At 39.9% G+C, this 57,671-nt stretch carries 44 protein-coding genes, 1 tRNA gene and 1 pseudogene (1 of these 46 running past the window's edge); 16 read left to right on the top strand and 30 right to left on the bottom strand.

Annotated elements, in window-relative coordinates; all coding sequences use genetic code 11:
- Nucleotides 1-6,239, bottom strand: a 6,239-nt coding sequence (locus tag NO991_RS16275; protein WP_371352199.1) for a retention module-containing protein, incomplete at its 3' end; no start/stop codon positions are given.
- A gap of 244 nt (nt 6,240-6,483) precedes the next feature.
- On the opposite strand from NO991_RS16275, the gene NO991_RS16280 reads away from it, so the two are divergent.
- The 4 genes from NO991_RS16280 (at nt 6,484) to NO991_RS16295 (ending at nt 12,735) form a co-directional block, all read left to right on the top strand.
- A complete protein-coding gene (locus NO991_RS16280) occupies nt 6,484-8,496 on the top strand; it encodes a TolC family outer membrane protein (RefSeq protein ID WP_228290594.1) in 2,013 nt (670 codons plus the stop codon).
- Between the two features lie 72 nt (nt 8,497-8,568).
- Nucleotides 8,569-10,707, top strand: coding sequence for a type I secretion system permease/ATPase (locus NO991_RS16285; protein ID WP_166341760.1), 2,139 nt, complete (start codon nt 8,569-8,571; stop codon nt 10,705-10,707).
- On the top strand, nt 10,704-12,125 hold the full coding sequence (locus NO991_RS16290; RefSeq protein ID WP_194442583.1) for an HlyD family type I secretion periplasmic adaptor subunit: 1,422 nt from the start codon (nt 10,704-10,706) through the stop codon (nt 12,123-12,125). Before NO991_RS16285 ends, NO991_RS16290 begins: the two co-directional genes overlap by 4 nt.
- Nucleotides 12,126-12,147: 22 nt before the next feature.
- Entirely contained in the window at nt 12,148-12,735 is a 588-nt protein-coding gene (locus tag NO991_RS16295; protein ID WP_054554374.1) for a LuxR C-terminal-related transcriptional regulator, read from the top strand.
- Here NO991_RS16295 and NO991_RS16300 read toward each other — a convergent pair.
- From NO991_RS16300 to NO991_RS16310, 3 genes are all read right to left on the bottom strand, one after another.
- Entirely contained in the window at nt 12,732-14,690 is a 1,959-nt protein-coding gene (locus NO991_RS16300) for a LapD/MoxY N-terminal periplasmic domain-containing protein (protein ID WP_194442584.1), read from the bottom strand. The genes NO991_RS16295 and NO991_RS16300 overlap by 4 nt on opposite strands.
- On the bottom strand, nt 14,684-15,391 hold the full coding sequence (locus tag NO991_RS16305; RefSeq protein WP_082389319.1) for a transglutaminase-like cysteine peptidase: 708 nt from the start codon (nt 15,389-15,391) through the stop codon (nt 14,684-14,686). The genes NO991_RS16300 and NO991_RS16305 overlap by 7 nt, the downstream gene beginning before the upstream one ends.
- 120 nt (nt 15,392-15,511) lie before the next feature.
- A complete protein-coding gene (locus NO991_RS16310; protein WP_054554372.1) occupies nt 15,512-15,970 on the bottom strand; it encodes an LPP20 family lipoprotein in 459 nt (152 codons plus the stop codon).
- A gap of 110 nt (nt 15,971-16,080) precedes the next feature.
- On the opposite strand from NO991_RS16310, the gene NO991_RS16315 reads away from it, so the two are divergent.
- Nucleotides 16,081-17,271 carry a flagellar assembly protein FlgT gene (locus tag NO991_RS16315; protein WP_194442585.1) on the top strand — a complete coding sequence of 397 codons (1,191 nt, stop codon included), beginning with the start codon at nt 16,081-16,083 and terminating at the stop codon, nt 17,269-17,271.
- Here NO991_RS16315 and NO991_RS16320 read toward each other — a convergent pair.
- Complete coding sequence (locus tag NO991_RS16320; RefSeq protein ID WP_194442586.1) at nt 17,254-18,153, bottom strand: LysR substrate-binding domain-containing protein; 900 nt, start codon at nt 18,151-18,153, stop codon at nt 17,254-17,256. The two genes, NO991_RS16315 and NO991_RS16320, sit on opposite strands and share 18 nt — an antisense overlap.
- A gap of 109 nt (nt 18,154-18,262) precedes the next feature.
- On the opposite strand from NO991_RS16320, the gene NO991_RS16325 reads away from it, so the two are divergent.
- The 3 genes from NO991_RS16325 to NO991_RS16335 all read left to right on the top strand — a co-directional run bounded on the left by NO991_RS16325 (nt 18,263) and on the right by NO991_RS16335 (nt 21,903).
- Nucleotides 18,263-18,991, top strand: a complete 729-nt coding sequence (locus tag NO991_RS16325; protein WP_194442587.1) for a glutathione peroxidase — start codon at nt 18,263-18,265, stop codon at nt 18,989-18,991.
- 232 nt (nt 18,992-19,223) lie between these two features.
- Complete coding sequence (gene nhaD, locus NO991_RS16330) at nt 19,224-20,657, top strand: sodium:proton antiporter NhaD (protein ID WP_054554368.1); 1,434 nt, start codon at nt 19,224-19,226, stop codon at nt 20,655-20,657.
- Between the two features lie 181 nt (nt 20,658-20,838).
- The gene (locus NO991_RS16335; RefSeq protein WP_166341772.1) at nt 20,839-21,903 is read left to right on the top strand and encodes a zinc-binding dehydrogenase; all 1,065 of its coding nucleotides are present in this window, start codon (nt 20,839-20,841) and stop codon (nt 21,901-21,903) included.
- A gap of 42 nt (nt 21,904-21,945) precedes the next feature.
- On the opposite strand, the gene NO991_RS16340 is transcribed toward NO991_RS16335, so the two are convergent.
- Entirely contained in the window at nt 21,946-22,902 is a 957-nt protein-coding gene (locus NO991_RS16340) for an alpha/beta hydrolase (RefSeq protein ID WP_166341774.1), read from the bottom strand.
- A gap of 581 nt (nt 22,903-23,483) precedes the next feature.
- Nucleotides 23,484-23,560, bottom strand: a tRNA-Arg gene (locus tag NO991_RS16345).
- Between the two features lie 991 nt (nt 23,561-24,551).
- Here NO991_RS16345 and NO991_RS16350 point away from each other — a divergent pair.
- The 3 genes from NO991_RS16350 to NO991_RS16360 are packed head-to-tail and all read left to right on the top strand — an operon-like array spanning nt 24,552 to nt 26,270.
- The gene (locus NO991_RS16350) at nt 24,552-25,229 is read left to right on the top strand and encodes a hypothetical protein (protein ID WP_300357160.1); all 678 of its coding nucleotides are present in this window, start codon (nt 24,552-24,554) and stop codon (nt 25,227-25,229) included.
- Nucleotides 25,226-25,663, top strand: coding sequence for a DUF488 family protein (locus tag NO991_RS16355; protein ID WP_300357158.1), 438 nt, complete (start codon nt 25,226-25,228; stop codon nt 25,661-25,663). Before NO991_RS16350 ends, NO991_RS16355 begins: the two co-directional genes overlap by 4 nt.
- A gap of 4 nt (nt 25,664-25,667) precedes the next feature.
- Nucleotides 25,668-26,270, top strand: coding sequence for a DUF4326 domain-containing protein (locus NO991_RS16360; RefSeq protein ID WP_300357155.1), 603 nt, complete (start codon nt 25,668-25,670; stop codon nt 26,268-26,270).
- Nucleotides 26,271-26,298: 28 nt separating this feature from the next.
- On the opposite strand, the gene NO991_RS16365 is transcribed toward NO991_RS16360, so the two are convergent.
- From NO991_RS16365 to NO991_RS16430, 14 genes and pseudogenes are all read right to left on the bottom strand, one after another.
- Nucleotides 26,299-27,237 carry a nucleotidyl transferase AbiEii/AbiGii toxin family protein gene (locus NO991_RS16365; RefSeq protein WP_300357152.1) on the bottom strand — a complete coding sequence of 313 codons (939 nt, stop codon included), beginning with the start codon at nt 27,235-27,237 and terminating at the stop codon, nt 26,299-26,301.
- A 13-nt stretch (nt 27,238-27,250) separates the two neighbouring features.
- Complete coding sequence (locus NO991_RS16370) at nt 27,251-28,021, bottom strand: type IV toxin-antitoxin system AbiEi family antitoxin (RefSeq protein WP_300357150.1); 771 nt, start codon at nt 28,019-28,021, stop codon at nt 27,251-27,253.
- Nucleotides 28,022-28,440: 419 nt separating this feature from the next.
- Nucleotides 28,441-29,106, bottom strand: a complete 666-nt coding sequence (locus NO991_RS16375; RefSeq protein ID WP_300357147.1) for a FlgO family outer membrane protein — start codon at nt 29,104-29,106, stop codon at nt 28,441-28,443.
- 3 nt (nt 29,107-29,109) lie between these two features.
- Nucleotides 29,110-29,784, bottom strand: coding sequence for a FlgO family outer membrane protein (locus NO991_RS16380; RefSeq protein ID WP_209327636.1), 675 nt, complete (start codon nt 29,782-29,784; stop codon nt 29,110-29,112).
- Between the two features lie 14 nt (nt 29,785-29,798).
- Nucleotides 29,799-30,392: a FlgO family outer membrane protein gene (locus NO991_RS16385; protein ID WP_054554363.1), complete on the bottom strand. Its 594-nt coding sequence runs from the start codon at nt 30,390-30,392 to the stop codon at nt 29,799-29,801.
- Nucleotides 30,393-30,446: 54 nt separating this feature from the next.
- Entirely contained in the window at nt 30,447-31,049 is a 603-nt protein-coding gene (locus tag NO991_RS16390) for an SPOR domain-containing protein (RefSeq protein WP_300357139.1), read from the bottom strand.
- A gap of 13 nt (nt 31,050-31,062) precedes the next feature.
- Entirely contained in the window at nt 31,063-34,029 is a 2,967-nt protein-coding gene (locus NO991_RS16395) for a hypothetical protein (RefSeq protein ID WP_371352201.1), read from the bottom strand.
- Nucleotides 34,030-34,048: 19 nt separating this feature from the next.
- The gene (locus NO991_RS16400; protein ID WP_300357133.1) at nt 34,049-34,840 is read right to left on the bottom strand and encodes a fimbria/pilus periplasmic chaperone; all 792 of its coding nucleotides are present in this window, start codon (nt 34,838-34,840) and stop codon (nt 34,049-34,051) included.
- A gap of 8 nt (nt 34,841-34,848) precedes the next feature.
- The gene (locus NO991_RS16405) at nt 34,849-35,316 is read right to left on the bottom strand and encodes a DUF4402 domain-containing protein (protein ID WP_300545583.1); all 468 of its coding nucleotides are present in this window, start codon (nt 35,314-35,316) and stop codon (nt 34,849-34,851) included.
- Between the two features lie 19 nt (nt 35,317-35,335).
- A complete protein-coding gene (locus tag NO991_RS16410) occupies nt 35,336-35,929 on the bottom strand; it encodes a DUF4402 domain-containing protein (RefSeq protein WP_138618693.1) in 594 nt (197 codons plus the stop codon).
- A 111-nt stretch (nt 35,930-36,040) separates the two neighbouring features.
- Nucleotides 36,041-36,649, bottom strand: coding sequence for an SPOR domain-containing protein (locus NO991_RS16415; RefSeq protein ID WP_082389317.1), 609 nt, complete (start codon nt 36,647-36,649; stop codon nt 36,041-36,043).
- A gap of 73 nt (nt 36,650-36,722) precedes the next feature.
- Nucleotides 36,723-37,232 (bottom strand): SPOR domain-containing protein, encoded by a 510-nt coding sequence (locus tag NO991_RS16420; RefSeq protein WP_054554356.1) that lies wholly within the window; start codon nt 37,230-37,232, stop codon nt 36,723-36,725.
- 428 nt (nt 37,233-37,660) lie between these two features.
- Nucleotides 37,661-38,542 carry a UTP--glucose-1-phosphate uridylyltransferase GalU gene (gene galU / locus NO991_RS16425; RefSeq protein WP_054554355.1) on the bottom strand — a complete coding sequence of 294 codons (882 nt, stop codon included), beginning with the start codon at nt 38,540-38,542 and terminating at the stop codon, nt 37,661-37,663.
- A gap of 26 nt (nt 38,543-38,568) precedes the next feature.
- A pseudogene (locus NO991_RS16430) lies at nt 38,569-38,982 on the bottom strand (thymidylate synthase); the annotation flags it as partial.
- Between the two features lie 177 nt (nt 38,983-39,159).
- Between NO991_RS16430 and NO991_RS16435 the strand changes: the two are divergent.
- The 5 genes from NO991_RS16435 (at nt 39,160) to NO991_RS16455 (ending at nt 46,297) form a co-directional block, all read left to right on the top strand.
- On the top strand, nt 39,160-40,620 hold the full coding sequence (locus tag NO991_RS16435; RefSeq protein WP_371352202.1) for a tyrosine-type recombinase/integrase: 1,461 nt from the start codon (nt 39,160-39,162) through the stop codon (nt 40,618-40,620).
- A gap of 7 nt (nt 40,621-40,627) precedes the next feature.
- Nucleotides 40,628-44,032 carry a VPA1269 family protein gene (locus tag NO991_RS16440; RefSeq protein ID WP_371352203.1) on the top strand — a complete coding sequence of 1,135 codons (3,405 nt, stop codon included), beginning with the start codon at nt 40,628-40,630 and terminating at the stop codon, nt 44,030-44,032.
- A 2-nt stretch (nt 44,033-44,034) separates the two neighbouring features.
- The gene (locus NO991_RS16445) at nt 44,035-44,712 is read left to right on the top strand and encodes a hypothetical protein (RefSeq protein WP_371352204.1); all 678 of its coding nucleotides are present in this window, start codon (nt 44,035-44,037) and stop codon (nt 44,710-44,712) included.
- A 373-nt stretch (nt 44,713-45,085) separates the two neighbouring features.
- The gene (locus NO991_RS16450) at nt 45,086-45,454 is read left to right on the top strand and encodes a transcriptional regulator (protein WP_371352205.1); all 369 of its coding nucleotides are present in this window, start codon (nt 45,086-45,088) and stop codon (nt 45,452-45,454) included.
- Between the two features lie 324 nt (nt 45,455-45,778).
- Nucleotides 45,779-46,297: an HD domain-containing protein gene (locus tag NO991_RS16455; protein WP_371352206.1), complete on the top strand. Its 519-nt coding sequence runs from the start codon at nt 45,779-45,781 to the stop codon at nt 46,295-46,297.
- A 183-nt stretch (nt 46,298-46,480) separates the two neighbouring features.
- Here NO991_RS16455 and NO991_RS16460 read toward each other — a convergent pair whose 3' ends face one another.
- From NO991_RS16460 to NO991_RS16500, 9 genes are all read right to left on the bottom strand, one after another.
- A complete protein-coding gene (locus NO991_RS16460; protein ID WP_371352207.1) occupies nt 46,481-47,503 on the bottom strand; it encodes a hypothetical protein in 1,023 nt (340 codons plus the stop codon).
- Between the two features lie 7 nt (nt 47,504-47,510).
- Nucleotides 47,511-48,350 carry a hypothetical protein gene (locus tag NO991_RS16465; protein WP_371352208.1) on the bottom strand — a complete coding sequence of 280 codons (840 nt, stop codon included), beginning with the start codon at nt 48,348-48,350 and terminating at the stop codon, nt 47,511-47,513.
- 10 nt (nt 48,351-48,360) lie between these two features.
- Entirely contained in the window at nt 48,361-49,854 is a 1,494-nt protein-coding gene (locus tag NO991_RS16470; RefSeq protein WP_371352209.1) for an AAA family ATPase, read from the bottom strand.
- A gap of 12 nt (nt 49,855-49,866) precedes the next feature.
- Nucleotides 49,867-51,636 carry a restriction endonuclease subunit S gene (locus tag NO991_RS16475; protein ID WP_371352210.1) on the bottom strand — a complete coding sequence of 590 codons (1,770 nt, stop codon included), beginning with the start codon at nt 51,634-51,636 and terminating at the stop codon, nt 49,867-49,869.
- On the bottom strand, nt 51,636-53,096 hold the full coding sequence (locus NO991_RS16480) for an N-6 DNA methylase (protein WP_371352211.1): 1,461 nt from the start codon (nt 53,094-53,096) through the stop codon (nt 51,636-51,638). Before NO991_RS16480 ends, NO991_RS16475 begins: the two co-directional genes overlap by 1 nt.
- Nucleotides 53,097-53,120: 24 nt before the next feature.
- On the bottom strand, nt 53,121-55,547 hold the full coding sequence (gene hsdR, locus NO991_RS16485; RefSeq protein WP_371352212.1) for an EcoAI/FtnUII family type I restriction enzme subunit R: 2,427 nt from the start codon (nt 55,545-55,547) through the stop codon (nt 53,121-53,123).
- Between the two features lie 119 nt (nt 55,548-55,666).
- Nucleotides 55,667-56,179, bottom strand: a complete 513-nt coding sequence (locus NO991_RS16490; RefSeq protein WP_289097929.1) for a toxin-antitoxin system HicB family antitoxin — start codon at nt 56,177-56,179, stop codon at nt 55,667-55,669.
- A 124-nt stretch (nt 56,180-56,303) separates the two neighbouring features.
- Entirely contained in the window at nt 56,304-57,098 is a 795-nt protein-coding gene (gene thyA / locus NO991_RS16495; RefSeq protein WP_371352213.1) for a thymidylate synthase, read from the bottom strand.
- 3 nt (nt 57,099-57,101) lie between these two features.
- A protein-coding gene (locus NO991_RS16500; RefSeq protein ID WP_289097925.1) for a thymidylate synthase crosses the window boundary here: on the bottom strand, nt 57,102-57,671 show its 3' portion. Its footprint extends 3 nt past the window's final position; 570 of the gene's 573 nt are visible here — the last part of the coding sequence; the start codon falls outside the window, past its right edge — the gene reads right to left on this strand; its stop codon occupies nt 57,102-57,104.

Raw genomic sequence — 57,671 nt, forward strand, 5'->3', positions numbered from 1 at the left:
CTAATCAGCGGTGTCACATCATTACTATCGGCCAAGGTATCAAGGCTAATCGTCGGTGCGGTAATGTCGATTTCACCAGTGGCACTATCGGTACCAGTATTACCTGCCGCATCTGAAACTTCTGCTTCAATAGTGTAATTACCCTCGGCAAGTACTTCAGTTGCAGCAACTGACCAGCTTCCGTCAGCACTAGTAATAGCAATTAAAGTTTGAATATTACCAGCACTGTCGGTAACCGTTAGTCTAACCTCAGTACCTGCAGGAACGCCTGAGCTTTGTCCTGAGAATACTGGGGTTGTATCATTTGTGATATTTTGAGGATCGATGAATACACTTGGTGCTGTGGTATCGATATTACCCGTTGCGGTGTCAGATCCTTGATTTCCTGCAGTATCTTGTACTGTAGCAACAACAGTAAATTCTCCTTCAGCAATTGCTACGCTAGGCTCAACAGACCAGCTGCCGTCCGCTTGAACAATCGCTGTCGCTGTTTGAACATTACCAGCACTATCGGTGATTTCTAAATTAACAAGTGTACCTGTTGCCACACCATTCGCTACACCACTGATCAGCGGTGTTACATCAGCACTATCTGACAATGGATCAACACTAATAGTAGGGGCTGTTAAATCAATTAAACCGGTTGCCGAGGTTGAAGCAGAGTTTCCAGCAACATCACTCACAGATGCTTCGACAGTGAAGCTTCCTTCAGCAATAATAACCTCAGCATCAACAGACCATGATCCATCAGCTAATGTGGTAGTAGTTAAAGTTTGGGTATTACCCGAACTATCTGTTATTAATAAAGTTACCTGCGTGCCTTGCGGTACACCTGTTGTTTGACCCGTTAGAGTAGGTGTAACGTCATTTGTATCAGCAATAGCATCAATGCTAATTGTAGGCGCAGATAAATCGATGATACCTAATTGAGAGTCGCTCGCTTCATTGCCTGCATTATCTACCACCTCAGCTAATACAGAATACTGTCCTTCAGCCAGCGCATTGCTAACTTCTGCTGACCATGAACCATCTTGCGAGATAACAACAGATGCTGTCTGAACGGCTCCTGCACTGTCAGTAATTGTGAGTGTTACGACACTACCAGCCGCCAAACCTGACGTCTGACCCGTAATGTTCGGAGTTACATCGTTGCTATCTACTAAGGCATCAATACTGACTGTCGGCGCTGTTACATCAATTACGCCTTGAGCAGCAGCATCACTGGTCAAGCCATCAACTGTTACTGACGCATTAACAGTAAATGTGCCTTCACTTAAAGCTTGCTGTATCTCTACACTCCACTGACCATTCTGCACTGTTGCAGTAAGCTGTTGGCTGTTGTTATTACTGTCTTCAACAATTATAGTTATGACGCTGCCATTAGGGGCATCTGAGGTGCCACTTATAGTTGGCGTTGTGTCATTGGTTTCGTTGATTGCATCTATTGCAATGCTAGGCGCAGCACTATTTAAAATAAAGCTATTCGTTGCTTGGGCCTGATTGCCTGCAGCATCAGTTATTGACGCTGTAACATTGATGTTGCCATCGTCTAATTCTGCAGGCACATCCCCAGACCAACTGCCATCAGCATTAACAGTTGCGCTAAATTCATAGCTGTTAATACCATCTGAGACAACAACCGTAACGATACTACCCGCAGGCTCATTCGTTTGTCCGCTAATTGTAGGCGTTGTATCGTTGACCGTTCCCAAATTGTCAATCGTAATAATTGGAGCAGTGAGATCAACAACACCGTTTTGAGTGATTTGCGTTTGATTGCCAGATTCATCCTCTACACTTGCTGTCACCGTGAACGCCCCTTCAGCTAGAGGCGTATTAGGGCTGATTGACCAGCTTCCGTCCGCAGCCACAACCGCAGAAAGCGTTTGTACCACGCCATCGCTGTCAGTAACGTTGACAGTAACAATACTGCCTGCAGTGACATCAGTTGTGCCTGTGATCAACGGCGTACTGTCATTAGTCAAAGGATCAAAATCTAACGTTAATAAAGGATTAATTCCATCGAACGTACCAACTTCAGTATCCGTGCCTGTATTACCTGCATTATCAGTGATGCTGGCTGTTACAGTAAATTCCCCTTGCGACACTGCACTTGTAACAGGCACTGCCCAATTTCCATCAGCATCAACAGTTGTCGTATAGGTTTGGCTATTATTTTGAGAGTCGACAACAGTAACTGTTACTGTATTACCTGCCGTCGCTCCTTGTGAGCTGCCTGAAATTAGAGGCGTACTGTCATTGATAGCGCCTATGGTATCTATGCTAATAAGCGGTGCAGTCGTATCAACCACTGCGGTGATCGAATCATTTGCGGTATTACCAAATTGGTCGGTAACAGTGGCATCAATCGTAAACTCACCCTCTGCAAGTTCATCTGATACATTGATACTCCAATCTCCATTTGCATCAACTGTTGTTGTAAATGTTTGGCTTGGACCCGAAGCAGGAATAATCACCACCGTGACCACATCACCTGCTGTTGCATTTAATGTTGAACCTGAAATACTGGGTGTTGTGTCGTTTGTTTCGCCTAACGCATCAATTAAGATAGTTAAAGATGAACTATCCACCGTACCCGTTTCTGAATCTGAGGCTTGATTACCAGCTAAGTCAGATACCGTAGCGGTAACCGTGTATTGCCCATCAGCAAGGCTGCCTGGTACGTCTGCACTAAATACACCATTATCATTAGTGATTGCAGTAAACGTCTGACTATTGCCATTTGCATCTGTGACAACTAAAGTGACCGGTGTGCCTGCTGCAACGCCTTGCACTGTGCCTGAAATTGTAGGTGTGTTGTCAGCACTACTTCCTAAGTTATCAAGGCTTATAATTGGCGCGGTTAGATCAATGATCCCTGTCGTCGTATCTTGAGCTTGATTACCAGCAGGATCACTCACTGTTGCGGTAATTGTAAACTCACCCTCAGCCAACACTTGATTTGCACCAACTTGCCAGCTGCTATCTGCATTAACTGTGGTCGTCAGTATTTGCTGATTTCCATTACTATCAACGAGTATGATCGTAACAACCGAGCCAGCATCAACCCCTGATACAATACCTGAAATAATGGGTGTAACATCATTAGAATCGTTAAACTCATCAATTGTGATGGTAGGTGCTGTTAAATCAATCACACCCGTTTCAATGTCTTGTGCGCTATTTCCTGCTTCATCTTGAGTTTGCGCAACAACAGTGAACTCGCCTTCAGCTAGCTCTTGATCAATATTAATCGACCAGCTGCCATCGGCATTTGTAACAGTTGCAAATACTTGTGCACTCCCATTACTGTCGGTAACCGTGACTGTAACTGTGCTACCAGCATTTAACCCTTGTGTTGTGCCAGATATTGTCGGCGTGGTGTCATTACTATCAGCAATTGCATTAATATTAATAATTGGTGCAGTTAAATCTATTGTGCCAGTTGCTGTTGCTGAACTGGTGTTACCCGCTTCGTCGCTTGCGCTTGCAGTGACAGTATAATCTCCCTCAGCAAGCTCATTTAAAGTTTCGACTTGCCATACACCTTGTGCATTTGTGGTGGTTGTTATCGTTTGCACAACACCATTACTATCTGTAATGACTAACGTAACTGTCGTTCCTGCTGGTACATCTGCAACAGATCCTGAAATTAGTGGAGTTGTGTCATTAGTATCATTTAAAGGATTGATTGAAATAGTAGGATCGGTTAAATCAATGACCCCTATTTCTGTTGCTGTCGCTGTATTACCCACTTCATCGGTTACTGTCGCGGTGACTGTGAATTGACCTTCAGCCAATGCAGTACTTGCTTCAACAGTCCAATTACCGTTTGCATCGGTAATAACTTGTAAAGTTTCAGTCGCTCCATCACTTCCTGTAAATGTAACAGTAACGACTGCGCCTGGTTCAACATCTTGTGTTGAACCAGATACACTTGGAGTCGTGTCATTAGTATCAATAATGAAATTAATACTGACTGTTAAATCTACATTACCAATCGCGGTTGCTTGTGCTTCATTACCTTGAGGATCTAATACCGATGCGACAACTGTAAAATCTCCTTCAGGTAAAGGCTCTGTCAATTGAATAGACCAACTTCCATCAGCTTGAGTGATTGCGAGTAAATTAATAACCCGCCCATCACTTGCTGTAATTGTCAGCGAAATTGTCGTTCCAGTAGCTACGCCATCGGTTTGCCCACTCAGCAATGGTGTTGTGTCATTACTATCAGCAATAGAATCAATTGTGATTGAAATAGGAGAAAATGCGACGGTACCTGTCGTATTTGCAGATGCTGAGTTACCCGCAGCATCACTAACGGTAGCAATTGCCGTAAAACTGCCTTCAGGCAAAGGGCTTATTGCATCAACACTATAACTGCCATCAGCAAGAACAAGCGCCGTCAACGTTTGCGACTGACCATTACTATCAACAACTTGTATTGTAACTTCGGTGCCCTCTGGCACCCCTTCAACTCGCCCGACAAAGGTTGGCGTTGTATCATTTGTATTGGCAATAGCTGTTAACGTTATGTCAGGAGCCGTCAAGTCAACAACCCCTTGGGTGTCAGCTTGAGCTGTATTTCCGGCTGCATCAGTTACGGATGCACTTACGTCAAAAATCCCTTCAGCAAGATCTGCGACAACATCTAAACTCCAATTCCCATCAGCATCGGTTACCGTTGTTAATGTTTGAACTTGACCATTAATATCAGTGACAACAACGGTAACAAGTGTGCCTTGTTGAACACCAACAACATTACCACTGATATTTGGCGTAGTGTCCTGCGTATCATCAATTGGGGTGATACTAATCACAGGCGCTGTATTATCAATAACACCAGTGGTCGTTGCTTGCGCCTCATTTCCAGCAATATCAACGGCTGTTGCAGTTACAGTAAACTCACCTTCAACAAGTGCATCAGGCACATCAACGATCCAACTACCATCTTCGGCAACAATTGCAGTTACGGTTTGCACTGTATTATCTGCGCCAGTAATCACGACAGTGATTTCACTACCAACAGTGACTCCACTTACCGTTCCTGAAATAGTTGGCGTGGTATCATTTGTTTCGCCGATGGTGTCAATACTTATAACGGGAGCAGTCAGATCGACTAGACCATTTTCACTATCACTGCCTTCATTGCCAGCCTCATCAACTGCCGATGCAACGACCGTATAAAGCCCCTCAGCAAGTGCTTCAGTCGTAATACTCCAATTTCCTTGATCATCTACTTGCGTCGCTATTACCTGCACTTGTCCTGCGCTGTCTGTAACAGTGATAGTGACAGTATCACCACTGCTAATACCAGACACTGTGCCAGTAATTAGTACATTTTGAATCGCTGAATCAGTAAGTGTATCAATCGTTACAACTGGCGCGACAGTATCAATACTTGCGCCAATATTATCTGATACAGGGTCACCATTTGGATCAAGAGCAACCACATCGACAGTGATTGGACCATCAGGTAATGGGTCAAGTGGTGGGGTTACAAAAGTACCATCTGGTTGGACTACAACAGTCACAACTTGGGTATTACCATTCGCGTCGGTTACTGTCACCGTGACCGTTTGTCCTACTAGGTTTTCAGATGTACCTGATATAACTGGTTGTGGATTATTAGTAAGACCTAATTCATTGACACTCAATGTTGCAATTAACTCATCATCTGGTACAACACCATCGGTTGTATCTCTAGGAGAGAAAATGCCAGTGTTATCAGCGTTAAAGCTGTCATCAAATGCTAAACTAGATGGGTCGATACCTTCAGCGATACGTGCTAGCTCTACAAACGAGGTGCCTCCGCCAGATGCAGCACCACCGCCTCCACCAGCAGCCGTCGCCTCTAAATTATCTAAAATGTCTCCCCCCCCTTCAAGCGCATCTAAAAAATCACTGATATCAGTGCCTGTTTGTTGCTCTGGGGTTGGTTGATTGGGTTGATTTAAACTTGCAATGGCTTCGTCGATACTATCATCGAAAAGGGTATTCTCTGAGTTATCTTGCGTCTCTTTTGCTAGCAAGTCAGGGGTTATAGTCACTGATTTATTGGCAGGGATCGCCAACGACTCTCCTTGTACATCAATTAATATGGTCGAGTTATCTGCGGTAACAACAGTATCACCTACCGTTATCACATCGCCAACTGAGAGGGCTTTTATAGAACCATCCGCTTGCACTAAGCCTGCAGAACCTTGTACATCAATAACCAGTAATTGATTTGCGTCCATTTGCTTTTCCTCAAACTATGAGTAATACATTTGTATAACTTAAGCTTAGCCAGCAAGTAACACTTTGTTACTGGACTATGGTACAGGTGAACACTAAAAAACAGCACTATTTCACTAATATTCGAATAAACAAAACAATTAATAAAAAACTAAAAGCAACACAAAAGTATCATTTGCAGTATTTGAAATTGTTGGCTAAACCTTAACTTAGCGTGAATAAAATTTAGTCTAAAAAGAGGATCATATGGCTATAAGCAAGCAGTTCACTAGCAAAAAGCTCAGCGCTTTACTTATTTTAATGTTTGCAGCGAATGGAAGTGTATTCGACGCACAAGCAGAACAAACCTCTGTAATGCCTTTGCATTATGTATCTGATAAAGCAATTTCATCTAACCCAGAAGTACAACAAGCTTGGCATGCATTTAAAGCATCAATGTATGGCATTGATGCTGCTCGTTCAGGTTATTTACCAACCGTCGATGTATCAGCGAGTGCAGGTTATGAAAAGCGTAACTACGGTATTGAAGATGAATACAACCGCAATACCGCAGAGCTCACATTAGGGCAAATGCTATACGATGGTTTTAGAACATCGAACACAGTTAAGCGCTTTGAACGAATTCAACTGATACGTTATTTTGAACTACTTGATCAAGCTGAAAAAATTGCACTTCAGGCAAGTATTGCTTACCTAGATGTGCAAAAGTTCACTGAGTTAGTTGAGCTTGCTGAAAATAACTTAAAAGAGCACGAGGCTGTCTATCAGCAAATAGAGCAAAGCGTTGGTGCTGGTGTTGCTAGAGCAGCAGATCTTGAACAAATTAATGGTCGCCTCTCGCTTGCGCAATCGAATGTTATGACAGAGTATGCAAACTTGCATGATGTAAGTGCTCGCTATTTACGTATTGTTGGAGAGCTGCCGACAAAAGGAACTGCAAAAGCAAGACTAAGTGATGATGCAATTCCCATCACCATCAATCAAGCACTTGATATAGCTTACAAAAGCAGCCCTAACTTTTACGCGTCTCTGTATAATATCGAAGCGCAAAAAGCGAATGCTGATTCACAACGCTCCGCATTTCATCCTAATGTAGATTTATCTGCACGCTACGGAATGCAAGATAGAGATGAGTTAGGTTTAAATGAAACTCGCTCTGAGGCAAGAGTTGGTATAGATATTCGCTACAATTTATACAATGGTGGCTTAGACAGTGCGAATCTTGATCAAGCCTATCAAGAGATTAATGTTGCTAAATATCAGCGCGACCAAACCTGTATTGAAATCAGACAAAACCTTCAAGTTGCTTATAACAATGTGCAGGTTTTACAAAATAAGATCCCTTCTCTTGCTAGTCATAAAGAGTCATCTAATAAAGTAAAATATGCCTATAAAGACCAGTTTGATATTGGCCAAAGAACGTTACTTGATGTGCTTGACGCTGAAAATGAAGCATTTCAATCAAATCGTTCTTATATCGCGGCTCTATATGACAGACAGTCAGCTATTTTAACTATGCTTGCGGAGATGGGGAAATTACTCGACACGCTCAACGTTACATCCGACAAGTTTCCAAAAATTACAGAGTTAACTGATGACCCAATTGCATTAAATGCAGACAGTATTTGTCCAAAATTTGATGTAGCTGCAACGATTGGCAGACAAGCATTCTTGCAGAAAAAAAAACAGCAAGATAATGCATATATGACAGTAACCGCTATGCCTAGCTACTTAACTATGCCGGCAACTCCTGTCGAAACAGCTACGACATTTGCCGATGATGATAATGATGGTATCGCAAATGCGCAAGATGAATGCCCATCTACGCCTGCATTTACGGAGGTTGATGAAAAAGGCTGCACAAAGTATCGAAGCAACACGAGTAATGTAGAGATTGGCATTCCTTTTCTCGCAGACTCAAGTGTTGTGCGCCCTCAGTATATGCAGGAAATAGCTCGACTTGCTGATTTCTTAAAAGAACACCCCAACAAAAATGTTGAAATTCAAGGGCATGCTTCCCTTGAAGGACCAGCCCTTCACAATAGAAAGCTCTCTGAAGAACGCGCATCTTCGGTTGCTGAGATATTAATCCAGCAATACGGTATTGCCCCAAACAGAGTGAAATCGCTTGGTTATGGTGTTGATCAACCAAGAATAAATGAGATTTCAGTTAGAGCAAATGCTGCAAATCGTCGCATTGAAGCAGTGATAACCGACGCAGGTAGCCGCCCAGCAGTCATGAAAGATGGCTGGTCGTAAAGCTCATGGTGAATTTGATACCAATTCGCTTAATTTAGTATTTTTGCGCATTGGTATAAGTATGGATATTGTATGCAAGAAACTGATGCTCAAGATCATGGTGGCAGCCTTGTTGACTGTCTAGAAACCCTATGCCGCTATCATGATCGAGAATTTTCTCGTGAAACATTATTAAGCGGTTTACCCCTTGAGAACGGCTTATTGACTCCGTCAGGTTTTTCACGTGCCGCTAAACGTATAGGCTTTAAAACTAAAATTGTTCACAAACCCCTATGCGACCTTAATACAGCTTTGTTACCTGCGGTGTTAATCCTAAAAGGTAATAAAGCCTGTGTAATTACTGAGCTTGATATCGAAAACGACAGCGCTGAGGTCATCTACCCTGAACTAAATGACTCCGCCGTTAAAATCAGTATTACAAAACTTGCTGATAGCAGCACAGCAATGGTTATTTATGCACAGCCCGAATTCGCTTTTGACGCACGCTCCCCTGTACTACAAAAATTAGCTAAAGATGGCTGGTTTTGGGGAGTCATCAAAGAGTGCCGAAGTTTATATAAAGATGTAGTCGTTTCTGCCATCGCATTAGGCGTATTATCAATTGCGATGCCACTTTTTGTTATGAATGTGTATGACCGAGTTGTACCCAATCATGCAGTAGAAACCCTATGGGTGCTGGCAAGCGGTGTTTTAATTGCACTCACCGCAGATTTTATTTTACGGTTAGTTCGAAGTTACTTTGTGGAGCTGGCAGCAAGTCGTATTGATGTCAAAGTTTCAGCTGTCATTATGGAACGCGTACTTGGCATGAAACTAAAAAACCGCCCCGCTTCTGCAGGTTCGTTTGCAAGTAATATTCAATCATTTGAAGCGGTCAGAGGCTTCTTTAGCTCTATGACCCTTATTGCGCTTGTCGATTTACCTTTTGTTTTACTCTATTTAATCGTAATTGCGATCATTGGCGTCGAATTAAGCTTACCAATAATTGTCGGGGCTTTGATATTGCTCTGTTACGCATTAGCAGCCCACCGAAAGCTTGAAAGCCTCTCAGAGCAAACAATGAAAGCAAGCTCTATGCGCAATGCAATTTTAGTTGAAAGCTTAACTAACATTGAAGATGTAAAAAGCTTTCATAGTGAGTGTAAAACTCAGTCCAATTGGGAGAAATCAACAATTTACATTGCTCGCGTTAACGCGCAAAGCCGCTTAATTTCATCTTCTATCAGCAATGCAGGTTCATGGGTTCAGCAATGTGTTGGGGTCATAATTATGATGGTTGGCGTACATCTCATTATTTCCGGAGACCTCACTCAAGGAGGGCTCATTGCAGCCTACTTACTTTCGTCGCGTACTATGGCTCCAATTACCCAATCTGCTGCTGTGCTAGCTCAGTTTCATCATGCCGCGATTGCAATGCATTCACTCAATGAAATTATGGATAATGAAGTTGAACGCCCAGCCGGCAAGCACTGGCTAAGTCACCCTGTACTACTGGGTGATATTGAATTTAACGATGTTCGGTTTAAGTACTCTCAAGAAAGCAATGAAGCATTAAGTGGTGTTAGCTTTAAAATAAAGTCTGGTGAAAAAGTAGCGATTCTTGGTCGCAATGGCTCTGGTAAAAGCACAATTGAAAAATTAATTCTCGGCCTGTATGAACCAACTTCTGGCAGTATCTTAATAGATAATAATGATATCCATCAGATCGATCCTGCCGAGTTACGACATAACATTGGCTATGTACCACAAACAATTTCTTTATTTTTTGGCACCCTTAAAGACAATATCACCCTTAGTGCATGGCATGCTAAAGATGAGCAAATTTTATCTGCGTGTCAACAAAGCCAATTATTTGAGTTAATAAACTCACACCCAGATGGTTTTGACCTACAAGTGGGTGAACAAGGCCGGCTACTTTCTGGCGGGCAGCGCCAAGCTGTTGGGATTGCACGTGCGCTTCTGAACAATCCGCCCATCTTATTGATGGATGAACCCACATCAGCACTTGATCACAATAGCGAAAGTAAAATTATTAACAATATCAAGCGCAACTGCCAAGAGAAGACCTTAATTGTCGTCACTCACAGAACCTCATTACTCGAGCTGGTAGACCGCATCATTGTACTTGATAACGGCAAAGTGGTTGCTGATGGCCCCAAGGCACAGGTGTTATCGGCTTTAAATAACCATACAGTAGGAAAAGTATCATGAGTAATAAAAACTTACCTATTGAACAACGCTCATTTGAGCATCTAAACAAGGTGCTGGAAAAGCAAAAAGCAAAACGTCCCTCTATTTTCTCTAAGCTTTTTTCCGGTTGGTTATCACCGCCAAATAGTCAAGACTGGGTCGTTGACGCACAATGGGAAAAAATGCAGCAACAACCAGCAAGTGCCCGATTACTGCTTTACATTATCTGTATCAGTATTGTTGCGCTTATTGTTTGGTCAGGATTTGCTCATCTCGATGAAGTAGCCAGAGGAGAAGGCCGTGTAATCCCATCTCACAAATTGCAAATAGTGCAGTCGTACGATGGTGGTATGGTCGAGCAGATATTTGTACGTGAAGGACAAGTTGTTAATGCAGGTGATGTTTTAATAAAAATTGATCCCACACGGTTTATTTCTTCATTTAGAGAAAACCAAGCTAAGGTACTGTCTTTGACTGCTAAAGTTGAGCGATTAAGAGCACTTACGCAAAAAAAACCTCTGCTATTTGCTGCCAGCTTGATAGAGCAAGCACCGGACGCGGTTCTACATGAACAAGCTATTTTTGAAAGCAGTAACAAAGAACTGGAGCAACAGGTTACCATTCATAAACGCCAATTAGAGCAGCGTCGACAAGATTATGCCGAAGCTAGGGCTGCATTACAGCAACACACAAATTCATTGAGTTTAGCTAACCGAGAGTTAGCAGTAACTCGCCCCCTACTTCGCACAGGTGCGGTATCAGACATAGATATAATTCGCTTAGAGCGCCAAATTGTTGAACATACAGGTGAAATAAATCGAACAAAAGCGGCAATAAATCGTAGCCTATCAGCTATAAATGAAGCAAAAAACAAAGTCACCGAAGTTGAGCTTGCCATGATAAATCGCTGGAGTAATGAGCTATCAGAAGCCTTACTCAGGCTTGATGCAATGAAAGAAACTGAGTCTGGACTTGCTGATAAAGTTGCACAAACGGAGATCCGCTCCCCCGTCAATGGAACGGTTCAACGCCTATTAGTCAACACAGTTGGCGGAGTACTCCAACCTGGCAGCGACGCAATTGAAATTATTCCACTCGATGATCAATTGGTTGTTGAAGCTAAAATTCAACCTAAAGACATTGCTTTTTTACGCCCAGGTCAAGCTGCAATGATTAAATTTAGTGCTTATGATTTTGCGATCTATGGCGGCTTAGAGGCTGAAGTTACTCATATCAGCGCTGATACGATTACAGATGACAGAGACAATACATTTTACTTAGTGCAGCTTAAAACAAATCGTAATCACTTTGCAGACAACCTAACCATCATTCCGGGAATGACTACACAAGTCGATATTATTACCGGTAAAAAAACGGTTCTTGAGTATTTATTCAAACCAATTTTGCGTGCAACGTCGCTGGCAATGAGTGAACGCTAGCGGGCTTTTTAATGGAGTAATCATGCGTCGCAGTATTTTTATTACACAAGATGACTTGCAATCGCCTCACTGGTTAAGTGCATTTCCAAATTGCGTAATTCAGACAGCCTGCCCTAAGAAATTATTAGCAGACACATTAGTCTGGTTACTTGCAGACTCTGCGGATTGGCAAGTGCAGCTACAAAAATTAACCGCACAACGACTACCCGTGATTGTGATGACAACTCAGCTGGATATTCAACAACTGTGTGATGCACTGCAACTTGGTGCACGCGGATACATTGAAGCATTTGCAAACAAAACTGTTATCGAACAAGTTGCTGAAACCGTTAACGCCGGTGGAATTTGGCTTCCTGGGCAATTACTTTCAAACTTGGTTGGCGTGTTATCAGGACAAGCAATTAACTATCCGCATCAATGTGATCTGAGTTCTCTCACCAAGCGTGAAAAACAGGTTGTTGATGAAGTTATAAAAGGTGCAACCAACAAACAAGTCGCGCAAGTTTTAAATATTACTGAGCGCACTGTCAAAGAGCACATGAGCTCAATTTTTCATAAATTAAAGGTACGCGATCGAATGCAATTAATGCTTGCTGTGAAGGGTCATTAAACTGACTCTTCAACCGCAACAACACCATCAAAACCAAGCCCTTTTAAGGTTGATTGATCACTTGGGTTTTTAACCCCTTCAGCAACAACCTTAATCCCTAGCGAGTGAGCTAATGAGCATACCCCTCTCAAAAAGCTTTGGTTTGAGTCATTAAAACTAATGTTATGACAATAAACGCTATCTACCTTTATCATCTCAAGGCCAAGCTCTTGGATTTTAGTTAATTTTGTAAACTCAGCCCCAACGCGTTTTAACGCAACTTTTGCACCTATGCTATGCACCTGACTGCAAAAACGCCTGAATAACGGTAAATCTTTAATGGCAGTGTTTGCTCGTACCTCAAAGCAAATTCGCTTAGCAAGTTCAGGGTAAGCACACAATCCTGTCAAAATTGACGCTACGGCCATATCATCATGTAAGGTACCTGCTGAGAGCTCCATCCCCAGCAAGGCACCGTCTGTTAACTCACCATATTGCTTAATCATCAATTTCATTAGGCTCCAATCAAGCCGCGCTAGTAATTGAAGTTTGTGCGCCCATTGATAGTAAAATCCTATTCCGTACTTCTCTCCTTTGAGCAATAAACTCAGTGAAATTTGTTGTTGTAGAAGAACGTCGCTGAACGAGGTAACGGGATATAATGCAATTTCTAGTTGGTTTTCTTTTAATGCTAATTCTATCGTTTCTCGCCAAAAATTAAGGTCATCATTTCTAAGCTCAGCAGTACCATCTACAGTAAAGTGGGCATTACAACCAGGCTTTGAAATCGCCACTTTTAATAAGCTATCAACCCGCTTTAACAGCGCTCCTCGCGTATCGTTGGTAGTAACTAAACTGCAACTATGAGATACAGCAAGATCCACCTGTGCGTACTGAGCAACTAATTGCTGATGAGACTGCAAAATATTGTCACTCAACAGTGTTAGATCACTCACATCAGAAAACAACACCAAAAAGTCAACATGCGACATTCGCGCAATATGGCTCTCTCTAAAGCTATCTTCATTTGACTCTAGAAATGCAACTAACGACTGCGAGAAAAGACGTAAAAACTCGACCATCTCTACACGTCCAACTTGCTCTGTTAGCTCGTCAAGATTAACCACCCTAAAAAGGAATAATGCGCCATGCCCTTGTGTATTATCTAAAAAGGTATCTAAGGTCGCATTAAAATACTCACGATTTGCAAGCCCAGTCAGGTCATCGTGCTGGCTCTTAAAACGCATTTCTTCAAGCCTTTGACGGTCCTCTTTCACGATGCGGCTAAAACGTGTAGATAGTAAGTTCATTGAAGAAACTAATTTGGCAAACTCGTATGTTCTAGGCACCTTTGATTTAATAAAGCGCTTTTCTCCTAACGCTATTGCTTGGCGCATTACATCGCTCAAAGGGCTTAAAATTTTCGATAAGAAGTAAGCGCTCGCTATACAAGCAACAACTGCAACAGCAAGAAAGCTAAAAAACAAATGCACCGAACTTTGCCAAAGCGCATCTTGTGTATGTTGACTATGACTTTCAACATATAAAGTACCATATTGCTGCCAACCATCACTGACAAGCGCAATGCCGGGTGCTACTTCAAGAGAATATAAATGGCGGAACCAGCTCGGTGCATCAAGCACTAACTCGCCCTTAAATGCACGTTTTATAATAGTCTCGCCATTCGGATCTTTTAATTCAATACGTTGGTAATAACCTGTATCAAACGACGCCGAAAGAAGCAGTTCGATTTCCACCGGGTCCTTATCCATTTGACTCAACATTAGCGCTAATGAATTTGCGTTATCTACATTTTTCATTTTAAGTTCGGCTGTAAAATAGTCTTTTGCCGAACTTGTACTAATCAGCAAACTGCTAATAAAGCCAATAATGATCACCACTAAAATGGCAATCCATAACTCTTGTTTCAAAGTAATGGTTTTTTTGCGTTTAAACGCTTTAATTATATTCACCATTTAACTCCTTCTTTACGAGTTTGCTCTAAAATATGTCGCCAACGTGATAGCCTCGCTGTCGGGTCGGCTACGCTTTGTGCTGAATTGTTAGCCCAAAGGCCCTTACTGTTAAAGCTGAAAACAGGACTAAGATCGGTGCGCTTTGCAGCAGGCAACACTTTTACGATTAAGCTGTCTAAAATAAGTGGTTGTGCATTGGGTTGACTGTAATAACCCAACACCATGTGGGCTTGGGTCTTCCTAGTTCCAGGTAATTGCGCTTTAACATAAATCAATCGAAGCTTGGTGTCGCTTATACCCAAAGCGCGTAAGCTGACGTATTTAGCAATAGCATAATCTTCACAATCACCAAGCCCTGTTCCCATTGTTTCTAGTGGGGTTGCCCAATAATCATTTTGTTTCCATAGCTGGATATCAGTTTGATAACGTAAACTACGCGCAAAAAAATCATTAACGACTAAAATTTGCTGTTGTTCAGGAAGATTTTGAGCATGCTGCAACATGCCTTGCCATTGCCTTGCGACAGTAACTCGCGTGGCACCGTAGCGTTGCTGCATTTGTTGAATAAAGGTTGAGAACTCGATCACTAAGCGCTCAGCTAAAGCACCGCTAGTGACGCAAAATAGAATGACAATTGAAGAAGATAAAAAGCGGTAACGCCCAATAAAACGACAAGCAAAGATACAAGCCTTAGATAACATAAGGCATGCCTTGAAGATATTCAGCTTGAATGTAATCGTGTGTGTTACCCATTATGCTTTAATAAAAAAATATGATTTTTAAAGCATAGCACCCAAGCTGAAACTATGAGAATTTAAGCGCTAATAATACGTTACTTTTTTTACCTGTCGAGGTTTTACTTCGCCGATGTATAAATCGTGGACGCGCTTCATATCGAGCTGCAATTCAGTTGCATAGGTATCGCCTACTGCATAAGTCTTGATCACCTGTGCACCTTTGATCACACCTTGTACTTGGCTTTGTAATTGATCATTATGGGCGATACTGTTTTGCACTGTGGTACCTGCGGAAATTTTTTGCCCGTAAACTTGCTCAGCAAGCTCTCGATACGCTTCAAGCTTTGAGGCTTTAATCGCAAGAAGGGTACGCTGCGATTCATTATTACCAGGTTGAGCACTAATAGGCGCATAACCCACGGCTTTTAGCACTGGGTAGCTATCTGGCTCAATGTAAGTGTATTCTACATGTTTATCAAAAATACTACTGCAGCCGGTTAATGCTGCGCAGGCAACCAGCCCGCCGAATAATAATGCTCGCATGATTTATTTCCGCTTAAAACTCTTTGGCTACAAATATGCACGTTTAATGCCACTGTGGTACAGTCCTTGCTCGTTAAGGTTATTCATTGGTTTTAATGCTAGGTGTCAGCATGAAAAATAAAACAAGAGCCAACTTTAAGTGGTTCGCTTTAGCCTTTACAATTTTGTTTTCTAACAATAGCTTAGCGCAGTGGTTTGAATCTACAGGTCATGCTGTTATAAAAAATGGCGATACGAGCCAAGCCAAATCTGCCGCTATTAAAGACGCCATAACTCAGGCGTTAGTGTTTTCTGGCGCTCGAGTTAGCTCAGTACAAACCCTCGTTGACGGGGTTTTGACGCAAGATCAGCTAAAAATAAGCAGCCACGGTGAAATCCAAAAAATAGAACTGATCAGCGAAGACCGCCATAACGACACCTATGCTATAACGCTTCGCTTAGATATTTTTGCTCAAGCAGAAGAATGCCCAGCAAACCAATACACTAAATTTATTGCCGTGACACAAAGCCAACTGGCCAACCGCGAGCAAGCGCGCATGGGCCAAATTTTTGACGTAAACAAAGCTATTAGCGAACACCTCTATGCCAGCTTAAACAATACGCAAATGGCTGCAAAGCCAACAGCCTATTACAATATCCCACTGCGAGTAGATCATTTTTTCACTCAGCAATACGATTACAGTAATGCGCTACTTGAAGAGATCACTAGTCGCAGTAACTCGCAATATGTATTACTGAGCCGTATTCGTGACTTATCGGTTAACCATAAGATCAACAACGATTATGCATTTTGGCAGGATGATAGTTTCAAGCGTGCATACAAAGTAGATTACGTATTATTTGATGGCACCACTTACGAAAAGCTCTGGCAAAAAAGCTACCAAACAGAAGGCATTTGGCCGTATAAAAAGACTGAGATCATCGATGTATATAGCGACCGATTTTGGGCAACTGACTATGGCCAAGCTATCAGCGATATAAACCAAACCCTAACCTATGACTTACAAGCAGCCATGGCCTGCTTACCCACGCAAGGAAAAATACTGCATATCGAAAACGATAAGCTAATCATCAACTTGGGTAAGGCGCACGGGATTGAGCAAGGGCAAATTTTAAATATTGCCCATCATAATTACCTAACGGATGCACAGGGTAATAAGCTTCCGCATAAAATCACCACACTTAACCAGGTAAAAGTAACTCAGCTTTATCAGCAATCAGCGGTAGCCATAAGTATTGATCAGCAACCACTACCAAACATTCAAATAAACGATATTGTTGAATTAGCTACTAGCGAGTAAGTGAGCTTGTAGTCCCTTATGAGCATTTAGCCAGTCGGCTAATTGCTCAACGCCTGCTATATGTGGGTAATGCTTACGGGTTGCAATAACAACTTGGCGCTGCTGATTTGGTGTAATTGCTAAGTACTTTACTCCCTCACGTGGTGTACAAGCAAGCTTAGGAACAAAAGTTAACCCATCATCCATTGCCACCAGCGCGAGTAAGGTTTCAATACTATTGCCTTTATATTGATTTGACACCTCAACCCCTGCTGAAAAGCAAAATTGTTCTGCTTGATCTTTAAAGCAATGCCCTTCATTTAGCATCAATAAATCACAACCTTGTAATTGAGCCAGCGCAACCTCAGGGCATTTTGCTAATGCATGTTGTTCAGAAACCGCTACTAAAAAATCTTCTTTATAAAGCGGTGACACATGATAAGGCGCTAAATCAGCCACATCAGCAACAATGGCAATATCAATCTCACCATTATCAAGCGCTACAAGCGTTTGTGCTGTTTGCATTTCTATAAATGAAAACTGAGTTTCACTAAAGGCTTGCTTCATCGACGTTAGCAGCGTTGGCAATAAATAAGGCGCAATGGTAGGAATAATACCGACATTTATTTTACCTTTTAGTGGGTCGTGTGAGCTGGTAGCTATTTCTTTAAGTACCTGTGTTTGCTCTAAAATAACTGTGATCTGTTTAAGTAGTTGCTCACCTTGCACAGTCAACGTAACCTGCTTAGTTGAACGGTCAAAAATAACAACCCCCAATTCTTGTTCAAGCTTTTTGACCTGACCACTCAATGTCGGTTGGCTGACATAGCACGCATCGGCAGCTTTTCTGAAGTGCTTATATTGTGCAACCGCTTTTACGTATTCAAAGTCTTTTAAATTCATATCACACCATCAATAGCTTTTACCTATCATACTAATACAAACAAACGATTGGAGCTATCATAAATTAAATTGCATAATGGCACTCAGCAAATCAAGAGGAATCAAAACAATGTTAAAGAATATCGAAGGCCAAAGAGTACCAAACGTTACATTCGCAACGCGTGTAGACGAGCAGTGGAAATCAATAACCACTGACGAAATTTTTAAAGGTAAAACGGTTGTGTTATTTGCATTACCTGGTGCATTTACACCAACATGCTCATCAACTCACTTACCACGTTATAACGAGCTTGCAGCTGTATTTAAACAAAACGGCGTTGATGACATTGTTTGTATTTCTGTAAACGATACATTCGTAATGAATGCATGGGCGCAAAACCAAGAAGCGCAAAACATTACTCTATTACCAGATGGTAACGGTGAGTTTACCGACGGTATGGGTATGCTCGTTGATAAAAACGACTTAGGTTTTGGTAAACGCAGCTGGCGTTATTCTATGCTGGTAAAAGATGGCGTTATCGAAAAAATGTTTATCGAGCCACAAAAGCCTGGCGACCCGTTTGAAGTATCTGATGCAGATACCATGCTTGAATACATTAACCCAGCACAGGTAAAACCAGAATCAGTGAGCATTATTACTAAACCTAACTGCCCGTTCTGTACCAAAGCTAAAGCGCTACTAGACGCAAAAGGTTATGTGTACGAAGAAATTGTATTAGGTCAACACGCTTCACTAACGAGTTTAAAAGCGATTTCGGGTCGTGAGACAGTGCCGCAAGTATTCATAGGCGGTGAGCACATTGGTGGCTCTGACGATTTAGAAAAACACTTTGCATAATTTTCAAGTTGGGGCTGCTCGTTGCAGCCCTTTATTATTTTAAAACCTCAACCCATTGATTCAATTATAAATTATATAACTGGTCTGCTCTCGCCATCACCCATATTTATATTCAAAATACCAACACCTTAGTTACCAAATTGTTACATAAAGCCAAGAATAAACTTAAAATGTCTGCAGCTACATTTACTCAAACCGTAACGAATTTAAGATGAATTAAGTGGAATATACAATGAAAAAACTATTACAAGGACTGATCCTATCCTTGCTATGTTTCGGTGGCCAAGCTCATGCTGCGTCAACTGGTACTATCGATTTACTCACCCATCCTGTTGGCATTATCTGCCTTGTTATTTTTATCTTTGCTTATGTGCTCGTCATACTCGAAGAAAAAATTCACTTACGCAAATCAAAACCCGTATTAGTTGCAGCCGGGATTATTTGGACCCTTATTGCTTGGCAATACAGTGCACAAAACTTATCTGATCTGAGCACCGACGCATTTCGCCATGCCTTGTTAGAATTTTCGGAGTTAATGCTATTTTTGCTCGTTGCGATGACCTACATTAACGCCCTAGAAGAACGCCGTTTATTTGATGGCCTAAGAAGCTGGCTGGTTGCGAGGGGCTTTAGCTACAAACAATTATTTTGGATAAGTGGTGTACTGGCATTTTGTATTTCACCTGTAGCCGATAACTTAACAACCGCACTACTTTTATGTGCTGTGGTAATGAAAGTTGCAGCAAATGATAACCGCTTTATTGCTATGTCATGCGTAAATATAGTGATTGCCGCTAATGCCGGCGGCGCATTCAGCCCATTTGGTGACATCACGACACTGATGGTTTGGCAAGCCGATGTTGTCGCCTTTACCGAGTTCTTTGTTTTATTTCTGCCAGCTTTAGTCAGCTATATTATTCCTGCCTTTGTTATGTCTTTATTTATCAATAACCGTCACCCTGATACGGCCGATGAAGATATTGAACTTAAACGCGGTGCGCTTCGCATATTGTGCTTATTCTTACTGACAATTTTAACCGCCGTGGTGCTAAAAACCGCCTTTGGTTTACCGCCAGTTGTGGGCATGATGATGGGCCTTGGCTATTTACAGTTTTTTGGTTACTTCTTACGCGTGACACTCCCCGGCTCTCTTGCCAGAAAACGCGCGATGGCAGAGCGTGAAGGTGATAAAGAGCGCTTATCTCGCTTAGGTAACGTTGTTCCTTTTGATGTATTTAGCCGTGTATCGAGAGCAGAGTGGGACACGCTCTTGTTCTTTTATGGCATCGTTATTTGTGTTGGTGGCTTAGGGTTTATCGGCTACTTAGCGCTACTTTCTGATTTACTTTATAACAACTGGTCTGCCACCGGTGCGAACATTATTCTTGGTTTAATGTCAGCGGTAGTCGATAACATTCCAGTGATGTTTGCAGTGCTACAAATGATGCCTGATATGTCGCACGGTCAATGGCTGCTTATCACGCTAACAGCTGGAATTGGTGGTAGCCTGCTATCAATTGGCTCTGCGGCAGGAGTTGCATTAATGGGTCAAGCGCGAGGGATCTACACCTTTAATAGCCACTTAAAATGGTCGCCGGTCATTTTACTCGGTTACTTTGCTGGAGTATTAACTCATTTATACCTCAATACAGCCTACTTCGGCTAAACCTTAATAAAGTAAAAACCCTAATCACTCTTAGGGTTTTAACTTTAAACACTCCACAATGAGCAGTTTACAAACAACAGTGTCGTAATAAGCTGTGTTTTTGTCGTAAAAAGTCAAGATAAAGGCAGGCGCTTTACTTTAGTCTAATAATTCACAAATAAGGTGAATTGAGGACACACATATGAGCCAAATGAATTCTGTTGCCATGCAAAATGGCAAGTTGCATGTAAAAAAAATTGATATTCCTACTCCCGGACCCGGCCAAGTACTTGTAAAAAGCCTAGCTTGCGGTATTTGCGGTTCTGATATTCATATAACCCGCCACACAAGCGATGTATTCGATATCTATAAAAACCTTGGCATCATGGCTAAAGAGGCAGGCAACGACCAAGAAGTATTATTAGGCCATGAGTACGCGGCAGAAATCGTTAGCTACGGCCCAAATACTAAAGGCGAATTAGCTAAAGGCACCCGCGTAACCTCAGTGCCAATTTTACTTTCTGCGGGCGGCGCTGGCGTAGGTGTAACCCCTGGGCTATATGGTGCCTACTCTGAATACTTTATTGTTGATGAAGCCTTGCTATTACCTATTCCTGATGCTGTTCCATCAGAAGCAGCAGCCATTACAGAACCACTTGCTGTTGGCCTGCACGCAGTGAACCGTGCACAAATGAATAATGATGATGTTGCCATTGTGGTTGGCTGTGGCCCAATTGGCCTTGCCGCGATTGCCGCGTTAAAGCTTCAAGGCGTAAAACACATCGTTGCCTCTGATCCACAAGAAAGTAAAAAACAAATTGCCCTTGAATTTGGCGCCACAGTATATGTTAACCCTATGGCGGATGATGAAGTTGCTACAGCCGCAGCACTTGCGGGTAACAACAAGGTGGTTATTTTTGAATGTGCTGGTGTAAGCCGCTTATTAAACGATTACATTTTACGTGCGCCAGCAAAAGCAAAAATCATTGTAACTGGTGTACATACCGCGCCACTAAACGTTAACTTTGCTTATGCCACAGTGAAAGAGTTAGACCTTATTTTCTCTTATTACTACCAACCAGAAGAGTTTGCACAATCACTTGAGAACATCGCGTCAGGCAAAATTGCATGGCAAAAAATGCGTACTGGTAAAGTCGGCATCGACGGCGTACAAGGTGCATTTGATACGTTATTTAAACCAAACGACCATATCAAAATCATCATTGAACCATGGCGCACAGGCGAGCTTGAAAAAGTAACGGGTTAATTTTAATGAGGCTATTAAAAAAATAATAGCCTCATTTTAGAGCTAAAATCTATAAGCGTTCAACCTACTATCAAAAACTAAGCCATCAGTCTCCTCACCTCTACCGCCATTTAAAACAGTTGTAAAAAATGATTTAACTACATCATTTGTCTTTTCATAGAACAGGCCATGGGTTTTCCCTACATTTGGGCCGCCAGTAAAGTCAAAATAAAAAGCATTTGAAGCGACCAAATTCCTAGCAGTTCTTCCTAACCGATCTTTTTGAAAATTCGCATCAGACCATTTTAGGACCCAATCATTTTCATTGATCGTAATATAAACTCGTTTTCCAGCTTCTATGTTATTTACCCAATGTTGATGACCTGCGTTATCAACATCAGCTTGGCACAATACAACGTTATCAAACATTCTTGTTTCAGCTTCGTATAAAGCGTTGATAACGTAATTCTGAAACAAATAATTCCCCAAACTGTATGTCATAAAGGTAAATTTAATATCACATGCCTCAAGGGCCTCTTTATTGAACGGCTCTTTCATGTAATGACCTAGCTTTTCCAACGTAGCATCCAAAGCACCAACTGACGCCTGTGCATTTCTCTTAGCGCTTCGGTATTCTTTTGTCTTAAAACCTCCAGGATTAGAGGGCCAAGAAAAAACAACAACCTCAACCCCATGCTCTTTTTCTAATGCTAATGACTTTTCTAAGTTCTTATAAAAGCTTTGATTAAAGCCATGTACAAAAAAAACGCAGTTTTTACCTGAAGAAGTGAGCCGTTCACGAACTTCTGCAAATGCTTTTTTAGAGGGAATATTATTCTCTGTGATTTTAGATGGCTCAGTGACTAGTCGCACTTGCCATACTCCCTCTACTTTATCTGCATAAGCGAGCCTAACTTCATTAGGTCCTTTAGCGTTTGCGTAGTCACCAAAAGCATTGTGATCGCCTACGCCATTTTTAAAGTTTGATTTATTTATATTTCTATTCGTAATAATCAACATATCAATATCCTTATTCTGTTTTTAGCCATAGGAAGTAGTTAGAACCTGTCACTTTTATAGGCGGGGTTAAAACTAATCTGCAAAATAATGATTAGTTTAGATTTCAATCAAACAGCAAGAAAAACAGTAAAGAACACGACAAACGTATTGTTTTTTAATATTGAAAATAGACATAGTGTTGAGTAAGTGAAATGCTGGCAGCACTAAAAAACGACTTGATAAGAAGACTGTTCGAATGAAGAAATCTGTATTATTTAATAGAACACTCAAATTTATCGGATATTGATTTAGGCAATCGATTTGGAACTTTAATGCTACAAATTTGCCTCAAAGAAGAACATGACTAACCATTGATTTTATTGGTAGCCCCTACAGGAATCGAACCTGTAACTGCCCCTTAGGAGGCGATAGTCAAGACGATTTTGAATGTAAAAAAAGCCTTTATTTACGAAGACTTTCAAAATGGATCTATCGCTCTATAGTTTTTCTATAGTAAACAGAGATTAAGATATTATTAGCAGCTGCTAATAAGTGGTTGAGCTTGTAGATTGGAAAAAGCAACGTTTTGATTGAAAAGTTACTGGCGTCCCCGGCAGGATTCGAACCTGCGACCTATCCCTTAGGAGGGGATCGCGCTATCCAGCTGTGCCACGGGGACTGTGATTCCAGTGGGTTTAAAATATCAATTTTTCTTTATTTTTACTATACCTAGATTCACGAAAGAATATTATTTATTCAACTTCATATTAAATAATTTAATAATTTCAAGATGCCATACATCCTCCCCATTATTTAAACGAGCTTGAATGAGAATAGCGTTAGCTACGTAAACTGGATCTAGGTTTAATAACACCTGATGCATCATCGCAACTAATCCATTCACCACGCCAATATGAGCTTCACAGGTTTGCTGATTTATAGCTCCGTGAGTTAGAGCTGAATTTATGCCTTTTTAGCTTTGATTTAAATTGTTACATGCCACAATAATTGCATTGCGAACGTTATCACTAACAGCTGAAGTCTCGTATAAGTGAACTCACCATTTTCAACAACTTCAAATATTAATTATCTAGAAACCATTATACGCAACGCTTACACAAGATTTAAGGGAAAAATCCTTGTATAACAGTAAGTAATTTTTTGTCAAAGTTAGATGGTAAAGATAAAACTTACGAGATAATAAAAAACACACAGTTTTAAGTGTGATAAAAACCCTCTACTGCCACGAGTGGCAGTGACTCTGCCATATATGACAAAATCACTGCCAGAAGTCCGCACTCATCGAGTGCGAAAAAAAATCAATCCACACCCAGTGAGTGCGCTTTAAAGTTAAAAAAAATTGCCCCACACTCGACCAGTGCGAAGCTAAATTTTGAAAATGTTTTTTTGCAAAAACAGAATTTAATTTGGATTAGAATATTTCATATATGTTTGGAGGAACAATCCAATTCTATCACAAGATGTGAAATACCAATTATCTATTGAAATATGAGAAGTATTGTATTAGTAAGGTGATAAATATATTCTAAAGTTAGTTAATCAGGAATTGAGTCTCTTTGGAGATTCTGTTTACTATTATAAAGTTTAAGTAGGCGAATAAGAATGCTCCGCGTACTTATTGATAAGTTCTTCAAGGAAGGAGTGAACCAATGTATAAAGAATTCATCTGTCTAGCCAATTCACGGAAAGTATCAGGTCGCTGTATAGCAGGTAAAGAGCTAATTGCAGGAGCTTATGGAAACTGGATCCGACCAATCAGTGAGCGTAGAGATCATGAAATCTCCGAAATTGATAGGCGCTATCAGGATGGAAGTACAGCTCAAGTCTTTGACATAGTTGGTGTAACGTTTAAAAGCAAATCAGATCACCCAGCGCAAATAGAGAACTACACGATCAATGACGGTTACTACTGGTCTAATAGAGGAAAGTATGCAGGCTCCCTTGATTTGTTAGTTGATGAGCCCCCCTCACTTTGGCAAACGGGTCATTCAAGCTACAATGGAACTAATGACCGTGTACCTACCACAGCAATCACTGCACCTGGTCAATCTCTATACCTAATAAAACCAGAAAATTTAGAGATTATTGTTCGTGTTGAGGGTGCTGAATTTGGAAACGGTAAAAAAAGGGTTAGAGCATCATTTCTATATCGTGGTACTAATTATTTATTTTCCGTAACTGACCCTGAAGTTGAACGAATCTATTTAGCTCGTGGTGAAGGTCGCTATATACCCACTGGGCAATGCTATATGACCATCAGTTTAGGAGAAGCATGGGAAGGCTACTATTATAAACTAGCTGCCGGAATTTTCGAGGTTAAACAATGAAAATTTACTCTATCGGATTTACTCAAAAGAAGGCTGAACAGTTCTTTGGGCTTCTTCGGAATGAAGAAATAAAAACCTTAGTTGATGTCAGGCTTAACAATGTATCGCAATTAGCTGGATTCGCAAAAAAAAATGACCTGATTTTTTTTCTAAAGGAATTATGTGCCATAGATTATGTTCATATTCCTGATTTAGCACCTACAAAAGGTATACTAGACCCATATAAAAAAGGAACAATGTCATGGGAAGGATATGAAGATAAATTCATGAATCTTATGGCACAAAGAAGAATAGAAAGAATCGATAAAGAAATAATTGAAGATGGGTGCTTGCTGTGTAGTGAACATAAGCCACATCATTGCCACAGAAGGCTAGTCATTGAGTACTTAAATGAAAATTGGAATACTAAATTCGAAGTTAAACACTTGGTCTGATTAGATGAACTTATTAATACTATATCCTAGTTTGTTTTTGAGCTTTGAAAAATTCGAAAGAAAATTGAAAAATATCTTATCGGAAAATTCGCCACAGAAAATCAGCTATTATTCTGATCCAAATGGATTTGTCGAAAAGTATGTTGCCATACACCTTCCAGATACAGCGACAGTGAATATTCCTAAATTTGATTTAGAAAACATAACTCATGCAATCATATTTGATGATGGAGAAGAGTTCGTAGAGGAGTTAGCTTCTATTAGGTTGAGAATAGTGCCAATTAGAAGGATAAAAATTAAGATAACTCGAGTAATAAATATAAAAAAAGACAATAAATATAAAGGGTTAACCTCCAATGAAAAATACGAATATATTGGGAGAGGATCTTACTGGGGAAATCCTTACTCGATGTATGAAAATGGTGATGACAGAGATGAAGTCATAAGAAAGTTTAAGTACGATTTTGACTTTGAAAAGTTTCCTAATAAAGATAAGTCTGAGGTGTACAAATTGGCTGGTAAAAGGCTTGGGTGCTTTTGTAAACCGAACGCTTGTCATGGTGATGTACTAGCTGACTTTTTGAATTCATGGGACGACGGAGAGTAAGCTTATTTAATAAATGCTTTTCACAGCGTTAATTAGCATTTCTTTGTTTCAGCCATTCATCAAGTACAGCCTCTAATTTAGCTAGCTGCTCTGTATGTTTTTCTTGATTCTTAGCTAGCTTAGCAATGTTTTGTAGCTTCCAGCGTATAGCAGGCAGTTCTGCTGCATGGGGATAATCAAACAGTGACCAATCAGGATCCCCTTGTTTGAATGACAGCAAAAATGAACGATCTCTTTCTGTAAAATGAGCTTGTAGTGCAGCTACCATTACTGGCCTTATATAAATTAGATCATTTAACTCAACGGGTTCAAAGGTCATGCCATCGAACTCCGCTTTAAACTTCTCATCAAGAGGTTGCCAGTTAGGAGCCATAACCTCATTGATAGGTCTTGGGTGGCTTAGTACATAAGTAATGAATCCAACAAAGATATCTCGTGAAATACCTTCCTCTGCAAGCAGCATACGAACATCAAATAGGTCTCGAGGGTGCTGGCGATCCATAGCAGCACATAGTTTTCCGCCATAGAGGTCGGGCAGACTAACGACTGGGAGCTCTGCATAACCAAACTCATCTTCGACTGATTCTTGCACAGGTAAGATATCAGGTTTATGCAACGTACCTCTTGCTACCGGAGAGACTTCAATTTTAATTGTTGCATTTAGACTAGTAACAATTATACGTAGCTCATCTGCTTTTTGATCTTGTAACACAGCATTGGTATTTGGTTGCGTATTAATTAAATCGGTAATGCGTTGAAGCGCAGCTTTTACATTTGCTAGCGCTTCATCTCTAGGCTCAAGAGGAAGATAGGCAAGGTCAATGTCCACAGACAATCGTGGAAAGTCTCTCACAAATAAGTTGATAGCAGTGCCGCCTTTAAGTGCAAATGAAGGCTCTGTTGCAACTACTGGTAACATTCTAATCAGCAGTGAAACCTGCTTGTAGTAGGGGCTCTCTCTATCCATTGTTTGCTTCTTCTTATTTTACACTTAATATTTCTGGCACAGTGATTTGGTAACGCTCATCAAATCGCCCTTGCTCTACCACCTGACGCTTTCCTGAACCTAATGCGATCTTTGATTCATCAATGCGCTGAGTCCATTGATGGCCGTGATGATGACTCAAAAACAAAAACACTCTATTGGTTTGAACCGAGCTACTACGTTCAAGAAGAGATTGCACCTTTCTAGGACTTAGGTTTACAAGCCCTTGAAAAAGCTCTGCAGCATGTTCAAACGAAATTTGTTTTCCGATCGCATCAACAACTTCGTAAGCAGCAAGCTCAGGACAACTGGCTTTTAGCTCTTTTCCTTTAACCGTAATCACTTTCAGGTCCTTTTCGGGGGCAACTTCAAGCTTATGGTTCCCACAATAAAACCAATTTTGATTGGGAAATTTACGAAACCATTTCGGCAATGATTGCTTGTTCTTCACCCCTATCCAAACTTGTTCTTTACTTAGCTGTAAATAGTGACTCAGCCCTTGGTGAGTCAAGCTGCTTAACCCAGCCAGATGAACAGGATGGTTTAACTGCATGTCCATTGCTTGTAGAACCCCCACCCAGTCAGGTTTAACATCATCATTTGCGCTTGGGCGATAATAAACGCCTGAAGATAACTTCTTCAGCCAACCACTTTGCGTATATCTTTGAGCCAAGGAATAGCTAATTCCATTCTCGGTCAGCCATTGCTGTAGTACAAGGGCTCCAGGATATGTATGGGCAACCAGCCAGTTTATCTTAGATGACATTTTAACACCTAAAGTATGAATATTGATGTTTCTGCAAACCTTTAGTTTGCCTTGTGCGTAATTATAACACTTTTAGTGTTAAAAAAAATGTTTTAGTAAACTAGCGTGAGAAGTGTGGGATTATTCTTCTTTAGAGGTTGAGCTGGTACTCTCTTAAAACACGAAAACTGATAAACAATTTAAACGAGCTTATGTTCAGAAATAGTACTTTTTCAGCTATCTGTACGCTTTTTCCACGCACCTATTTTCTTCAGAGGTTTATTTTTACATAGAATGTTTTCTGAGTAGGTATCCATTTAACTAAGAGGCCACTCAAAAGCTGAGGTAAAGCTACAGAAAATTATAACGGTCTAAGGCTTTGGTAATCAAGAAATTAATCCAACCGGCTTTAGAGCAAGCCGATCGGTAAAATAATGAGGCTAGTTAACGCGAGCAGTTGCTGATTTGATTGACTCATTCTTTAGCACAAAATATGGGATCACTTTTTGTGCGCTAGCAATAACCAGCTTTGAGTTTAAATTAATTACTCGCGCATTCACTTCAACACCATTAGGGCGATATATCAGTGTGCCAGTAAGTACATGGCTGGCGATGCGACGCTCGGCTAGCTCTTCTACATCACGCGACATCACAAAATCACCACGTGAAGTCACACTAATGATATCCATCGCTTTAAAATCAACAACGCCAAAGCCGAATTTTTGCAGCTGGTGCATCATTGTTTCAGAGAGTTGATTACCAAGTTGAGAGCTGTTTTTTAGGCTCGCATCTAAATCAACAAAGCTAGTAATGGCTATTCCTAACTCGCTTTCTTGTTGCATGGTATCCACTAATTCAAGGGCCATTTGCTCGACATAATTAACAACGGTTTTATGATGTTGATAAGGCACAAATAAACGATGGTTAGCGTTATCCTGCTGCATATCTTTTTGCTCAAGCGCTTGCAGCATAGCAACATAATCGACTTGAGTACTTGCTGATGCAGGTGCACTTTGAGCGGTATTTTGCGGCTCTGCTGATTGCTCTGGCAGCAATTGGCAGCCAGAAAGCGCGAGCGTTAACGATGCGAAGATAAAACCTTTCATAGCTTACTCACTTGCTTGTTTAAGTGTAATACCATCACTACGGTTGGTGCTATCAAGGGCATCAACCACTGATTGTGGTATAAAGCCTTGCGCTGACCCTACAACTGCTTTGCTTGCTAAACCAACAATGCGGGCATTAACGAGCACACCACTTTGATGATTAACCAAAGTACCCGCCAATACATAATTGAAATTTTGATCTTGGCTTAGCTCTAAATAATCACGACTGAAAACATAGTCACCACTTGGCGTGACACGCATATAATCAGTGGTTTTAAAATCAATGACAGGTACACCAAATGCATGAAGCTCATGAATGAAACTTTCGGCAATTTGATTACCTAGCAAATTCGTTGAGTTGTAATCTGCATCAAGGTATACAAAGCTTGAAACAGCAACCGGCGTGTTATCGCTAACATATTGCAAGTTTTCAACTAAGTCCTGCATGATGCCACGCACATAGTGATTAATATTTTTACGCGTTGGTGCAGCGGTAAAGGTGCTGTTATTCATCACCGCCTGATTGGTTTGAAACACACTGTCGTTACTATGCGGCGCGGCAACTTCTCTTTGCGCAGCTAATTGAGGCTCATTATCTTGCTGAGTTGTATCACCAGTTAACATTGACGAGCAACCAAAGCCAAAAGGCAAACATAAAGTTAAAATTAAACGTTTCATTAAATGAGTTCCTCTTAATATTCGCTTCGATACAACTGGCCATCACGTTGCTGAACTTTTTCAGCGCCCCACATCACATTGATAGGGATCTCGGTGCTTGCTGCTGACACTATTCGCAGATCTTTGGTATTTACCAATCGGGCGTTAACTATGTAGGCATGTTGTTGCCGCGTCAGTGTGCCGGTAATAACAAAGTCAATATTCTGACGTTGACGCAAGGTATTTACATCACGACTAAGTACACTATCGGCCGATTGCTGCAAATTTAAAGTCTTTTCTAATCGATACTCTATGGTATGAAAACCAAGCTGAGTAAATTGCGTTAATAAACTTTCTTGAATTTGCTGACTCAAGCCACTGCCCTGATCTTCTGCTAAATCAGTACCTAAGCCATCAGCCATATAGAAACTGGTCACAGCAATACGTGCATTGCCTTTGTAAGGGCCTTGAATACGGCTCAGCTGACTACTTAGATCAGCAACGTATTGATGCACCGTATAAGGTGCCATCGGCGATTTTGGGGTTTCTCTAGGGGGCGCTTTTTGTGGCTTTTCAGTTAAGCTACAACCCACCAACACTAAAAAAACTGAATAAAATAACAGGCGCATAATTGCCATCCTCACTAAACTTAGTAAGTACAAAGCAATAATTATGCCTAAGTATTATTGTTGATGGGATAAATCAAGCGGATTTTGCACATAGTGCGATACCAAGCATGCCACCCCGACTGATGCTAACTTTTTACAATCATTATCTGCTTGCTGCTTTTGTTGATATGCACCAATTTTCAAACGATGGAAAGTGCCGCCATTTACAGTTACTGACTCTACATTAGCAATAAACTGACCATGAAATAGTGCCGGCGCTTGTTTTTTAATTTCAGCAAGGCGAGCTGTTAGTCGAGGTATTTCTGTTACGGAAGCAAGCTGTAGTGCAAACTTGGCTGCAGGCTCCGCAATAAACTGAGGGGCGGTTACTGATGACTTTTTAGTATTTACAGGCTCAGATTGCTGCGTATTTAACAAAGTAAGTTGTTCAGTGAGTAAGGTTAACTCACTTTCAATTGTCAGCAAGCGCTCAAGCTCTGGCTTCATTGCTTGGAATTGCTGATGCGACTGCCTTAGCTCCATAAGCTCTTGTTTGCTAATTTTCACTAAGTTTTCTTCACTCACTTGTGGCTCTGATACGCTTTGGCAACCAAAGATAGGAGTAACCAGTAAAACTAACCATACTTTCTTCAGATTTTGAAAAGTCGTAAAAACCATAATTTACTCCTTGCTAGTGTTGAACATGCTGCTCTGTTACATGGCATTTAATTGCTTGTGATATTAGCTGCACACATTGCTGCTCAAGCTCGTTTGCAGATTGTGCGTCATAGCCAACCGCAAGCGTGTAGTGCGCATTTGCTTTATCGTGAATATAAAAAGCGTTTTTTAACCCTTGCTGTAACAAACGCTGTTTCACCAATGAGTAATACACCTTTAATATTTTCAGTGAATTAAACTTGCCAATACTCGCTATATATCCCTGGCGCTTTTCGAGTGGGCGCAAAGTAATGTCAACTCCCACCAGCACATCACCTTTGGGCGATAACTGTATTTTATGTGTTTGAGTACTAGTCAGTGATTTTTGTCCTTGGTACTGCTTATCTACAATCGCCTGATACTTACCGGGCTTAATATCAGTAAACAAGTAATAGCCATCATAAGCCGCTTGCGTAGTTGCCACATCATTACCTTGCTCATCCACTAAAGTAATTTGGGCATAAGGTTGAACATTAGCTCCTTGCTCTGTCTGCTGATAAACAGTGCCTTCTATTTCGCTGGCATTATTTACTGGAAAATCCATGTACTCAACAAAGCCTGCTCGTGGTGTTATGGAGAAACCATCGTGGGCGGGGATCATAAAAGGGTCAGCAAAACTGTCACGATCGAGCACTATATCTGTTGTGCGGTTAGCTGGCATAGCAGAAAGAATCGCGATCCCTTGTTCATCAGTAATCGCTTGGCGATAATTTTGTAAGCCTTTTACTTTAACACCTGCCAAGCCCTTCTCATTACTGTCTTTAATACCATTATCATTTTCATCTAAAAACACATTAACCATTAAACTACCTGTATTGGTCAATGTTCTGTTGCTCATAAATGGTTGATTATATTGGCTATCAAAACCAAAGCTAAATCGGCTATTTAAGCGAATTTGCCATTGGTCATTACTATCGTAATTAACATTACTGCTTAAGTTAATCCTGTCATTTTGCCACGTTAGTCCTAATTCTGCAGACTGAACATCGTAATCTAGAGAGTCCCTTAAAGTTAACTCTGCTTGGAGACTCGGGCCTAAACTTCGGCTAAATTCAGCTTCATAACTTGCTATCTCACTCACTGGAGAAAGACGATAATTAACACCAAACCGACTGTACACTCTGCCTAGTCGTGTTTGTAAACGCGTCATACCATCTACACTTTCTTGCCCGGCGCTTGGGTCTTGCCATTGCAATAAATTATTTATTGAGACGTTTGCATAGCTGTAATTTAAACGGTTATAAATTTGCTTTAAATCACCACTTTGTGCGTGTTGAACTAAAAAGTTATTTTGATAATTAAGCCGCCCAAAGTTGTTTTGCATCAGCTCACCAGACATATCAAATTGATAGCTTTTCAGCGTTATATCTCGACCATTCTGGTTATCTGTACGGTTCGTTGCGCTGAATAGCAAAGACTGATCAGCCAGCTTAGTTCTTGTTGTTAATTCAAATTCTCTTTGTTGTTGATTGTTTTCTTCATACTCCAGATTAACTAATAACCTATCTAACAAGCTGAGATTCGTTCCTAGAGCAACATGGTATAACTCATCTTGCTCTTGCTTTTGCGCCATAAAGCCTGAGTACATAGCAACGTTATCACTCAATCCATATTGGTATCGCCCTGCAGCAACCCAGCCCTTGTTTGCACTATTACTGTTATTACCTAATAACTGCTTGCCTTGCTCTGAAAAAGATAACTCATAGACTGCTTCCCCTTGTTCAAGCTGCGTACCATCAATGTAGTAATATTCTGTTTTTCGCTCTACTTGCCCTTGCGGACCATAAAAAATCAACTCAAAGTTATTTTCACCAAACAGTAAATCAACGTCAGCAAAAACATAGCGCCCATCCGCCAAGCTCAATTGCTGCTCAATTAAAATACCATTGCGGTATAATTCAACATCCCAACCTGGCTGTACTGCACCAGTTAGATTCACTCGATTATTATTAACTGCTTGCCCAAGTTGATAATTCGAAATTTTAACTCCGCGCCCGTACTGGTTGTTATAACGGCTGCCAACTTGCGTAGCTGTGACATCACCTACCTCAATAAGACTTGCAGCAAGTGGACCTAACAGCTGATTATTCACATCTTGCTTGGAGAAAGTTAGTCTTGAGTTATTCAATAAATCACTTTCACGGCCCGATAAAAAGTATTCCATAGTAAGGTATGCAAAATCTTGCGAGCCAAGTAATGAGTAACTTGCCTGACTACCATCATTATCTTGGGTATAGTTCAATTGTAAGTCAGCCACAGGGACAGATAAGGCCTGGTATGGGCTTGGTTTCCAAGGTAAAGTTGCTTGCTTTTGAGTACTATAGCTTTGTAGTTGTTTTTTATGTCGCTGCGCTTGGGCGACAACCGGATAAACAGACTCAGTTTCAATATACAGCTCTAAGCTTGCGTAATCAGAGCGATGCTGAAATTCTAAAGCCTCAGCGAGTACTGCTGCCTCTATATAAATATCATCATCAACACTAATTTGTTGTTCTGTAAGCTGCCACTTTTTTGTATCTGTAATCAACTGTTTTTGAGCTGTTAATTGAAAGGTTTTATTGGTGTTAATGAACCAACCTTCGGCCCTCTCGGCTGATATATCGACATTGATTGCTAATTGTAAGATATCAACTAGCCCTGAAAGCCCCAGCAATATGTCTTGATCAGACTTAAGGGCAAAAATCTCACCGAGGTAATTTTCATTTAAATAAATTGAAAATAGCAAAAATTCCCCAGTGGCAATTCGTTGCTGAGCGTCTAAGGTATCTGCAGAATGATTAACAGCAGGTATATGCTTTGATTGTGTAGCGTAAAGCTGTTCGCCATTTAGCTTAGCCTTTATGGCATTGAGTCTAGCTAGTACATCCTCTGTACTCACAGTCGAATTAGCAACGCTGATAGGACTTAATAGCATAAGCCCTAACGCAAATAAGCGATTCATAAATTTTTCGCATTAATCCCTAATGTCGAATAGGCAATGAATATGAGCCAAAATCGACGCCTTCATACTCATCGGCACCTTGATATTTAAGCTCAATGTTCCCTTGTTTTGGCATCTGTTTACCAGAGAATAAATCTAACAACACAGTCGCTTGTTCAATTTCAGGGTATAGGCTTAGATTCCCGATTTCTGCGATTTTTTCTTGTTTACCTGCAGAATTAGTAACATACGCGCTAAGTCGACCGTAACTACTAAAACCTTGTTGTTCAGTTAATTTAACGGCAATTTTTGGTTTTTTGTTCACCGAATCTTCAACTATTTCTGCAGTTTGAAATGTAACTTTTGGCAGCTCACCTTGTTCACGATATACAACTGGAATACTAAAACTCAAAATCATATTCACTTTAAGTCCAGCCTTAGCTGCCTTATCTTCATTTGGTAAGGCTTGGAATAGTAAATGGGAACGATATTCCCCTTTAGCCAAATCCTTAGGCTTTCTAATTGCTATTTTAATCGTTTGCCTTTCGCCAGGTGCTAAGCGAATTTGCTTTGGTGATAAGCGTGCCATAGGAGAAAGGCTCGTGGTTACTGGCTCACTCAATGTTTGATAGCCCCCACCAGGTAGCGCTAATTTTTCGCTCCATACCACGCGGTATGTACGGTACTCTTCTGAGCTATTAATGACGGTGACTTTTGCGCTTCGTTGGCGCTCATCAAATGAAACCCGCGTTGGTGAAATAAGTAAGTTTGCCGTTGCATATTGACTGAAAAAAACAAAAAGAAGTCCACATAAAAGACGTTTTGCGAACATATCTATCCTTAGTAATCGACTGATATTTCTAAAAAAGTTGTAGAAGAATACTGACCATCAGCGTATGGTTTAGCGCTACGGTCTGTCGTTAAAATACCGCCAATAAATACTTTTGCTTCACCAAATTCATTGGTAATCACATATTTAGGAAAACCATTAAGGCGTACAGAAAATCCAGCACTCGAGTTGCCATCGATATCATGTGTTAAGTCAACTGGGGCAACTAGATTCATAGTTAGCTGAGTTCTAGCTGGAAAGTCAGTAAGTAATAATTCTGCAGGGCGGCCATTTTTAAGAACATAAACCGAGCCCTGCGTATTGATACTGCCATCATCTTTGACGATTACAGAGCTGGTATTTGTATTAGCTAGAATAACTAGAGTACCAAAATCAAGCGCTTGTTGCTCTGTGCTCGCAGCCTGTAAGGGTGTTGAGAACACACAAAATAAAACAGTAGCTAAAAGCAAAAAGCGCATGACTAATTACCTAGTATTATTAGTAAGCAACTTCTAATTGGAAAGTGCCGGTATACTCAACATCACGATAAGGCTCAGATGACGCCGAATTTGAGGTAGATAAATTGGCACCAATGTTAAACTCAACACTGCCGTCTGCATCTGCTGTTAAGTTTGGGCTGCCTGGAAGGTAATAAGCATTTGCATTTGGGCCTGAAGTAATAAAATACTTCCATTCATCAACAATAAAGTTTGGCTCATTTAAACCTTGTCCATCAGAAGCTAAAATATTAGCTGTAGGATCAGTAATCGACAAACGCGCATTAGGCACCGCTTCCGATACCGTAAATGAAGCAGGAGACCCTTGCTCAATAATTGAAATAATCGCAGGAGATGCATCTGTTCTTGTTGAAACAGGGCTTGCATCAGGTTCTGGGTTAATTGTTAAAACAGCTTGCGCAGCACCTGAAGGATCGGCTACGGCACGAATAGTACCAAAATTTAGATCATTTCCTTTTGTTAAAACAACTGAGTTTTGAACCTTTACTGTTGCACTGAAAGATTCAGTAGTGGCATAAGAATAAAAAGCAGAAAATGCTAATGAGCATGCAATTAAAGAAAGAGGTAATTTCATATTAAGTCCTTATAAATAAATGGCTAAGCCATTTTGCTGTATCTTAAGCTTTATCGACCTCTAGAACAAATACTTTAAGGTTAATCCCCTAATTTCCAAGAGGAAAGATACTTATAGCATCTCCCCAATAAAAGGGGCTGTCACACAAGTTTGCCCCATTCTTTTGGCTATCTCACAAAAAGCTGTCGCCTGAGTATAATTTGCAAATGGACCTGCTCGTAATCCATACAAGGTTACCCCTTTTTGCTCACGAGTTTTAAAGCGAAAATCTAGGTCATTTAAAACAGCAGGATAATCACGTTTAAGGTTCAAGACCTGATGTCTGACCTTTTTCGGCGTTAAATATAAACCTAATTGCACACCTGCTTCTGCTGCTTTGTTTGCAGCAATAATCGTTTCTAATGAGTCGATTGATGATGATTGCTGAGATTGTATTTGCTCACTTTGGTGATAGATCACATCATTTTGCGGCTCAAATGCCGATGGTTGTGCAGTTAAATCACTATTAGCCGAAAGTACCTCGATTAACAACGCAAGGTCTTTTTCCATTGCAGCAAGACGTTCAATGCTAGGCTGTTGATTTTGCCACTCGGCAGCAAATTGCTGTACCTGCTGTTCAGTATAAACAGGCTGGCTTTGTTCTTGGCTCATCATACATGCTGTTAAAGCAGTTAAGCAGATGGTTAACAATAAATATTTAGAGAAAATAGAAAAATGCATGGTGACGTCAATTCTAAAAAACAGACTTAAATATTAGCAATAAAAATGCCACCTTTAGAGTGAATATTTGACGCTAAAAATAAATTCGATTATCTGTGTATTTACTAACCCAACAATCAATACCTTGTCGCTTAATAGCCGCGCAGTCAGCTTTCGCATTTTTTAAATACTTATAGCCTCCAAACTTTAAGCGGTAGAAAGTTCTATCATGCACGTCTGCAACTTCAACATTCAAAATTGGTTTACCTTGAAAAATACTAGGCGCTTGTTTTGCCATTTTATGAAAGGTGACTTCTATTGCGGTCTCAGAGCTAACTGATGCTAACTGTAACGCAAAAGTATAATTAGGTTTTGTAGGTGCTAATATAGCAGCAGTGGCTAGGGTATTTTTTTGTGTAGCCGTTGATTGAAGCTCAGAACTAGTTTTTACATTAATTTGAAAAATAGGATCGATTAAGCGAAGTGCAAAACTTTGCATAGAATTAACGGTAGAGCTTAGCAGCAGCTCATTACTGCAACCAGAAACAGTTAATAACACCATTAGGTATATACTGCAGCGAAAAGGCTTGAAGTAATCTTTCATAATCAGGATTCTTAAACGTACCGTTAAAAAATTGCTTCTTACTTTGAAGAAGACTATCTGTTAGTACTTACCTGTACATCAAAAGCTAAAAGATAATTTAAGATATTGAAAATAAACACTAACATTATGTTTTTATTATAATTTCAGTTTAGTGCTTTAATTCGCTGCAAATCATGTTGTTAGTAAAAAGTAGCTTTATAACATAAACAATTTGCAGCAAAATTATTAATGCTTTTCATTACTCAGTTAACTAACTGAATTAGAGCAATTAATCACCATACTCATCTTAACAACCCTATAAGACAAAGGTATATCAGAAAAGTCCCTAATTTGTTAATAATCAACAATTGTCAGCTGCTTGTAAATAACAAAAAAGTGCCATATAGGCACTTTTTTAACATAATTTATTACTAAGTAAATAGAATTGGTTATTTAACCAACGACTTTATGAAGTCGCTCAATTCATCTTTGAATTCCTCACGTCGTAAAGCAAATTCAACGATGGCTTTTAAATAACCAATTTTGCTACCACAGTCATGGCTTTTACCTTTCATAGAGTATGCATCAACCGTTTCTTTTTCCATTAGCATGGCTATGGCATCTGTTAATTGAATTTCATCACCTGCCCCAGCTGGAGTTTTTGCAAGTAATGGCCAAATATTTTTGCTCAGTACATAGCGACCCACAACAGCAAGATTTGATGGAGCTTGATCAATAGGAGGCTTTTCAACCATATTCAAAATTGCGGCGCTTTCACCTTGATTGATTGTTACATCACCTAAGTCTACTACACCGAACTTGTCTACTTCGTTTTGCGGCACAGGCTCAACCATAATTTGGCTCTCACCGGTGGTTTCAAAACGCTGGATCATTTCAGCTAAGTTATCTTTTTTAAGATCGCTCGCAACATCATCGATGATAACATCCGGTAAGATAACAACAAACGGTTCATTACCTATAATAGGCGCCGCACAATTTATCGCATGACCAAGGCCTTTCGCTTCACCTTGACGAACGTGGATAATAGTCACATCTTTCGGGCAGATTGACTGTACTTCAGCAAGTAACTGACGTTTCACACGCTTTTCAAGTGTGGCTTCTAACTCAAAACTGGTATCAAAGTGGTTTTCAATTGAGTTTTTACTTGAATGCGTTACTAAAACAATTTCTTTAATTCCTGCTGATATTGCTTCATTTACAACGTACTGAATCAACGGGCGATCAACAATAGGAAGCATTTCTTTAGGGATTGCTTTTGTTGCAGGTAACATACGCGTGCCAAGACCAGCAACTGGGATCACTGCTTTCATTGATTTCTCCTTAAATTTTATTGTTCTTAAACTGAAAACGGATACTTAATTGCATCGTGACACTGATAACCTACTACTTCAAAATCATCTTTTGTAACCCAGCTTTCAATGTCTTCTAATGATTTAATATTTGGGTTTATTTTTAATTCTGGCGACGCGAAAGGCTCTCGCTTAAGTTGTACATCACGCATCAACTCAAGTTGGTTTTCATAAATATGCGCATTCGCTATTTTATGATACGCCTTACCCGGTTTATGTCCGGTTATTTGTGCAACTAAAGCAAGTAACACAAAACATTGAATTTGATTAAAGTTCAGACCCAGCGGCACATCACAGCTACGTTGGTATGATGTTAAGTATAAAGTATCGCCCAACAAAGAAAAGGTGTGCGTGTGCATACAAGGGCGTAAACAACCTAGCTCAAATTCACCTGGATTATATTATCACCCCCTAAGCCCGACTACTAGTTATATCTATACAATAGCAAAATACATGAAAATCTTACTTATAATCTATCAAAAGTACAAACAAAACTTAATTAATACCCCTTACTAGTTGTACTAGTTTAAAAAGTAACCTAATGTATAAGTAGGTTAGTTACAGGTAGTTCATCAATTATGAACACAATACATACTCTTATTCACTTGGGGATTTCCGTACCAGACTACGAAACCATGCCTGCGCTAATAATGTTTCCTGAGAACATCGAACCACATGCTTCATTCATTGTTGCTAGATATGCTCGTTACCTTCAAAAAGAAGGGCATGCCTCCTATACAACAATTAGTAAAGATGTACATTACATTGGTTTGTTTTTTGACTACTATTACCTAGTTACAAAACCTAACTCCAAAAACACCAACGACTGGGAAATGCTAATTGAAGACTTTTTAAGTGCTTTTGATAAAGGTTCTGTTTTAGGTTGGACTGCAGCAAAAACAGCAGACTATACATACTGTAAAAACACTATAAAGCAGTTTTGCCAATTTGTGTTTGGCTTGAAAAACGAAAGAAAACTTCTCCCTGCGGAAGAAAAAGACCTTGAGCACTCAATAAGTCGCTCCTATGAATACAGCTCCCACCTGAAAACTAGTCTCCTGTTCCATATCAAAAGAAAAACCAACAGTACAAGAGCAGCGCATACTATAAAGAAAAGAGGCAGAAGAAGATCCAAGTCTGGCACTACAGTTGTTAAATATTTCCCTCCAGAATACGTACCACTGCTAATTGAAGAAACAAACAATGTACGCGACAAGATAATTTTACTAATGGCTGCTTACGGCGGCAGAAGGCAATGTGAAATTCTTCAAATTCTCGTCAATGATGTTGAACCTGTAAACGGTCGGTTGAATGTGACTCTTGCCCACCCTGAAACTTCTAGTATGTCTTGGCTTAGTAACTCAGGAAAGAAGCGTAGTGGTACTCGTGGTGAATTTCTTAAAACAGTGTATGGAATTAAGCCAAGAATCAATCTGGGCGCTCTTTCATCAAGCGCAGGTTGGAAGGGGATAAAATATGATAATGAACAAACTGAATCATCTTCGATGTGGTTTATAAGAGAAGAGGTTGAGAGATACCTGCTCATCTTACATATACAATATATGAGCGAAATAAGAGGCGAGTATTCACATCATCCGTACTACTTTGTTAATCAGAATGGCGACCCAATGACTAAAAAGTCAATGAGCAAAGCCATAGAAAGAGCGTGTAAAAGGTTAGAGAAAAAGTATGGCATTAACTTGAACGGGCTTAGAGGACATAGCTTGAGACATCATTATGGTTTTTACTGTGCAGACGTTTTAGAGATGGATCTGTTAATGATCCGCAAATATATGGGGCATAAACAACTCTCGTCTACGGCTATTTACACCCATATATCTCCAGAAAAAGCTCGCCAAGTCTTACAAGATGCTCAAGACCGAGCAATACTCGAAAAAAGAATCGATGCAGATGTTGATGAAAGAGTGAAGACTCAGAAGAGGTTCGAAAATAACCCTGCAATTACGAAGCTGCCTAATTCATGGAAGGTTTCATGGCTAACTGGCGAAGAAATCAACACGATGTTAATACAAAGGTAGAAGCTGCGTGGATTATGTAACAAATAAGTTTGAAGAGTACACTTCCCCATTAACTGGTGAAGTAGTTAAGTTTAATCCCTCTAGCACCGCCTTTTGTATACTCAAAACCCCTACAAAAGAAGAGTTTAAAGAGCTCCTTAAAGAATATGTTAGCGCAAAAATAAAGCTTACTTGGAGAGAGCTATTAGAACCTCTCAACAAAAATATCAGCAAAATTAATGGTGATAGAATAAGGCTATTCGCTGCCACTAAATCTTCAAGTAGTGACACAAAGTATATGCCAACATACATTCTTGCAGACAGTTACACTAAAGCTATTGGCGAAAAAACTTCCTATAAATGCCACCTAAAAGTAGAAAGCTTCAGTATTGTAGAGCAAAAAAAACTTGCTGAAAAAATCAAGCCAACCAATATTGAAGAAGCTAAAAATCTATTTAAGGAAAATGCATTTCATTACAACGATGCTCTCGGTATTAGATTTATAAATGAGGTAGTAAAACCTCAAGATAACTTCGCTAAAGCTGTAAACGCTATGGCTTTGCTCTTAAATGAAGTGGTCGCAGATAGCGGTATCAAGTCACAAAGATTCAAAAGGCAACATACCAACAAGACACCTAGAAACACTCTTGAATTACTGAGTTTTCTACATGCAAAGGGTTACGTACTTTTCCCGTATGTAAGAAAACTTTCTAGTGTTCCTTTTGAGTTCTGGATGCTTCACAAGAACAATGTAAAGCATTGTGAATACCCTGAACTAGTTAATACCGATGCATATGAGTTTGTCAGTCGTATCCATGAAGCTTCAGAAGCGACTACAACAAATAAGAAGCTTGGTAGTAACGCCAAAACCATGGTGAAAGCTTCTACCTTAACCAGAATAGAACAGGTTAGTGATGAGCTTCTGGATAGACAAGTTGAATTGTATGAGGAAAGTTATCAAACAACATCATCACCAGAAGCTCAAACCAGAAAGAACGGCTCAACTTTCAATGCTTACACCAATATGTGTAGAGATCTTTTCAACTCAAAACATGATAATCCAGACATTAAGTTGAAGCATAGAAAGTACATGAGGAGAACTAAAAAGACGACCCATGAGCTTGCTGACTTTAGTTTATACTCAGACAGGCAACCTAAACTTAAACTTTGGACTGAGCTTCTTTCTAGCTATTGCTTATCTATAAGTGATACTCAATTTCAAGGGCGAACCGCTGCCTCAAGGTATTTTCTTGACTGGTTATCTGAGCTCAACCATATCCCACAATCCCCGTTAGAGATTGTCAGAGCGATACACATAAATGACTACGCCGAGGGACAAACTCTGAGGAACCATCTAAAACATCGATACTCTCTAAATGCTTGTAATCGACATTTGGCGATATATCGTCAATTTTTTGATTTCTGCCACGATACACTTTACAAGAATCCTTACAACCGAGAATCATTAAGTACGTTTGTTAACCCTGTTGATACTAAATGGGATCGATTTGCAGAAGCTTCCAGCTCAGGCACTAAGAGAACACCAATTGAAGCAAGGATAATGCATGAGATTCGAAATTTAATCATTAAAGATGATTACGCTTTTCCCAAAAAAGCGTTTTCGTTTGCTTATGTCAATTTAACAAATCATAAAACAGGTGAATATGAATACAATGTATTCTGCCCATCCGTTGCGAATCTTCTATACTTTATGCTCTGGATTCCAATACGTAAGATTCAAGCTCAACTTCTTGACTCTGGAGAAGGGGATGACTTTATCTTTGACTTCGAGAAAAATGAGTTAGTCAAGAATAAAAACAAGATCGGAAACGAAAGAAGACAGGAAGGTTTATTGCAAACACTTCCATCAGGTGTTCTAGGGATTAATGACGTACTCGGCCTGCACATTACAACCAATAAAACTTCAGATGATGGTTATGATATCCCTTGGGTTTGTGATGAACTACTTGCATCATTGAAAAACCAATATCAATGGCTCCGAAAATACTCTCCTTACCCTGAGCGAAGAGGAAAAAGTTCGCTTGGAAACCTCATGACCGAAGAAAGCATAGCGACAGAGAAGACTTTTTATTGCTTGTTCCGTGATCCATCACAACAGAGAGCTGACGATCAATCAAAACCAGTTGCAGCCCACATCATAACAAAAGCGTGGGCCTTACTCTGTCGCGAAGCTGAAGAACGAATAAACAAAAAACTCCCAGATACACACAGAAAGATATCTTTAACAAAAGAAGGGACACCTATCAAATCTCGCTACGATATTCATACATTGCGAGTAAGCGGAATTACAGACTTACTAGATAAAGGAGTGCCTTTAGGTATTGTTCAACAGTTTGTTGCTGGACATAAAACTTATGTTATGACACTTCATTACGACAATCCTTCTCATGCAAAAATTCGGGAGTATTTAGAGGCAGCACGTAATAAAAATAGTGAAGTTTCAGACTTTGAATTTATAGAAACAGAAATCGACAAAGTTAGTGAACATTTTGTTACTAACCAAGCCTATGCCAGCAATAGATATACAGCTTTTGATGCATTGAAGAAGAACGCTGGTATCTTATCGATAAAGCTTTCGGGAATTTGTCCTGGTACAAGTTGCGAAGAAGGAGGCTTTGACCCTCACAAAAAAAGTGGAATTCCTGTTCCAGTCGGAGACAGAGGACCATCCTGCCCTCAATGTCGATTCTGGATAACTGGACCAATGTTTCTTTTAGGTCAGGTTGTAGAAGGAAATCAGTTAATAAGAAAAATCAAAAAAAAAGTAGCTGCCATTGATAAGATTAGAGAGTCTATAGTTGATGCAGATGACGAATGTAATACGCAGTTATATTACAAGTTGTCTGGCCGCGAGGATCGCGAAGTGCGAATCCTATCCAACATGCTAACCGAATGGTCTGAGCGTATGAAGTTTTACGAAGCTTCTGTAACAAAGCTTGACGCATGGATGGAGTATAAAAACAAAGATCACGCAGAAAATTCAAACCAACTTATCCCTATGTTTAGCAAGTCTACAGAAGAAGAAATTCGGTATAGTTTTGCTGAATCAAGCAACTTAGAATTGACTCACTTCTTATCAACAGTTTCAGAGTTTCTTCCTGAATTCATGGACTCCGATGATACTTCTGTGCCTGATTTGGAACATGCTATTGCTAAATTTATGGCTATGAACAATCTAGGCGACATTATGTTTAAGTTGAGTAATAAACAAAGGCTACAGGCTACTAATATGATGACAGACGTTCTTATAAGCAATGTTGGAGCCGAGTGCGCCGAAAATCTTCTTAATGGCGATGTATCCTTGTCAGAATTTCCCGCATTAAGCAATAAAATAAGTGAATTAGTAAGTAAAAGCGAAGAGAAGGTTTTCAAACTTGACGCAAATACTTTCGTATCAATTGGGAATGAATAAAAATGAATACCTCTGTATCTTCAGCTATTTTGTACGATCAACTATGTAATTCAACTAATAGCAAAAGAAGAGAAAATGCACAGAACATTAAACTGACCTGCGACCATATGGAGAAAGATGGGGTCGAAATCACCTTGAGTGGCGTAGCCAAAAGATGCCTTGAATCATTTGGTAGCCCTGCCGTCTCAACAGTAACAAACACTGGCTCAAAGTTAGGTAAATATGTTCGTTTACGAAAACAAGAACAGAAAATAGATAAGGGAACTACCCTCGAAAGAACTGGAGTCTCTGCAAAAGTGTCAGATCCTGTTCTGGCACAAGAAGTAAAAATACTTGAAGAGACGATCAAAGGACTGAGGAATGAAAATAACGCGTTACGCCTAGCCTTTAAGAAACTTAATACTGATATTGATAATGAGATTAGTAGCATCTTGCTAAGCGAACAAAAAAGCAACAGCATTAACGAAAAGCTGTTACATATACCTAAATGTACATCACATCTGAAAAGCGCTATTACATCACTACTTAGACACTTATCAGACAGAGGGTACGGTATATATCGAGGGCGCTTTGGAATAAACAAGAAAACGGTACTAACTAACGCTGAATTGGATGCTATAAAAGAAGTAATCGATATTAGCGAAGCCGAGTTTCAAGCAACATATGGCAACGACAAATAATGGTTCTAAGCTTGTACATCTAAGCATCCGAAATGCCAAAGCCAGCTCTATTGAATTGAAGTTGCGATAGCAATCTCGGTTTACGGTATTCTTCACTTCTCACTTCTTTCAAAAGAGCTCAGGTATATTCTGTGTTTTCTTAACAGTGGTTTGGTTAAACATTATCAGTTAGTGCAAAATCCAATTACCACGTTTCCGACAGAACGTTACCACTTGACAGCTTAATATACATTAACGTCACAGTGATATCACTCAGTATAATTTGGGTGTCTATGTACAATGATGAGGTTGATTTTACTTCCATCTACATTCCAAGGTTGGCGTAAAATGAGTATTCAGCTAGAGTCATATCAATGATCTTACGAAAACTGATATGACTAACAAAATGAACGTCAACTTTATTAAAAGAGCAGCCAAAATACCTTTATCTGAACTTGAACTAAAAAAACGTCCTGATGGCGGTTTTCGTAAACATCCGTCAGACTTTTTTAAACGTAATTGTTTAGTTAGAGTTGGTGATCTAACGAATCAAGAAGTTGCCGCTCGGTTAGGTATTACATCAACACACCTGTCAAATTTCCTAAATGAAAAGGTAAGTGTTGACCCATTTTTTGCAGTGCAACTAGCGAAAGCGACAGGAATTAATATGGGAACATGGCTAGAGCTTCAACGGCAATATGACGTATACATCTATGAAAATATGGAATGTAACGTACAGCCATTGTATCCGTTTTCACGCTAAGATCTTAACTCTAGACTTACGAATAGTAGGCCTTTTGCTATGTACTTTTTCTAATCTAGCTCTAGCTAATGAGGAAGAAGGATTAAGTACCTTTTAGGGCTTCGTCCTGCCAGTTACTTGTAGATTACAATCTACATTGCGAGCTCAAGCCGAGACCCCAACTCTTCAAACCTATTTGTTGGCTTTTTATCAGGTAATGCAGGATATTTACACAAGCATTTTTGTCCTGCTGTGCATGCTCTAATATGTCATAGTCATTATTTAAGTGACAAAATATATCAACACGGTCTACTCTTAATTTTTGTCTAAAACTTTGAGGTTGCCATGACGAATCATTTCTCGCTTATGACTAAATCACTTCGGTTGGCTGCCCAATACCACGCCCAACAAAAGCGTAAATCAGATGACTCCCCCTATATTAACCATCTAATCGAAGTTGTCGATTTGCTTGTTAATATCGCTCATGTTCAACATGAAAATGAGTTATGTGCCGCAGCTCTCCATGATAGCCTAGAAGATACAGAAATTACCAAGGACCAAATTGCGAATGAATTTGGCATTTGTGTTCTTGATATGGTGCAAGCGCTAACTGATGATAAAACACTGCCATTAACAGCACGTAGGGCTAGTGTGCTCGAACAGCTGCCCACTAAAGCCACCTCAGTCCAGCGTATTAAGCTTGCTGATATCTGCTCAAACGCTTCTGCCATTCCTTGTGGTTGGTCAAATGAGCGACTAACAGAGTACTTTGTTTGGCTTGATCAAGTTGCTGCACTTTGCAAGAACGCAAGCCCCTCATTGTATAATGAATACCTAAAAAGAAGAGCCATAGCCATCAAATAACACGCTTATTTTCGCTGTATGTTCCAACATACTTGATTCTAAAGCTAAACAAAAACGTATGAGTATTAACTTAGATACGGAATATACAAGTATTCAAAGTTGCACAAAGGCTGTCAAAATAACTTCATAGCTTCTAAAGTTCTAACTCTTTTTTAAAGATAGATGAACTGACTAGATTAAAATCTAATCAGCATGAAGCTTATATGTTATTGATGGGAACTGAGCTGTGACTTTATCTGCAAAGCGTTTAGCACTGCCGCTTCCCCAGTTTCGAGCTACATAGTATTCATCACCTTCATAGATAAGCTCAGGGTCTTTTAATACTCGATATTTTTTATACTGAACTTCGGTATCAGACATTTCGTCTTTCATTTTTAGTAACTGCTTACGACAGGAGTTATCTTCACGTAAAAATTCAAAACACTCTTGATCAACCAACTTTCGTTCATCTAACAACCTAACTGTAGAGTAACCAATATCTGCTTTCTGAATTCGATTGTAGACTTCTTCACCATTAAAATAGATTGAGTAACGACTCCTATCTCTGCCACCAGACCGCGAAGCTCTTTCCTTTTGGCGCTTCTCACGGATCTTAACTTGATAATTTTCAATTTCAGGAATAGGTATTACAGACTGCACATCTAGCAAGATCTTGCCGTCACTTTCATATGGATGCATTCGAACACAACGAATAGATAAGCCGTAATCATTTAGCCACATTACCGTAGTTGTTAATTCACGTGAGAACTCAGCAGAAGCTAATACAATTTTTACTTCTTGAGCAAATTCATCTTCTTCTTTTTCGTCCCAACCTAAGAACTCAAGGAGCGACGCTTCAGCATCTAACTCAAAGTCATTGGCTTTGATATAGTCGGCATAAATATCAACCAAGCGGTCAAACGTAAGCGTTGAAACCATTGCTGCATATCGAACAGCTTGTAGTTCCATATGACCACCATCTTCAGTACGCTTTAATTCGATAACAACGATATTGGCTTGCTTATCAATACCTAGTAAATCAATGCGTCTGCGGCTTTCATCCCATTCACCAAACTCTTCAGCAACCACTAATGTATCTGGCGATATGATCTCGATCTGATGCTTGAGCAGACGCTGCAAATCTTCACGCTCTTTTAAGCCTGATTCAGAAAAAGTCGTGCGTGATATTGTTTTTATTTCATTGTATGTTATTTGATAAATAGCCATATTAAACTCACAAATTTTGTATCACTTCGTCTACCCAATCACGGTCTCGAAAACCTCTAATATAAGATTCAGCTGCCTTGCTGTAAGGTTTTTCAGGTTGCATCATTGCTTCGAGGTCTTCTTTAACATCCTCTAGAGCATCCGATTGATTAGCCTCATGTCGATCCCCCCTTGCGATGAGCTTAACTACCTCGGCATAAAGCTCTTCACGCTCTTCATTAAATGTTGGGAAGTCTAAATTAAGTAGTAAATTGCTTTCTTGTACTCTTTTTTTGGCTATTGGGCAATTTGCAGCGTGCGGTGCTACTACAGGCTTTCCCTCAGGCGAAAATGCCAGTAATTTAGTGTCTTCCTCTACACATGGGTCAAGCAAGACCGGTAGCTCATCTTTTACTCCATTTATGCTCGTCGCATGTAAACTATTTCCGTTTAATGAACTAACTAACAAGGGGAATTCATCACCTTTACCACCTGTTTTTCCTGTGGCAGGATTTACGTTTAACCTATTTGAAAATTGACAACTTAATCGGTAATTAGCTGGGTTGAATGCTAAAAACCAATACCAGTGTAGTAAATTGTTATTGCTATCGGTAATTTTGCCTTTTGGTCTAAAGTGTTCAACTTCATTGGGAAATCCAGCATTTTTTGATTCGGTATACCAACACTTTCGACTGGAAAAGGCTTCCATATCGCTCTTTAACGGTCGCCACTTAGTGTTTCCACTGGATACTCTCTGCCTGATTGTCGCTTCGCTCTGTCCTTTCAAATTTCTGTATGTTCTAGCTAAATTTTTCTTTTTGTTAGCTGGCACTGTAGCTAAAAAGGCATTTAAATCTATATATCTCATTGAACTTCGATCATCCTTGATACTTTTGTCGTAAAAATTCTTTATAATCCTCTTCTCTTCGTTCAGAAATCGTCAATGATAGTTCGCTAAGTACTGCATTTAGTTCTTTTAGCCTCTGCCTATCCGCATCAGTCAATTCTTCTTTGAATCCGATTTTTAATCGTTCATCCATTAATTCTTGCGTATACAAATCTAAACTTGAAGGCAGACCGAAAAACTCACTTGTTAGAAGGTTAGCAACACCTTGACCACGAGGATTGCGGTGTGGGTGGTCATAATGCAATACACCATTTTCATTTTTTGCTATCAATACCTGATCTCGTGTTAACCCTGAAATAAGTACAGGATCATGTGTTGCTATAAATACGGTGGAATCTTGTAATTGGTAGCTATGTAACGACTCTTGAAGGAGTTTGGTATATTCCCATGACCAAGCTGGATTAAGGTGAGTATCAGGTTCATCTAGCAAAACCAAACACTCTTGATGATGTGCCATAGTTAAACCACCAATGACACACAGAAGCTGCTTTTCTCCTTCACTAAGTGCATCAAATGGAAATGACTTGTTTTTTGCTTTACTAACAATATTGTAATCAATATCAACCAGCATTCCGTTGGCTTCTAATGCCTGTAACATGCTATATAGATTAGTGCCATTACGATGCAACTCTTCATAGGCCATCTTGTTAAATTTTTCGATATGTTTTTCATCATGCAGCAAAAAATCATATCTTCGACTTTCAACAACAAATGCTTCGTCCACCTCTTTACGTTTTTCGTTACTGTCATCTGAATAATTTTCCAAAGCAGATAGAAAATGCCTGATAGCCCCTTTTGTATCCCATAGAATAAAATCGGAAGAATTTTCATCATAAATTCTAGGAGGTCTGACTGTTATTTTTAGACGCTCCACACTTCTAACGTCAATCTTGTCAAGCAGAGCCTCATGTTTGTGACCAACAAGACTTACAAGGATCTTTTTTGCTTGGTCTATATCTGAAAAAACAAAGTTACGTTGCAGATCACTTGAAACATTATTTAAATCTGTTTGTTCACGTTCCAAGTCAATTGAGTACTTTCTCAGCTTGTGTGAAAAAGTTCGCTCATATTTTTTTAATAACGTCTTAAGCCGATCACATGTTCCAGAATAATATCCAAAAACAAGGGCTGGAAATGGTGGCCTGCTGTCAGTGTCACGAACACGGTTTTTGAATTTAGTTCGAGACCATTTGATATTATCGACAATGACAGTGTTATACTCTGCCTCTTTAAGCTTGCAAGCTTTGATATTTTTGCCGTGGGCAGAGTATTCAATTATGTAATCGAAATCAGGGCCATTGTCATAATACAAGCCCATAAAAATATGCAGTAATGCTTCTATTAGATTTGACTTACCAGTACCGTTATTTCCGATAATAGCGATGGGAATAGAGCAATCTTCAAAATTAATCGCCGTATCCAGCAAGTTTTTATAACCATTAATCCATAGGCTTTTCAGCTTCATATAACTTCCTTGTTAACTTAACGCATTCATCACTACAGCTTCGGCTAGTTCAACATTTACTTCTTCAGTAATTTTGATAGCAGTTTTCAACTCTTCACATATGCTGATAAGTTGATTAACTTTAGAAACTATTAAAGCCTGTTCATTAACAGGGGCTACTATAATCGGAGCTAACCTAGCTTTATCAGTTCCCATTCTTGGAAGATTCATCCCATGGGTCGAATTATTTGCATATTCAATAAAATACGGTGTTTTCATCACTATTCTTAAATATTCAGAATTAATACCGTAATAAGATCTAATAGGAATCATCTCGGTAGTACAAACTCCGTTTTCATCAGCTACTAATACTTTGTCTAGGTAGGGCCTTAATTTCCCGTAAATCACATCGCCTGAATTGAATCTATTTTTAGAACTCTTAAACTGTCTTTCAGAAACTCTTACTTTTTTGATCAATTTTGAAGTAACTTTCTCAACATCTTCTAGTTCAAGAACCCAGCAAGATTCATCTACATCAGTTAATTCTGCTTTATCGCAACTACCATAGTTAGTAACATCTCCTAAACGAGTTACAGACCAGCTTTGAGGTATTTGAAACTCTATTTCTTCATTAGAAATATCCGGTAATTTTTTAGCTTTTTTAATAACCTTATCTTTGATTAATTGTTCTTTTTCTTGAGCTATTCTCTTTAACAGTTCTGACGCTGGTTCGTCGTTAGGGTCTTGTGGTACAAGCTTGCCCATTATTGCTAGTTGCAGGATGGTTTGCTTTAGTTGCTCAATACTATGTTCTGTGGTGAATAGAAGGTCGAAGTGTTCAGTGATACGCATCCAGTTTTGTTCAAACTCTTGTGAATTATCACTGTTTGTTAGCGCTGATAGTAGCTCTTCAACTAATAACTGGTGGGCATCGATACTGGCTTCAGTTTGTTGCTCAAGTTGGTCACATAGAGCCATTAGTTCTTTTACTTTACTAACTACTAGCTTTTGTATTTTGCGAGGAGCAAGTGGAAACTTGCAGTTTTTATACTCAGTTTTATTAATTTTAGGCTGACCAGTTCCGGTATTAACTTTATTGATATGCCTCCAATATTGAGGTGATTGAGAAAAATATAAAAAGTATTCTTTATCTACCAATTCAGGCAATACGATCATAAACATGTTTGGAGCAAGTGTAGCTGGCATATCAATTTTAGGAACTAACAGTGTCGTACCTACACCTGCACCGACATTAGCTACAACAAGCTCTCCACCGTGAACTGATGATTTTGACAGAAAGTTATAACCATGCTCATCTGTATATTTGTAGCTGCTGTCGTCTGTTAATTTATGCCTTAAATCAGTTAAACGAACTAACAGAGCATAATTAGGGCTATCAAAATAAGTGACGTTCTTTTTTATTGTTGCGAAACTACCATTAGCTTGAAAGTCAGTTATGTAATTGACAACCTGATCTAAATAGCAAACTTTCCAATTATTAGGGACTAATAAGTTCGAAGGTTCATCTGCTAGTTTCTTGAATGCCTGAACTCTCACTCCTTTTTCCGAATGAAATTCGATTTTTTGTTTGTTGATTTCATTCAGTGTTTGTTCGAAATCTTCACGCTCATCGGAGTTAACTAACTTTCCAGAGAATGCCAATTCCAGAATTAACTCTCTTAATTTTTTAATGCCAATTAAATTTCGTTTTTTGTTCGCCCCACGGCCTGAACTATTAGCATTTAGCTGTGCGCTTGACCATACATCAATATTATCCGTGATTAATTTATTAATATCTGTCATTAGGCTTTACCTGCTAACGCATCAAATAGTATTGATTTTAACTGGTCTCGAAGCTTTTGAATGTCTTGCTTCTGCTTGTCGTAATTTGCAAGTAACACTTCAGGATCGTGTGAAATAGCTTCTTCTTGATGCGGGTTTTTAATATCAAGGTTAAAGTTACGTTCTTTAATTTCGCTAAAAGGTATTTTCCAAGCTAAGTGCTGGTACTGTTCGGCTTCACGATTATTCCACCAGTCTTTACAGGTTTTGAACTCTTCAGCCTTCATAGGTTTAGTTTTATTGTACGCCTTAACACCTTCAGGAAGTTGTTGCTCAAAGTACCAAACGTCTTCAGTTTGTTTTCCTTTTTCAAAGAATAAGATGTTGGTTTTGATGCTGGTGTAAGGTGCGAATACTGAGTTCGGTAGGCGCACAATAGTATGGAGATTGCAGTCAGTTAATAGCTTTTCTTTGATTTTGGTTTTTACACCTTCACCAAACAATGTACCGTCTGGCAATACGATAGCAGCCCTGCCATTTTCTCTAAGCAAATGAATAATTAGCTGTAAAAATAAGTCTGCCGTTTCACGTGTACGATATGCCGCAGGAAAGTTTAGCTCGATACCATCTTCTTCCATGCCACCAAACGGTGGGTTAGCGACAATAACATCAACTCTGTCTTTGTTTGTGTAATCACGTAAAGGGCGGGCAAGTGTGTTGTCATGCACAATCTGGCTTGGTACTTCAATGCCATGTAGGAGCATGTTTGTAGTACATAACAAATGCGGCAATTGCTTTTTCTCTACACCGTAGATTTGTTGTTGTACTTTCTTATTTACTGATTCATCTTCAATCTTGTTATTAGCTTTTAAGTGATCGATTGAACATGCTAAGAAGCCACCCGTACCACATGCAGGATCCATGATTTTTTCACCTAACTGTGGGTTAATCATTTCAACCATGAATTTAGTAACGGCACGAGGCGTGTAGAACTCACCAGAGTTACCCGAAGACTGTAAGTCTTTTAAGATTTGTTCATATAAGTCGCCAAACATGTGGCGTTCTTTAGACGAGTGAAAGTCTATTTCATCGACTTTATTAACTACTTGGCGAAGTAATGTGCCGTTTTTCATATAGTTAAAGGCGTCGCTAAATGCTTCTTTAGCAACGAAACCACGAGGGTTGCTAGTTGGGCTAGCATGTAAACCTTTTAACTGCGGAAAAAGCTTGTTGTTGATGAACTCAAGTAATGTATCGCCAGTGATCCCTTCGTTATCACTCGCCCAGTTTCGCCATAACAATTCTTCAGGAATGGGTGACTCGTAGTCGTCTTCCATTAACTCAAGCTCTTCTTCTTGAGCATCAAATATTTTTAGGAATAATAGCCACGCCATCTGACCGATACGCTGGGCATCACCGTCAACACCTGCGTCTTTACGCATGATATCTTGAATAGATTTTACAATACTTGTAATTGACATTTAGTTCTCTTACTTCATCTTAGGTTAGTTGTTCGAAGCATCATCATATAAGAGCTGCTCTAGCTCTAGTACAGCTTGTTGATACTTAGGTTTACCACCAAACTCTCTAATTAATTCAATTGGGCGACCTAGTTGATCGAAGGGTGCATGTTTTAACACCGCCACTTCTTCAATCGTGCCGATATCTTTATCCGCGTACTTATCTAACAAGGCATCAAGTACTTTTCTAGCTTGTTCACCGTACTTGGTGAATACATCACGCTTGCGCACATTTTCAGCTCGTTCCTTACGAGTCAGAGGCGGCTGCCCGTAAACAACATGACATATTAAATCAAATGCGCCATATTCGCTGCCCACTTCTTGCTCTAACGCTTCCCAGATTACACCTTGCTCTTGCAGTTCTTGGATAACAGCTTGCTTTTGCTCAGCACTGTTCCATTTGCGAATAAAGTCGTTCAAGGTAGCGTATTCTTGTTTGACTTTTTTTACTGTGTAATCTTTAACAGATTCCGTGATTAGCTTGCCATCAGCACCAATGTATTGAACACGTTCGGCAAGTACACTAACAGTCACGCCTTTAACGACATACTTGATACGAGGCTCACTAACGCCTTCTGAGCCGCCATCAGTACCGCCAGTAAACGAATCATCTCCTCCTGTATATGATTCGTCATCACCCTCACCAGATAAAGGGTCATCTAAACCACCTGTAGGGTCATCAGTTGTTTCTGTGCCGTTCGGTTCATCTTCTGGTGGAACAGTTGAATCACCACCGTTTGGTTTGAAGATAACTTCAGCTTCACCGTCAAAGTCAGGATCAGCGAATCTATCCGTGGCTTTTTTGAAATCTAAAATAGTGAACCAAAGCTTGCCATATTCTTCATCAATTCGAGTACCTCGCCCTATAACCTGTTTGAACTTGGTCATAGATTGAATGCGTTGGTCTAACACCACGAGTTTACAAGTCTTCGCATCAACACCCGTACTCATTAGCTCTGATGTTGTGGCAATTACAGGGTAAGGTGACTCTGGGTCAATAAAGTTATCTAGTTCAGCTTTTCCTTCTGCATCGTCACCAGTGATTTTCATCACATATTTGCGGTTTTTAGCAACTTGCTCTGGATTTTCATTTACAAGTGCCTGTCGCATCCTATTGGCGTGATCAATATCTTGGCAGAACACAATAGTTTTAGCCATTGGATCAGTGGCTTTAAGGTGGTCACTGACAATCTTAGCTACCAGTTGAGTGCGCTCTTCAATGACTAAGGTACGGTCAAAGTCTTGCTGGTTATAGATTCGATCTTCAATGAGTTCACCATTCTTATCGTACAGATTCTTAGTCGGTCGCCAACCTTGTAAATCTTTATCCAAGTCGACTCTAACGACTTTGTAAGGTGCAAGGAATCCATCATCAATACCTTGCTTTAGAGAGTAGGTATAAACAGGCTCGCCAAAATAAGTCGAGTTAGATACTTCTTCCGTTTCTTTTGGTGTAGCCGTTAGTCCTACATGAGAAGCACTGCCAAAATAATCAAGGATTTCTCTCCATGCAGAATCTTCGGAAGCACTCCCTCTATGGCACTCGTCAATAACAATTAGATCGAAGAAGTCTGGTGAAAATTGTTTGTAAGCTTTTTGATGTTCCTCGGGACCAGTAATAGCTTGATAAAGTGATAAGAATATCTCGTAGGAAGTATCAACTTTTCTGCCTGTGATCTTAGTCATGGCACTACCAAACGGCTTAAAGTCGTTGGTTTTAGTTTGATCAACTAAGATATTACGATCAGCAAGGAAGAGGATTCGCTTCTTAATTCCTGCTTTCCATAATCGCCAGATAATTTGGAATGCGGTGTAGGTTTTACCCGTACCTGTTGCCATAACCAATAAGGCGCGGTCTTGCCCTTTAGCAATTGCTTCTACGGTTTTATTAATCGCATGCATTTGGTAGTAACGTGGTGATTTACCGCTACCATCTTCGTAATAATCTTGTGTGACCGCAGCTAATTCATGTGGCTTATAGCCTTTCCACTCTTGGTACTTAACCCATAATTCTTCATGAGTAGGAAACTCGTCAAGCGACAGCTCTTGCTCTTTTTGAGGGTAAAGACCTGTTTTGTCGTGAAAAACGAACCCATCACCATTTGAGCTAAAAACAAATGGTACTTCTAAGATATCTGAATAGCTTAAGCCTTGCTGCATTCCTGCGGCGATTGGTAAGGTGTTTTTCTTTGCTTCAATTATGGCAAGTGGTTGACTAGGCTTGTGATATAGAACAAAGTCAGCTCGCTTCCCTTTAGTACGAGCGCCCATTTGGCCACGAACAACGATACGACCAGCGGTTAGAGAAACCTCTTCACGGATTTGTGTATGAATATCCCAGCCAGCTTTTTTTACAGCGGGTAATATGAATTTAGTACAAATATCTCGTTCCGTAAGTTTCTTCTTATCCATGATGAGTACGTTAATCTAACTTTTATTATTTGATAAGAAAACTATACCACACCCGTGAATAATAAGGTAAAAAACAGGACAGAATGACTAACTCTAGAGAGCTAGTAAAATACCGCAAATTAATAATTTGTTCTTTGAAACTCTTCAATAGATTTCCCTGCAATAAGCTTATTCCATAATGCTACGTGAAGAATTTTGGTTTTGATATTCACGAAAATCTTATCGTTTTCTGGACGACGAACCATTATACATGTGATCAAACGCTTTAATGCATCATAGCCCTTTTCAGATAACTTTATTGGTAGGCTATCGTTCTGTTGTCTAAATAAATATGTACTTTCAAAAAGTATGGTAACTCCTTCATCTACAGCTGCAATATGCTCCTCTCTAGTCATAACGTCGTTATTATCATTTAGAAGTGGCGGTAACTTTAGACGTGAAGTTTCTATTTCATATTGCAGCTCAGCTAAAGCTTCGGAGACCCACTTGTTCATACTTAACTTACTTTTTTTAGCATGCTTTTTCGATAGTTTTTTAATCTTTTTAGGTACTCGAACAGTTAAACGTTCGCTTAGTTTTTTAGGAGTTGGTCGCTGATTTGCAAGCATGTGTTTTCTGCTTCGACGTGCCATCTTGGTACCTCAAGAGTAGAATGTAACGTCTAGTAGTTATAGCGGTGAATTTTAAGATTAGCGAGTATATAAAAGCTCATAAAGCCTCACGAAAACATTCTGTAAGGCTTCATGACTTATAGATTTATACGGCCACAGGCGCTTTAATGTGAGGATGAGCTTGATAGCCTTCAATTTCAAAGTCTTCAAATTTATAATCAAATAAACTTTTTGGTTTAGTCTTAATATTCAATTTAGGTAATGGAAAAGGCTCCCTTGATAATTGAAGTTTGGTTTGCTCAAGGTGATTAAGGTAAAGGTGCGTATCACCACCTGTCCAAACAAAGTCCCCTACTTCTAAGTCACATTGTTGCGCGATCATATGTGTTAAAAGGGCATAAGATGCGATATTAAACGGGAGTCCCAAAAATACATCACAACTTCTTTGATATAACTGACAAGATAGCTTTCCGTCAGCAACATAAAACTGGAACATAGAATGACATGGTGGAAGTGCCATCTGGTCAACGTAAGAAGGGTTGTAAGCCACTACCAAATGTCTTCTGCTATTTGGATTATTCTTAATCGAGTCAACGACATTTGATATTTGATCTGTATGACTTCCATCAGGGTTTGGCCAAGAGCGCCATTGAAAGCCATAAACAGGTCCAAGATCACCATTCTCATTTGCCCATTCATCCCAAATACTAACTCCATTTTCTTTAAGATAGGTAATATTGGTGTCACCATTCAAGAACCAAAGAAGCTCGTGAATTATAGAGCGCAAATGACATTTTTTAGTCGTTACTAGCGGAAAACCATCTGAAAGCTTAAACCTCATTTGATGACCGAAAACAGAAAGAGTACCTGTTCCGGTTCTATCTCCTTTTTCAGCCCCTTCTTCAAGTATTCGCTTCATTAAGTCGTGATATTGTTTCATTGTTTATACTCCTACGCTTACTTGTAGTGATGACTGGTAGTATCTACTAGTTTTTAAAATTACCTTAGTCTTTGATATTAAATGACTAAATTTTAAAAGCTTTCTTTGTAGTAGGGATTTAGGGGGGATTTTCTTCCAAAAAGTGACGATTTCACCGCGATCATCAATTCCTTTCGATAAGTTATCGATAACTTTTTTAAGCTGATCAAGGTGGCTACCATCAGGGCGTTGCCAACTGCGCCCTTGAACACCATACACACGGCCCATATCATCCTCACCACGACGATGCGGATTTTCAAGCCACGCTTTGTTCTCGTTCGCGTTGGCATTCCAAGTCATACAGCCGATATCACGAAACTGTGCAGCGCTGTCGTAACCACGTAAATAACCCAGTAACTCCGCTATCGCCGCTTTGTAAAAGCTCTTTCGCGTGGTGATGAGCGGAAACTTGTTATTTGCCACATCATATTCAAGATCGGCATTAATTACGGTTAAACATTTGGTTCCTGTGCGTTTGTTCTCAACCCACACACCTTCGTCAACAATACGCTGACATAAATCTAAATACTGTTT

The organism is Pseudoalteromonas sp. DY56-GL22 (genome assembly GCF_041414715.1).
GTDB lineage: Bacteria > Pseudomonadota > Gammaproteobacteria > Enterobacterales > Alteromonadaceae > Pseudoalteromonas > Pseudoalteromonas simplex.

What these genes read in the sequence shown, in the direction of transcription:
- NO991_RS16395 (WP_371352201.1), bottom strand. Translation starts at nt 34,029, where the DNA reads ATGAATCGCTTATTTGCGTTAGGGCTTATGCTATTAAGTCCTATCAGC.
- NO991_RS16460 (WP_371352207.1), bottom strand. Translation starts at nt 47,503, where the DNA reads ATGGCTATTTATCAAATAACATACAATGAAATAAAAACAATATCACGC.
- nhaD (WP_054554368.1), top strand. Translation starts at nt 19,224, where the DNA reads ATGAAAAAACTATTACAAGGACTGATCCTATCCTTGCTATGTTTCGGT.
- hsdR (WP_371352212.1), bottom strand. Translation starts at nt 55,547, where the DNA reads ATGGATAAGAAGAAACTTACGGAACGAGATATTTGTACTAAATTCATA.
- NO991_RS16465 (WP_371352208.1), bottom strand. Translation starts at nt 48,350, where the DNA reads ATGAGATATATAGATTTAAATGCCTTTTTAGCTACAGTGCCAGCTAAC.
- NO991_RS16390 (WP_300357139.1), bottom strand. Translation starts at nt 31,049, where the DNA reads ATGGTTTTTACGACTTTTCAAAATCTGAAGAAAGTATGGTTAGTTTTA.
- NO991_RS16360 (WP_300357155.1), top strand. Translation starts at nt 25,668, where the DNA reads ATGAACTTATTAATACTATATCCTAGTTTGTTTTTGAGCTTTGAAAAA.
- NO991_RS16385 (WP_054554363.1), bottom strand. Translation starts at nt 30,392, where the DNA reads ATGCGCCTGTTATTTTATTCAGTTTTTTTAGTGTTGGTGGGTTGTAGC.
- NO991_RS16285 (WP_166341760.1), top strand. Translation starts at nt 8,569, where the DNA reads ATGCAAGAAACTGATGCTCAAGATCATGGTGGCAGCCTTGTTGACTGT.
- NO991_RS16305 (WP_082389319.1), bottom strand. Translation starts at nt 15,391, where the DNA reads ATGTTATCTAAGGCTTGTATCTTTGCTTGTCGTTTTATTGGGCGTTAC.
- NO991_RS16470 (WP_371352209.1), bottom strand. Translation starts at nt 49,854, where the DNA reads ATGAAGCTGAAAAGCCTATGGATTAATGGTTATAAAAACTTGCTGGAT.
- NO991_RS16475 (WP_371352210.1), bottom strand. Translation starts at nt 51,636, where the DNA reads ATGACAGATATTAATAAATTAATCACGGATAATATTGATGTATGGTCA.
- NO991_RS16405 (WP_300545583.1), bottom strand. Translation starts at nt 35,316, where the DNA reads ATGCGCTTTTTGCTTTTAGCTACTGTTTTATTTTGTGTGTTCTCAACA.
- NO991_RS16445 (WP_371352204.1), top strand. Translation starts at nt 44,035, where the DNA reads ATGAATACCTCTGTATCTTCAGCTATTTTGTACGATCAACTATGTAAT.
- NO991_RS16410 (WP_138618693.1), bottom strand. Translation starts at nt 35,929, where the DNA reads ATGAAATTACCTCTTTCTTTAATTGCATGCTCATTAGCATTTTCTGCT.
- NO991_RS16420 (WP_054554356.1), bottom strand. Translation starts at nt 37,232, where the DNA reads ATGAAAGATTACTTCAAGCCTTTTCGCTGCAGTATATACCTAATGGTG.
- NO991_RS16295 (WP_054554374.1), top strand. Translation starts at nt 12,148, where the DNA reads ATGCGTCGCAGTATTTTTATTACACAAGATGACTTGCAATCGCCTCAC.
- galU (WP_054554355.1), bottom strand. Translation starts at nt 38,542, where the DNA reads ATGAAAGCAGTGATCCCAGTTGCTGGTCTTGGCACGCGTATGTTACCT.
- NO991_RS16280 (WP_228290594.1), top strand. Translation starts at nt 6,484, where the DNA reads ATGGCTATAAGCAAGCAGTTCACTAGCAAAAAGCTCAGCGCTTTACTT.
- thyA (WP_371352213.1), bottom strand. Translation starts at nt 57,098, where the DNA reads ATGAAACAATATCACGACTTAATGAAGCGAATACTTGAAGAAGGGGCT.
- NO991_RS16455 (WP_371352206.1), top strand. Translation starts at nt 45,779, where the DNA reads ATGACGAATCATTTCTCGCTTATGACTAAATCACTTCGGTTGGCTGCC.
- NO991_RS16320 (WP_194442586.1), bottom strand. Translation starts at nt 18,153, where the DNA reads ATGAATTTAAAAGACTTTGAATACGTAAAAGCGGTTGCACAATATAAG.
- NO991_RS16480 (WP_371352211.1), bottom strand. Translation starts at nt 53,096, where the DNA reads ATGTCAATTACAAGTATTGTAAAATCTATTCAAGATATCATGCGTAAA.
- NO991_RS16325 (WP_194442587.1), top strand. Translation starts at nt 18,263, where the DNA reads ATGTTAAAGAATATCGAAGGCCAAAGAGTACCAAACGTTACATTCGCA.
- NO991_RS16435 (WP_371352202.1), top strand. Translation starts at nt 39,160, where the DNA reads ATGAACACAATACATACTCTTATTCACTTGGGGATTTCCGTACCAGAC.
- NO991_RS16310 (WP_054554372.1), bottom strand. Translation starts at nt 15,970, where the DNA reads ATGCGAGCATTATTATTCGGCGGGCTGGTTGCCTGCGCAGCATTAACC.
- NO991_RS16375 (WP_300357147.1), bottom strand. Translation starts at nt 29,106, where the DNA reads ATGAAAGGTTTTATCTTCGCATCGTTAACGCTCGCGCTTTCTGGCTGC.
- NO991_RS16365 (WP_300357152.1), bottom strand. Translation starts at nt 27,237, where the DNA reads ATGGATAGAGAGAGCCCCTACTACAAGCAGGTTTCACTGCTGATTAGA.
- NO991_RS16355 (WP_300357158.1), top strand. Translation starts at nt 25,226, where the DNA reads ATGAAAATTTACTCTATCGGATTTACTCAAAAGAAGGCTGAACAGTTC.
- NO991_RS16370 (WP_300357150.1), bottom strand. Translation starts at nt 28,021, where the DNA reads ATGTCATCTAAGATAAACTGGCTGGTTGCCCATACATATCCTGGAGCC.
- NO991_RS16415 (WP_082389317.1), bottom strand. Translation starts at nt 36,649, where the DNA reads ATGCATTTTTCTATTTTCTCTAAATATTTATTGTTAACCATCTGCTTA.
- NO991_RS16490 (WP_289097929.1), bottom strand. Translation starts at nt 56,179, where the DNA reads ATGGCACGTCGAAGCAGAAAACACATGCTTGCAAATCAGCGACCAACT.
- NO991_RS16340 (WP_166341774.1), bottom strand. Translation starts at nt 22,902, where the DNA reads ATGTTGATTATTACGAATAGAAATATAAATAAATCAAACTTTAAAAAT.
- NO991_RS16400 (WP_300357133.1), bottom strand. Translation starts at nt 34,840, where the DNA reads ATGTTCGCAAAACGTCTTTTATGTGGACTTCTTTTTGTTTTTTTCAGT.
- NO991_RS16350 (WP_300357160.1), top strand. Translation starts at nt 24,552, where the DNA reads ATGTATAAAGAATTCATCTGTCTAGCCAATTCACGGAAAGTATCAGGT.
- NO991_RS16335 (WP_166341772.1), top strand. Translation starts at nt 20,839, where the DNA reads ATGAGCCAAATGAATTCTGTTGCCATGCAAAATGGCAAGTTGCATGTA.
- NO991_RS16290 (WP_194442583.1), top strand. Translation starts at nt 10,704, where the DNA reads ATGAGTAATAAAAACTTACCTATTGAACAACGCTCATTTGAGCATCTA.
- NO991_RS16450 (WP_371352205.1), top strand. Translation starts at nt 45,086, where the DNA reads ATGACTAACAAAATGAACGTCAACTTTATTAAAAGAGCAGCCAAAATA.
- NO991_RS16380 (WP_209327636.1), bottom strand. Translation starts at nt 29,784, where the DNA reads ATGAAACGTTTAATTTTAACTTTATGTTTGCCTTTTGGCTTTGGTTGC.
- NO991_RS16300 (WP_194442584.1), bottom strand. Translation starts at nt 14,690, where the DNA reads ATGGTGAATATAATTAAAGCGTTTAAACGCAAAAAAACCATTACTTTG.
- NO991_RS16315 (WP_194442585.1), top strand. Translation starts at nt 16,081, where the DNA reads ATGAAAAATAAAACAAGAGCCAACTTTAAGTGGTTCGCTTTAGCCTTT.